The following is a 57,444-nucleotide window of genomic DNA, read 5'->3' as shown; positions in this document are numbered from 1 at the left end:
TATGGTACGTTCCTTCAGGTCATCCAGACCGCCGAACGGGTCTACCAGCTCTCCAAAACGAGCTTTATTCAAACATACTGCCAATGCATTTATGGTAAAATCGCGGCGATTTTGATCATCTTCCAACGTTCCGTTTTCTACAACCGGCTTACGGCTATCATGGCTATACGATTCTTTTCGAGCTCCAACGAATTCAACTTCCACATCGTGATACTTCACCTGTGCAGTTCCAAAGTTCTTAAAGACAGAAACATGGGCACCACGTCCCAACTTCTTTCCGAACGCTTCGGCTATCTCAATTCCACTGCCTACTACTACCACATCTATGTCTTTCGACGGACGATTCAGGAATATATCACGCACGTAACCTCCTACCACGTAACATTCCAGTCCCAGTTCGTCAGCAGTTTCGGATATCAGATTGAATATTTTGCCTGTAAAGTGTTCTTTCAATTCCATGTTTATTACAAAATTAGCGTGCAAAATTACAAAAAAATGAAAAGCCTCGCAGGGAATAACTGATTTAATTGTATTTTTGTTCCGTAATAAACTGATTAATTATATGAAAAAGATAACTTTAGCAGCCGCAGCCCTGATTGTATTATTGTCAGGATGTAACAGTGACAGCAAAAACGCAGGAAAACTGTTCCAGCGCGCGGAACTGGCTTTTGCTGCGGGCGACTATAACCTTGCACGGTTACAGATAGACAGCATACGCACCTATTATCCCAAAGCTGTAGACGTACGGAAGGCGGGCATCCAGCTCATGCAGCAAATAGACTTGCAGGAACAACAGAAAACGCTAACTTATCTGGACAGCATGATGGTCGTCAAACAGGCAGAACTCGATTCTATAAAAGGCAATTTCGTGCTGGAAAAAGATACGGCTTATCAGGAAATAGGAAACTACTTCTATCCTACTCAAATTGTAGAAAAGAATATCGGACGTTCTTTCCTGCGTGCACAGGTTAACGAACTGGGGGAAATGTCACTCACCTCTATTTATTGTGCAGGAGGAAATATCCACCACACGGCTGTAAAAGTCAGCGCAGGCGATGACACATTTGCCGAAACACCAGCATCCAACGACAGCTATGAAACAACCGACCTGGGACGGACCATCGAAAAAGCCGACTACAAGGTAGGCAATGATGGAGGAGTTGCAGCTTATATTGCCGCCAATCAGGACAAGAAAAGCCTCAAGCTGGAATTTATTGGCGACCGCAACTATAAGACAATTATGTATGCCAATGATATCAAGGCTATAACAGAGGTCAGCAATCTGGCACGTATCCTTGCCGGCATAGAAGAAATACGCAAAGAACAAAAAGAAGCAAACTTAAAAATTCAGTTTGTTACCCGAAAAATGGAAGAGGGAGAAGCCAAACAGAAATAGAGCTTCTGATAAAGTATCTCATAATCATAAAAAATAGTCATGTCAATACTCGAGTTCGGAGTTATAACATGACTATTTTTTGCTTCGGTTCTCTAAGCATGAAAAGGAATTTTTTTCCTGAGCAAAAGACTATCTAATCTACTAAGAAACAGAGTTTTAAATTTCATCTACTAATCATAAGCTGAAAAGTAAAGCAACCTTCGTGAAAGGCGTGAAGGGCAAAAAGACCAATAAACACCTTTATTAAATAAAAGCGTCAGCATATCTCGTCAAATTTCTCCCGACGTTTTTTGAAAATTTGTACAAAAGTTTTTTGTTTTTGTACAAAAAAACGAGCAGGCAATTACAGAAAAAGAAAAACTTCACAGCACGTTTCACCGCATACCGCATCATCTCTTCTTATTTACCAGTTCTCCGCACAATCAGAATACTTACTTCGTATAAGACAAACATAGGAAAGGTTACCATCAATAATGTAACGACATCGGAAGTAGGTGTAATAATAGCAGCAATGACAAGCGATATAATCAGTGCATGTTTCCGATATTTAGTCATAAACTCAGCCGTCAGAAAGCCAAGCTTAGCAAACAGCCATGCAAGAATAGGTATTTCAAACGTGATTCCCATCATCAAGCTTAGCATGGTAAGTGTATCGATATACGAATTAATCGTAATGGTGTTTTCTACTTCCGGACTCACCTGATAAAAGGCCAGAAAACGAAAGGTGAAAGGAAAAATCAGAAAATAACTAAACAATACGCCCAAGAGAAACAGAACATATCCCCAGGCTATAACCCGTACCGAATAACGTTTTTCATTTTCATACAGCGCAGGCGAAACAAAACGGAAAAGCTGATAAAGAATATAAGGAGATGCCAGTATGATGCCCGCATAAAATGAAACGTTCATGTGCATGAGAAACTGCCCCGACAATTTGGTATTAATCAGGCGGACATGAAAGTCGTTCGCCTCAAGCCCGGACAGATGCAAGACATTTCCTATCCACTCGAAAAAGCGATAAACATAAAAGTCATTATCCTTTGGCATCAGGATTATATGGAAAAGTTCATCCTTAAAGAAAAAGGACAATAACATAAGCACAACAACCACACACGCAATTCGTATAAGTGTGGCTCTCAATTCATCCAAATGGTCCCAGAATGTCAGTTCCGATTCATTTTTTTGCTCCACGATAGTTACTTTTCCTTATTTTCCGGTTTATCCGTTTTTTCAGCAGAATCTTTCAGATTTTCTTCTACCCCATTCATTCCGTCTTTAAAGCTTTTCACTCCTTTGCCTAATCCCTTCATCAGTTCAGGAATCTTTTTACCTCCAAAAAGCAACAGTACTATCAAGGCTATGAAAAGTAATTCTTGCGTACCGATTCCCATAAATAATAACATGGTATTCATGTGTTTTAATTTAGTTTTAATAAAGCAGATGTGTTTCTTTACCAAACAAAGGTAAAGATTGTTTTTAACTTGTGCAAGCCACGGCAACCCACCCGTTACTTTTTCACACAAAATAGTTATAAAAAACATCATTTTGCTTAGGCTTGCCCGCTGAAAGGAAGCAAGCCTAAGACAGAATATCCTCCTTTTACCGATTCAAATCCGTTCTGCCACTTTATTCCAGTCTACCAATTTCCAGAAAGCCTCAACGAAGGCAGCCCGACGATTCCGGTAATCGATGTAATAAGCATGTTCCCATACATCTATCACCATCACAGGGCGTAATCCTTTTGTCAACGGATTGCCGGCATTCGATTCTGCAACAATTGAAAGCTTATGTTCCTTATCAGCAACCAGCCATACCCAGCCAGAACCAAATAATCCCAAAGCCGCTTTCGTAAACAGTTCCTTAAATGTGTCGACCGATCCAAAAGCTCTGCTTAACGCATCAGCCAGTTTCAACGGCATCTCGGTCTGTCCGCCAGTCAGACTCTGAAAGAAAAAAGTATGATTCCATGTCTGTGCGGCATTGTTGTATATACCTCCGTCTGCCTTTGTCACGATCTCGTCCAAAGACATACTCTCATAAGGCGTCCCAGGTATCAGTTTGTTCAGATTATCTACATAAGTTTGCAGATGTTTACCATAATGAAATTCGAGTGTTTCCTTACTCATATACGGGGAAAGTGCGTCCATCCCGTAAGGTAACTGAGGCATTACATGTGTCATAATTTGTAGTATTTAGGTTAATCTATATAGATTCTGCTTTCGCATATACAAACTTAATTCTTATTTCTGAAAAAAAGAAGACTGAAGGCAAAGAAATATGTCCGACAAGCATAATCAGACAATTGATAACTCCTCATAGCAAAACACCACATCCAAATTTAAAAATAGTGAAATTTTTCCGTAATTAAGTCGAAAGCCCGCAGATTTGCCCACTTTTACGTAACGAAAGATTCGTTTTTACAAAAGAACTTTCCTATCTTTGTAGCGCAAGAAAAAAAAAGAAATACACTTTTATAACATAACTTAAATAATAAGAATTATGGAATTTGTAACTAACGAAAAACTTACCATTGTTGGTGCTGCCGGTATGATCGGTTCTAACATGGCTCAGACTGCTATCATGATGGGTCTGACTCCGAACATCTGTTTGTATGACCCGTATGCTCCGGGATTGGAAGGCGTAGCTGAAGAATTATACCACTGCGGTTTCGAAGGCGTAAACGTAACTTTCACTTCTGATATCAAAGAAGCGCTGACTGGTGCTAAATATATCGTAAACTCAGGTGGTGCTGCTCGTAAAGCTGGTATGACTCGTGAAGACTTGCTGAAAGGTAACGCTGCTATCGCTGAAGAATTCGGTAAGAACGTAAAACAGTACTGCCCGGATGTAAAACACATCGTAGTTATCTTCAACCCGGCTGACATCACTGGTTTGATCACATTGCTGTACTCTGGTTTGAAACCAAGTCAGGTTACTACTTTGGCAGCTTTGGACTCTACTCGTCTGCGCAGTGAATTGGCTAAACATTTCGGCGTATCTATGGACGCTGTTGAAAACTGCCGTACTTACGGTGGCCACGGCGAACAGATGGCTGTATTCGCTTCTACTGCAAAAGTTAACGGCAAACCGTTGATCGACATGATCGGTACTGACGCTTTGACTAAAGAACAGTGGGCTGAAATCCAGCAGAAAGTAACAAAAGGTGGTGCTAACATCATCAACCTGCGTGGACGTTCTTCATTCCAGAGCCCGGCATACGTTTCTATCGAAATGATTGGTGCTGCTATGGGTGGTAAAGCATTCCGCTGGCCGGCTGGTACTTACATTTCAAATGATAAGTACGATCACATCATGATGGCTTGGGAAACTTCAATTACTGCTGACGGTTGCCACTGCGCTGCTTTGAACGGTACTGCAGAAGAACAGGCTGCTTTGGATAAGAGCTATGCTCACTTGTGCGAATTGCGTGACGAAGTTATCGCAATGGGCGTTCTTCCAGCTATCTCTGAATGGAACAAACTGAACCCGAATATCAAATAATTTATATTTCGAGTATAACAAGGAAGGAGATTGATTCGTCAGTCTCCTTTTTTTATTGTGTCCAGATTTCACTGCTATTCCAAGGACTTTACTATTTACTTCTCGTACATAATCAAAAGGGAAAAGTCAAAAGTTCCTCATTCAAAGTTTTTTAACTAAACAATATGAACCTTCATCCCTCCAATTCCGTTGTATAGATTTGAATTCTTTTTATAACGGATACTATGAAATCAAGAACTTTCCTTCTCCTTTTCTGTCTGTCGTTCTGCAACATTTCCCTATATGCTCATCAGATAAATGATGAGTCTTCCTGCTACTTCAACGATTCAACAAGTAGCATCCCCCCGACTGAAAGGAAGATATATATAACTGCTCAAGAAAGTTTTAACAGAGAATTCTCGTATATGGGGATTCCTTTTATCGTATCCGGGTTGATTGTCAAAAAGCAAAACAGTGATTTTCGTACACTACGCAATCGGTTCAAACCCGAATTTCATCACAAATATGACGATTATACTCAATACGTTCCTCTTGCTGCAACCTGGGGATTAAAACTGGCTGGAGTACAAAGCCGCAGTTCCTGGAAAGAACTGGCTGTAAGCAATGTTTTCTCTGCTGCCTTGATGGCTGGATTTGTAAACACATTAAAATATACGACCAAGGAAACCCGCCCGGACAACACTTCAAACAATTCATTTCCTTCGGGACACACAGCTACGGCTTTCATGTGCGCAACCATTCTTCACAAGGAATATGGTATGAAAAGTCCATGGTATAGTATAGGCGGCTACACACTGGCAGGACTAACCGGAGTAACACGTCAGCTAAACAACCGTCACTGGATTGGCGACGTACTGGTAGGTGCCGGCATTGGAATGATTTCTACAGATCTGGGATATTTTCTTTCAGACTTGATTTTTAAACAAAAGAATATAGACACATGGAGTTTAAATGCAGATTACAACCGCTATGATGCGCCTTCTTTCTTAAGTTTCAATATGGGTATTGCATCCGGTCCCTCCACATTACGAACCGCCGAATTGTACGATTCTGAAGGTGGATCTCCCCTCGGCATGCGCCTAAAAGTAGGAACAGCAACCGTAGTCAGCGTAGAAGGTGCCTACTTTTTCAATGCTTTCATCGGAGCCGGAGGACGTCTGAAAGTTGCCACCCTGCCCGTCATAGCGGATATACCAGCCGAGAACATGAAGAACTTCGATATGGACAGCGACCTGCAAGAAGGTGCTCCGATCAACATGTTCTTACTCGATGGATTAGAATCGGACCATCTTGGAATGCTTGATGTAGACTTAGGACTCTATTTCTCATACCCATTCAGCCGACATTTTCAAATTGGAAGCAAATTACTCGTAGGACGAAGAATGAATGCCAACTTTAAATTGAATTCCATTTGCCGTATTAATCCTCAGATATTCGACCGTGGCATTGTAAGCGAAGCGGCTTATAACCAATTCTATAAAGAGGACGTAGAATATTACATGCAACAGGAAGATATCAGTCGTGATGAATTGTTGAATAGTAGTTTTGTAGATGATGACTTTCTGAGTATACGTAAAAGTTCAACATATAAAATCGGTACTGGAATATCGTTTACCTATCGCTATAAAGAAGATGCCGCTTTCCGTTTGTACTGTGACTACGATTTTGCTTCTCCCCGCTTGACCTACGACCTGAAAAATTCATGGGTAGACGGAGAAGGCAACCGGAATGTTCATTCATACACCAAGAGAACGCCAATGCACAACTTCACGTTTGGGGCTTCTATTGCTTTTGTTTTCTGACGCTTATCACCCCTGCTGAAGACATCATATAGCTCTTATCCGACAAAGAGGCATACAGAAAGTCATTGCACATTATAGTTATTTTTATTATTTTCGCCTCTTGATATGATAGACCAAGCCACCATAGACCGCATACTCGATGCCGCACAAATTGTAGACGTGGTATCCGAATTTGTTACTCTCCGACGTAGAGGAGTAAACTATATCGGACTGTGTCCTTTCCACAACGAAAAAACTCCTTCTTTCAGTGTTTCACCGAGCAAAGGACTCTGTAAATGTTTCAGTTGTGGGAAAGGAGGTAATGTTGTTCATTTCATCATGGAACATGAACAGCTTTCGTATTACGAAGCATTGAAATGGCTTGCCCGAAAATATAACATTGAAGTTAAGGAACGTGAACTAACCAACGAAGAAAAACAAGCACAAAGCCTGCGCGAAAGTTTGTTTGTTGTCAATCAGTTTGCATCCGATTATTTTCAAGATGTTCTCCATAACAACATCGACGGCCAGCGTATTGGTATGACCTATCTGCGCGGCCGTGGTTTCCGCGACGACATCATCAAGAAATTCCAACTGGGATATAGTACAGACAGCCCCGATGCATTGGCGAAAGCCGCCCTGCAAAAGGGTTACAAAGAGGAATTTCTGTTGAAGACGGGACTGTGTTACCGCAAAGACAACGGTACACTGCACGACCGTTTCTGGGGACGTGTAATATTTCCCGTACATACACTATCGGGAAAAGTCGTAGCCTTTGGCGGACGTGTATTAAGTTCTGCAACCAAGAACGTACAAATGAAGTACGTTAACTCGCCAGAATCGGAAATCTATCATAAGAGTCGTGAGCTTTATGGTATTTATTTCGCCAAACAGGCAATTGTCCGTCAGGATCGTTGTTTCTTGGTCGAAGGATATACCGACGTTATCTCTATGCACCAGAGCGGAATAGAAAACGTAGTAGCCTCATCGGGTACGGCACTGACCGCCGACCAGATACGACTGATTCATCGGTTTACAAACAATATAACTGTACTTTATGACGGTGACGGAGCCGGCATCAAAGCCAGCATCCGCGGTATCGACATGCTGCTGGAGGAAGGCATGAACATCAAGGTCTGCCTTTTGCCCGACGGTGACGACCCGGACAGCTTTGCCCGAAAGCATAATGCAACCGACTATCAGGCGTATATTAATGATCATGAAGTCGACTTTATCCGCTTCAAGACCAACCTGCTTATGGAAGAGGCGGGTAAAGATCCTATCAAGCGTGCCTCGCTAATTTCGAGCATCGTAAAAAGTATTTCAGTAATTCCTGATGCTATCGTACGTTCAGTATATATACGCGAGTGCAGCCAACTGCTACAGATGGAGGAAAAGATTCTGGTAGAAGCAACCGCCAAGCTGATAGAACAGGCAAGAGAAAACAAATTCAAGGAAGAACAACGCAAACAATATCGGGAAAAGCAACTGGCTTCTGGAGCATCGAACGTCAACAAGCCGATCGCTTCTACTTCTTCTACTCCCGAACCGTATGGAACTACAGGAGAAGTTTCTCCTTTTGCAACAGCCAGCGACATTCTCCTTCCCCCTCCTCCTGCTGAAAATATTGGGGAAAGTGGAATCTTAACCGACTTACCTCCTGTTGAAACAATGGGACAAGAGAGTGTGCCTTCGCCTGTTCCTGATGAAATTCCGGCTGATACCTACAATTCGTATATTCCAACCGAAGGGAATGAACAGAAAGTCTTTTACGCCAAGGAAGAAGACCTGATGCGCATGATTGTGCGATATGGAGAAAAGGTTATGTGCTATATGGAAGATGAAAACGGAGAACAGCAACCGCTTACCGTAACCGAATACATAGCAGAAGGATTAAAGGAAGACGAATTGCAGTTTCACGTTGCACTTCATCGTCGGATGCTGAAAGAAGCAGAAATGCACATCCACGATGAGAACTTTACGGCTGAACATTATTTCATCGCACATCCCGTACCTGAAATCAGCAAAGCAGCCGTCGACCTGGCCAGCGACCGTTATCAGCTTAGCAAGTATCATTCCAAAGGACAGAAAATCATCACTGATGAAGAACGACTGCATGAACTGGTACCCCGACTGCTACTTGATTTTAAATTATCCATTGTAGATGAAGAAATGAAACATACACTTCAGGCACTTGCCAATCCGGAGATAGCCAATGACCCACAACGCTGCATGGAAGTGATGAAACATTACAAAGAACTGCACGAAACACAGAGCATCATGGCTCAGCGTGCCGGCGACCGCGTGGTATTGAAAATATAATCTTCTCTGCCATCTTCTTAAAAAGAGTTGGTTGCATCAATCCCCAGCTGTCTCAATATGAGAACAATTTCATCGAACTTTTTCACCGGGACTCTTTCTATCGGATAGCAGTGATAAGCTAAATCGGCATCCAGCAACTCGATGAAGGAGATAAACTCGCGACTCACAAAAGGTGCTGACGTGAAATTAACCTTCCGAAGGTCTGAATAAGCAAATTTTACAGGTTCATCTTCATCCGGCCGCAGCAAGACCATTTCTTGCGGTTCCAGCTTCAGTGCATACTGACAAGAGATACCCTGATAAAGTGTAGATAATGAAAGTCCTACATGTGCTATTCCTATTAACAACACTAAAAGTCCCGCCAGCCATACATGAGGAGTTGCAAAAATCATCCAACATGCCCCAAAGAAAATAAACAGTCCAAACAATAACTCAAAAATTCCCCACCTGCGACGCGAACGCATATTCTTCGAAAACTCATCATAAGTACGAATTGCCGACAGGCTATCCACCTGCTTGAAGGGAGTTTCATAATTGGTAAAAGGAATCTTCCGTGCCAGCAGATATTGCACAATCCAAGCCGGATTCAGGCGAAGCCCCATATTCAACCACATGCCTTGCAGTTGCGTTCCACGTACAAAACCCGATTTCAAGGTAAAGATAAACACACCCAATCCATACAGGCAACGCCAATAAGGTTTGCATTTACTGGGACGAGGCTTATAGTATTGCATAAATGTAAAACCAGCCACCTCTTCCACATTCACATGTTTACGTTTTAACCAGCGTTCCACCTTGTACGTTTCCTCTTCTGTCAGTGCCATAACGCTTTCTTCTTAAATGTACTACGAAATAACCGACCAGTTCACATTCTTTTTCCGAAGCTCCTTCAACTGCTGCCATACAATAGCATTTTCCGGATGTTCCCCATTCGGATCGGCATCGAGCAGTCGTTCAGCTATCTCACGCACATACTGCAAGAGCTGTCCGTCGCGGGCGATATCGGCTATCTTCAAATCGAATGCCACACCACTCTGCTGTGTTCCTTCCAAATCACCCGGACCACGTAACTTCAAATCGGCTTCTGCAATCTCAAAACCATCGTTTGTCTGCACCATGATTTCAATACGCTTGCGCGTTTCTTCCGTCAACTTATAGCCAGTAACCAAAATACAATACGACTGATCAGCTCCACGTCCTACACGTCCGCGCAACTGATGCAACTGCGACAAGCCGAAACGTTCCGCATTCTCTATCACCATGACCGAGGCATTGGGTACGTTCACTCCTACCTCAATCACCGTAGTGGCTACCATAATCTGAGTTTCGTTTGCCAGAAAACGCTGCATCTCCTCATCTTTCTCTGCCGGCTTCATCTTGCCATGTACCTTACTTACCTTATATTCAGGAAACTCTTCACAAATATGCATATACCCGTCTTCCAGGTTCTTGATATCCATCTTCTCACTTTCCTGAATCAACGGATATACAATATAGGCCTGACGCCCTTCCTGTATCTGCTTCCGTATGAAAGCATACATCGAAGCACGGCGATTATCAAACTGATGAACAGTCTGAATGGGCTTTCTCCCGGGAGGAAGCTCATCGATGACGGACACATCGAGATCGCCATACAGTGTCATGGCAAGCGTACGAGGGATAGGAGTCGCCGTCATTACCAGTACATGAGGCGGACAAGTGTTCTTCGCCCACAACTTGGCACGCTGAGCTACTCCGAAACGATGCTGCTCGTCTATCACTACCAGTCCCAACGAAGAAAAGTTAACCGTATCTTCTATCACCGCATGAGTACCGATTAGAATCTGTACATCTCCCGTTACCAAATCTTTCAATATAGCTTCCCGGCGTTTTCCCTTTATATTTCCCGTTAACAATTCTACCCTTACATTCATACCTGCAAGGAAGCGGCATATCGTTTCATAATGCTGGGTTGCAAGAATTTCCGTCGGCGCCATCATACAAGCCTGATAACCATTATCCAAGGCTATCAGCATAGTCATTAAGGCTACAAGTGTCTTTCCGCTACCCACATCTCCTTGCAACAGCCGGTTCATCTGACGCCCGCTACCCATGTCACGCCGCATCTCCTTGATAACCCGCTTTTGAGCTCCTGTAAGCTGAAAGGGAAGGTTTTGAGAATAAAAGGTATTGAAAATCTCTCCTACCCGTCCGAATACCAGTCCGCGGAATTTATTTCTTCTTTCTTTAGTGTAACGAAGAATGTTAAGCTGCACATAAAACAACTCTTCAAACTTCAGACGATACTGTGCTTTCCGAAGTAAATCGGGATTCTGGGGAAAATGAATGTTATAGAGTGCATCCGTAAGCGACATCAGGCGATGCTGTGCCACCAGTTGCGGACTGAGCGTTTCTTCTATAATGTCTTTCTGAAGTGCCCCGAAAAGATTCTTCATCAGCTTCTCCAGCGCATGCGAATTGAGATTGCTGCGCTTCATCTTCTCGGTAGTATTGTAATACGGCTGAAGCCCCATCGACGAAAGAGTAAGTTCCTCCGCCGGATCAATATCGGGATGAGCAATGTTTATTCGCCCATTGAAGACTGTAGGTTTTCCAAATACGATATATTCTTCATTGGCCTTATATTTACCCATAACGAATTTCAGCCCTTGAAACCATACCAAGTCGACGATTCCCGTTCCGTCGGAAAAGTGTCCGACAAGGCGCCGCTGACGACCTTCTCCAATGGTTTCGAAACTAAGGACCTTACCCTTCAACTGAATATAAGGCATATTTCCGTCTATCTCATGGATATAATACAGACGACTACGGTCGACATACTTGTAAGGGAAATAATACAGCAAGTCCCGAAAGGAATAGATATTCAGTTCCTTGTTCAGTATCGCCGCACGCTGCGGTCCTACTCCCTGCAAATATTTTATGTCACGCGTAGATAAATCGAACATTTATTTAAACCAAAACTTCAGCAACCTTTAAATCGAACGGAGTCGTGAGCTTAATGTTTTCACGGTTTCCCGGCACCAGATATACCGGATGCCCCAAAGCCTCTACAACCGAAGCGTCATCTGTAAAGGCAGAAGTATACGGCTGTCCGTATGCCTGCTTCAACAAAGAAGCAGTAAACACCTGAGGAGTCTGAACCAGTTTATAACGGTCGCGCGGTACAGTTACGCTCTGCTCATCTGTTTCCAGCCGGCGTACAGTTTCTACGATGCCGATAACCGGAATGACTGCTTGCTTTTCGCGTGCTGCATCGTAACAGGCAGTAATCACTTCCTGCGACACAAATGGGCGAACTCCGTCGTGTACTCCTACAAGGCTGTCCGCATCGTCTACCAGAGCCAGTCCGTTCTTTACAGAATGAAAACGGGTTTCTCCCCCATCGGCAATACGATGCGGCAATGTAAACCCGTATTTTAAACAAAGATGCTTCCAGTAGTCCTGCTGGTCTGCCGGAAGCACCAATATGATATTTATATGCTCATCGTAGGCATGAAAGACTTCCAGTGTACGCATCAGGACAGGTTTCCCCTTAATTGGAAGAAACTGTTTGGGAATATCTCCTCCCATACGTAAACCTTTGCCACCTGCTACGACAATGATATATTTCTTCATCAGGCAAGCAACATTCCTTTTTTAACTTCCAGAGCTTTTTCAGCACCGGCAAACTTTTCAAGAATAGCAAAGCCGAAAGCTGGAGCAGCGCCCGGACCTTTACCCAAGATGAAGTTATCAACGATTTCTACCATGTTACCTGTATATTCTGCACCTTCCAGGAATTTGTCAAAACCCGGATAACAAGTAGCCTTCTTGCCTTTCAGCAGACCACGTTTTCCATATACCATCGGAGCAGCACAGATAGCAGCAAGTGGCTTACGAGCAGCAGCGAAGTCCATAATCAACTTATCCAGTCCTGCATGAGCATCAAGATTCGTTGCTCCCGGCAGTCCACCCGGCAAAACGACCATTTCTACATCTTCTTCTTTCAAGTCCTCGAACAGTATATCTGCAACGATAGGAACCTGATGAGAGCTGACAACAGTTTTTTCACCTGTTACCGATACAGTTTTCACATTCAGTCCCCCACGACGCATAATATCGAGCGGAAACATGGCTTCCATTTCTTCGAAGCCTTCTGCCAAAAAGATACAAATTGATTTCATACTACAACGAATTTAATTATTCACATTTCTAATTTTCTATTTCAGCTTGAAATAATAGGTTATTGTACCACTCTGATTATTTACCCCGTCTACTGCATTGAAACGGGCACGGCGTGCAGCTTCTTCCGCAGCACGGCGCAAAGCGGGATTAACCGTATTAGTCCGTTTATTTATACTTGTACTGACCACTTGTCCAGCGGGATTCACCACGATTGTAACCACCACTCGTCCTTCGTCCTGCACATTATACACCGGAACAGGCAATCCACCCGGTCCCAACGAACGTCCGTTCAAGTCGAATGTTCCATATCCTCCTACACCCGAAGTCTTTCCCGTATTTCCATTTCCGTCGGGACTTCCCTGTATACCTTGTCCCGACCCGGCCGTACCTTTACTGCCCATCTTGGAACCTTTACCGAAAGCTCCGGCAATCTTGCTGGCAGCAGCCTGAGCAGCTGCCCGTTCTTGTTCGGCACGTTTCTCAGCCTCCGTTTTTTCCTTAGGCTTAGTCACGACAGGTTCAGGTTTCTTTTCCTGCTTCTTTTTAGGTGTAACTTCTTTTTTAGGCTTCTCTTCTTTCGGTTTCTCTTTCTTCACCTGAATGGAGGGTTCATCATCCTGCGTAATCATAGGCTGTTTAACCTCCGGTTCCGGAGTAACTTCAGGCTCCGGAGCAGAAGTAGTTTCCGGCTGCGGCAATACGTCGACCTCCGTCATTGTAAACGGATCGGCATCGCCCTGAGCTGTTTCCGTATTACCAAGCATAACCGGTACTCCTCCCTCTTCTTGCATTTCCGGGCGAGTAAGCGAGCAAAAGAAAAGCAACAGTATTACAAGGATATGCAATACCACTGTTCCTATTATTCCGGTTACTTTACTTTTTTTCACTGTATTGTCTTTTAATTCTGTTTATCAGGGCGGCGGGTAGCCAGCACCATCTTGAAATGATTCTCATTGGCAATGTTCAAGATACGGACGATTTCGCGATACGGAATCGACTCGTCAGCATAAAGTGCCACATACATTTCCGGCTCTTTTGCGGCGCACTCTTGCAGGAAGGAAGGAACTTCATCCAGCGAAAGCGGCATCTCGTCGTCATTACCAAACGCCCCATAATAATTCAAATCCTTATCGATGATTACCCGTGCCATCGGTTTGGCCGAAGTCTGTTCGGACCCCTGCGGCAGCAAGACCTTAATGGCATTCGGAGATACCATTGTAGAGGTAATCATAAAAAATATCAGCAGCAGAAAGATGAGGTCGGTCATCGACGACATGCTGAAGGCCGGAGATATTTTCTGTCTTCTTTTCAGTGACATAGGCTTCTATTTTTCGTTTGGTTCGTTCATCAAGTCCATGAAAGCAATGGTACGAGCTTCCATCTGACTAACCACCTTGTCTACACGATATACCAGATGATTATAAGCAAACATGGTAGCAATACCTACCACCAGACCACCTACAGTGGTAATCATCGCTTCGTAAATACCACTCGAAAGCAGAGTTATATCGATGTTGTTTCCGGCATTTGCCATGTTCCAGAAAGCACGGACCATACCGGTAACCGTACCCAGGAAGCCAAGCATCGGAGCACCACTGGAAATAGTTGCCATGATAGAGAGTCCGTTTTCCAGCTTTGCCACTTCAATGTTTCCGGTATTTTCGATAGCAGCCTGTACATCTGCTACAGGACGTCCCATACGCATGATACCCTTTTCAATCATACGTGAAGAAGGGGTATTGGTTATACGACAGTAATTGATAGCCGATTTGATTTCTCCGGTCTTGATATAGTCGCGGATACGATCCATAAACAAAGGGTCCTCTTTACCTGCTTTACGGATAGCCACCGCACGCTCGAAAAAGATGTAAAAAGCAATAACTGACATAATAGCCAGTAAAATCATAATCCAACCACCTTTGCAAGCCATGTCCCAAAGGTTCATTTCAGGTTCTCCCGAAGCAACAGGAGTCAGCACGGGATTATTTCCCGTCATTGTGTCGGCAACAGTCTGTGCGGCTGCCAGCAATGTCATTGTAATCATAATTTAACGAAGGCAATTTTTATATTCTTCAATAGTTTTTTTAAGTCCCAGATAGAGTGCGTCGCAAATTAGTGCGTGGCCGATGGAAACTTCGTCCACCCACGGAATATTTTCGTGAAAATAAGCAAGGTTTTCAAGGCTAAGATCATGTCCCGCATTCAGTCCCATACCCAGTTTGCGGGTAACTTTTGCAGCTTCGATAAAAGGAGCTATTGCAGCCTCCCGGTTCTTCGGATACATCGATGCATAAGGTTCTGTGTAAAGTTCCACGCGATCGGCTCCGGCTTTTGCAGCATATTCAATCATTTCTGCGTCCGTCCCTACAAAAATAGAAGTACGTATGCCTGCTTCACCAAAGGTATCCATCAGCTCGGTCAGGAAAGAAAGATTTTCCTTGGTATTCCATCCTGCATTTGAAGTAATCTGATCGGGAGCATCGGGTACAAGCGTCACCTGATGAGGTTTTACCTTCAAGACCAGGTCGACAAACTCTTTCGAGGGATAACCTTCAATGTTAAATTCCGTACGAAGAATCGGGCGAAGGGCCAGCACATCCGCATAACGGATATGGCGTTCGTCGGGACGAGGATGAACAGTTATGCCTTCAGCCCCGAAAGCTTCGCAATCTAACGCCACTTTTTCTACGTCGGGGTTATTCCCCCCACGGGCATTACGCAAGGTTGCCACCTTGTTTATATTCACACTTAGCTTAGTCATATTGAATTTAATTTTATATCTTTGCGTCTACAACCTGCAAAGTTAACAGGTTTTACGAAAAACCTGTTAACTTTACGTGACAAAAGATTGATAAAAAAAGCTACAAGATATGCAACGCAACCTCAGATTCGCCCTTTTCGGAAATACTTATCAGGAACATAAGTCGGCACACGCCACACACTTGCTGGAGATATTGCGGAGCAAAGGAGCTGAAATCTGTATCAGCAACGAGTTCTACGACTTCTTGAAGCAGCATACCAAGGCCGACCTTGACGGACTGGAAATTTTTCAGGGCTACGATTTTGATGCAGACATGGTACTAAGCATCGGTGGAGACGGCACCTTTCTGCGGGCAGCAAGCCGTGTAGGGAAAAAGGAAATTCCTATTCTGGGTATCAATACAGGACGGCTGGGATTTCTGGCCGACATATCGCCCGACCAGATGGAAGAGGCATTCGATGAAATCTATGCCGGAAAATACCTTGCAGAGCCGCGACGAGTGTTACATCTTACCTCAGAAGGACATGTACTGAAAGGCTATCCATACGGACTGAACGAAATCGCGGTATTGAAACGCGACAGTTCGTCGATGATTACCATACGGGCCTACATCAACGATGAGCTGCTCTGTTCCTATCAGGCAGACGGACTGATTGTTGCCACTCCAACAGGATCGACAGGTTATTCGCTCAGCGTAGGCGGTCCGATTCTTGTCCCGCAAAGCGGAACCATCAGCCTGACGCCCGTAGCACCACACAGTCTTAATGTACGACCAATTGTTATTCGTGACGACTGGGAGATTACGCTCGATGTAGAAAGCCGCAGCCACAACTTTCTGGTAGCGGTAGACGGGCGTAGTGAAACTTGCCGCGAGGGTACTAAACTGACCATCCGCCGTGCCGATTATTTCGTACGGATTGTGAAGCGTTGCCATCACTCTTTCTTCAATACACTCCGCGAAAAGATGATGTGGGGGGCAGACAGCCGCTCGTAAATGTGGTAAACAATGAATGGATTTGTGCAGACGTTCTGAAAAAACATCAGGAGAAACGACCGATGTTTTGTACAAAACTTTCAAGAGTTTGTACAAAAGATTTTAGTCTTTGTACAAATTATACCTGAAGCCTCAGGATGTTCTCCATCGGACAAGCCGTAATTATCTTATAAATAAGAGACTGTTTTCGCATAGAGAAAATGAATAGACCGACTTATAATTTATAAGTTACAATTAAAAAGGAATCTCCTGCCTTAGCCTTTGTTTATTTTAATAACACGGGGAAAAGCAGGAGATTTTTTCTTTCAAGCTCAATCTATCCATTTTTTATTTGAGCAATTCTATTTTGAAACAGCCTTAAAAAACTGTTCCTCACCGCAAGACTGATATTTATACGATGAGAAACAGGCTGTTATAGCTGATCGGGCAGCAGACTCAGCTTCATGCTGTTCGAGCCTTTTACCAGGATGTAGTAACCTTTGGGCTTATGGGCCTGAATATCTGCCAGCACCTCGTCTACATTCTGAAAGGTCTGGAAAGTGTGAGTTGTAGCAGCAAACTCCGGTCCCACCAGCACTACCCGTTCGAAACCACACTCATTCAGATAATCGACCACCTTTTGATGTTCTTCACGGCTCACCGCGCCCAGTTCTTTCATATCGCCTAAGATAACCATCTTATGGGGAGCCTCTATCAGACGGAAGTTCTTGAGAGCCGCCATCATACTGGTCGGATTGGCATTATAGGCATCCACAATCAGCTTGTTGTCGGCGGTTTCCTTCAACTGCGACCGGTTGTTGTGAGGCAAATACGATGCCAGCGCATCGCTGATATCCTCATCGGGTACTCCGAAGTAACGTCCGATAGCTACCGCTGCCAGCATATTGTCCAGGTTATAGGAACCAATCAGGTGAGTAGCCACTTCGTGCGACACTCCTCCTGCTGTCCATCGGAACGACAGGAAAGGTGAACAGCTTATCAGTTCTCCACTGACATACAAACCGGCAGTCTGCCCGTAACGCACACAAGTCAACCCTTCGGCAATGCCATTCAGGTAAGGATTTTCATTCTGGATAAAGATAGTAGCCCCACCTTTAGCCCGCAGAAAATCGTACAACTCTCCTTTCGTGCGGATAACTCCCTCGAAAGATCCGAAACCTTGCAGGTGAGCCTTGCCTACATTTGTTATAATTCCATAATCCGGTTCGGCAATATGTACCAGTGTCTTTATTTCTCCCGGATGGTTCGCACCCATTTCGACAACCGCCATTTCGTGTTCTTTTGTCAGACGAAGCAACGTGAGCGGTACTCCGATGTGATTATTGAAATTACCTTCTGTATATAATGTATTGAACTTCCGGCTCAGCACCGTAGAAATGAGTTCTTTGGTTGTGGTCTTTCCATTCGTACCTGTAATGCCGATAACCGGCGTTTTCAGCTGCCGGCGGTGATAATTAGCCAGTTGTTGCAAAGCCTGCAAACAGTTGTCTACGAGAATTGTACCCTCACCCGCATATTCAGATTCGTCGATTACAGCATAGCGGCAACCCTGCTTCAAAGCCTGTGCGGCAAAAGCATTGCCATTAAAAGTTTCTCCTTTCAGGGCGATGAACATAGAACCCTCAGGACAGTTGCGGCTATCGGTGGTCACCTTACCGCATTCCATAAAACATTTATATAATTCTGCTATTTCCATATTTTCTGTAACAAAATATTCCGGCACAAAGATAACGTAATTTAATTTCCCGCGACTGCGAAAAAACAAATTATTGTGTGTACATTTGCAGCGCTTAAAGACGTATTCATCGGACATGGAAAACAGTATCACGAAACTTATCAATGTAAAGGGACAGTTAATGGACTTATCCTACCCGCAGGTAATGGGTATCCTGAATGTTACTCCCGATTCTTTTTATGCCGGAAGCCGGAAACAGACAGAAACGGAAATTGCAGAACGTACACTTCAAATCGTGTCGGAAGGGGGAAGCATTATCGATGTAGGAGCTTATTCATCACGCTCCAATGCAGAACATATCAGTGCGGAGGAGGAAATGTCTCGTCTGCGTCACGGACTGGAGATTGTATTCCGCGAATGTCCCGATGCCATTGTTTCGGTAGATACGTTCCGGGCAGATGTTGCACGTATGTGTGTAGAAGAGTACGGCGCAGCTATCATCAACGATATAGCAGCGGGCAATATGGATGAAAACATGTTTGCAACCGTAGCCCGGCTCGGTGTCCCCTACATCATGATGCACATGCAGGGAACTCCGCAAAACATGCAGCAGGCTCCACACTATGACAATGTATTGAAAGAAGTATTATATTACTTTTCTGAAAAGGTACAGAAGCTGCGTGACCTGGAAGCCAAGGATATCATCATCGATCCGGGATTCGGATTCGGAAAGACGCTGGAACACAACTACGAGCTACTGGACAAAATGGAAGAATTCCAGATATTCGAACTGCCTGTACTGGTAGGAGTTTCACGCAAGTCGATGATTTACCGCCTGCTGGGAGGAGAACCGGAAGATGCCTTGAACGGAACAAGCGTCGTCAACACAATAGCCCTGATGAAAGGAGCCGACATCCTGCGTGTACACGATGTGCGTGCCGCATCCGAAGCAGTCAAAATAGTTGCCGCCATGAAAAAGTTAACTCCTGTAAGTTTGTAAATATAAAATTATGCCTTTCGATATTTCCATACTTAGCGTCAAAGATATTATCGACATTCTGCTGGTAGCGTTTCTGTTATACAAAACCTACAAGCTGATGAAATCGTCGGGATCAATCAATGTATTTACGGGAATTCTCGTGTTTATCGTCATTTGGGTTATCGTATCGCAAGTGCTGCAAATGCGTCTGCTCGGTTCGATATTCGATAAGCTGGTAAGCGTGGGAGTCATTGCACTGATTGTAATCTTTCAGGATGAAATACGTCACTTCCTGCTCTCGCTTGGTTCACGCCACCGCACAAGCAGTCTGCTTCGCTTTTTTAAGGGAAGTCAGAAGAACGACAACAGCAAAGAGGCCATCATGCCTATTGTCATGGCTTGCCTCAACATGAGTAAAGGAAAAGTGGGCGCACTGATTGTCATCGAAAAGAATTTTCCACTGGATGACATCGCACGTACAGGAGATATCATCGATGCGAACATCAATCAGCGACTGATAGAAAATATTTTTTTCAAAAACAGTCCGCTACACGATGGAGCTATGATTATCAGCAACAAACGTATAAAGGCTGCCGGATGTATTCTTCCGGTATCACATAACCTGAACATTCCGAAAGAGTTGGGGCTAAGACACCGTGCCGCACTGGGAGTTTCTCAGGAAACAGATGCCATGGCAATTATCGTTTCCGAGGAAACCGGAGGTATTTCCATAGCCTATCAGGGTGAGTTCTACTTAAAACTGACGGCTGAGGAACTGGAAAGAATGCTTACGAGTGAAGATGAGCTTTAAGGATTAATCCAACATCAGGCTCATATAGGGATGAAGGTCTTTCAGTACAAGAGCAGTCAGCTCGCTTATTGTGACACAAACATACTCTTTTCCCATCTGATAACCTTGTATCATCTTCCCCGGAGAAACCGTGTAATATCCATTGTTTTCTCCGATAACCTCGTCTCCTTGCAGATGAATACAGAGTTCCTCCCCTTGATAAACAGCAGCATACAACTCAAGGCAAGCAGGAACATTTATTAAGCGTGCCATGCCTAATTCATGCATCTCGTCAGCAAAAGGAAGTATGCATGTCATGGTTTCAGCTTGATAAAAAGCAGCGAGTTGATGTAATGCAACTGTCAGGTCCGCCTCGTCAGACAGAAGTATTTCTTTGACAGAAAGTGTCTTTTCCTGCATCAGGCAAAAGATAAGTCCGGACAAGACATCACCTTTATAAATTGTCCATACATCACCTTTGCTCAAAGCCAGATCAGACAGTACAACATGGAAATCATCAAAGGTGTGCTGTATGCAGCACGACCGCCTGTTCATTTGTTCATTAAAGTATGGATAAATTGTTTCTTCAGGGTTTTTCAACAGATCTATCTTACTCATTTTCAGATATGATACAGAGTTATTAACAGGTTGTTCATAACTGTTGATAACTTTTTTCAGCACACCATAACGGAAACAAGTCGCGTAGCCTGAGCGAGCATAATATCCTTTCAACCAATCTTCGGCAGGAATTAGTGTTGAAAACACGATTCCCTCATCGAACATGGAACGATGTGTTTCCTCAAGCAGGCGACGCATAGCCCCTCTTGCCCGATAATCAGGATGAGTACAAGCGCCCGATATATATGAAGCAGCTACCGTCCGGCCACAAAATGTCATCGGATAAGATATCATCTGAAGCGCAGAAATCACCTTACCATCTTCTATTATCGCTTTATTAATCTGGTCGGTATAACGTAAACGGAAATAAAGGTCTACAAATGCTTCATCATCATTGAAGCAAGTTTCCCAAAGTTGCCTGACTTGTTCTTTTACGCTCATTGTAATTCCACGATATATTTTTCAAGAAGAGTTTCTGGATAATAAGACAATTTAGCCTTACGCAGTCCTTCCAGCCCCAGGTCTTCCTCACGGTTGATATAAATGTACTGTTCCGGAATACGATTAGCAAACTCATTGTTAATCATAGCATAGGCTCCTTCTATATCTGTATTTGCTTTCTCTACACAAGTATCGAAAGTTTCATTGTTTATAGGAGCTCCGAAAGTAAATGCTACAATCTCTCCGTTAACATGCAATACTCCTCCTCGCAAATCCAGTTCGTTAATATGCTTCAACGCATCAGTCATCGAACGCCGTTCTGCTATCAGAGCTTCATTCTCTGCACAGTCGTTTGCTTTACACCACATGCTTTCCAGACGCAGACACTCAGGGACGAGTTCGGCTGTCAACTCCTTATATTCATAATTAGGATAAGCTGCTTTAAACCGATTGATATGATTCCGTTTAGGCTGGTACTTTTTTCCACGAAGCGTTGCCAGATCAGAACGAAGATATACATAATCAAAATAATCACGATCGGCTGTAAACGTAAAACGCCCCGGAAAAGCAGCTTCCAGTTCTGCACGCATATAGCTACATACACCCAACAAACGGAAAGGAACACCTTTGCTGCGCGCATCCTCTATCAGCACGTCAACAATTCGATGTACATCGCCTTCACCCACCGGCATCATATATGCCAGTTCATTATCTGCATAAAAACGGAACAACAGAAAGCCGTCCATTTCAGCAATTTCCGTCTGGTACAAAAACCTCCAGCTATACAGATTAGAAAACGACAAATCGCAGTTACGGCGCTTGCTTGTTAAAGTATAACGCTGCACAGTTTCCTTATCTTCCAGTTCTATGGGTCTAAATGGTATCATATTATATTTCTTTTATTTTTCAGGCGTAACCATGCTTAAAAAGAAACGCACCGATATTAAAAAACATCGGCACGCTTCCACGAAACATGCTCGCATTGGATTTTATAATTTAATAGAGCCCCAGCAGATGAAGGATAGTCGGAGTAAGCAAAGCAGTCAAAATACCGTTCAGCGTCAGTCCCAAACTGGCATAAGCTCCATACTTTCCACTGACCTCCATAGCACGCGATGTTCCTACCGCATGCGAAGCTGTTCCCATCGAAAGCCCTTGCGCTATAGGACTTCCAACATGTCCTACCTGAAGTACCTTAAAACCACAAATAGCACCAAATAGTCCTACAACAATCACTACCGCTGCAGTAAGAGAAGGTATTCCGCCTACTGCATCCGAAACTTCCATCGCAATCGGAGTCGTCACCGACTTTGGAGCTAACGACATGATAACCTCTGGAGAAGCTCCCAGCAGTTTTGCTATAATAGTAACCGATACTAGTCCGACAAGACAGCCTGCTAATTGAGAAACAATTATCGGCATTAATTGTTTTTTTATCATGCGTAATTGTAGATACAAGGGAACCCCCAGTGCTACAACTGCCGGCTTCAACCAGAACTCAATCAAGGAACCTGCTTCATAATATTTTTCATACGAAACATTTGTCAGTTTCAGAAAACAAATCAGCAAGGCAATCGCTATCAATATCGGATTAAGAATAATCAAACCTGTTTTTTTCTGCAACTGTTTGGAAAGAAAAAAGAATCCAAACGTAATGGCGAGCAAAAAGAATTTACTTTCTAAATATTCCATACTTACGAACCAATTGATGAACCCAACCTGTAACAACTAACACTAATACCGTACTTACTAAAGTAGCAATGACAATAGGCCAGAACTCGGCAGCAATAATGTCAAAATATAACATCAGCGCCACCCCCGAAGGAACGAAGAAAAAGCCCAGATTAGCTACTAAGAAATCGGACAATCCCTGCACCCAGTGCAGTTTTATCCAACCTAACTGTAAAAATAACGTAAGTAAAAGCATGCCAATAATACTCGACGGCAGCTTAATTCCCGTCAGATAAACTATCAGTTCACCTAACGCCAAACATCCAAAAAGGATAGAACATTGACGAATCATACCTATTAATATTATCTTGAAAAACGAACGTAAAGTTACACAATAGGAGAAAACGCTGTATCGAAAGTGGCCTTTTTTATTTCTTCTGCTATTAAACATAAGTTTTTTGCATACTTTAGGAGAAAAAAAACTCGCTTTTGCAAACTAGATATTACAAAAATGCGTATTTTTGCAGTGCGATATATACTTCTTGTTATCGCGCACGATAAAAGAATCACATATAATAAATATATTCATTAAGTCATGGATTTAATTAGTCAAATCGTTGAACGCGCTAAAGCAAACAAACAGCGCATTGTGCTTCCGGAAGGAACTGAAGAACGTACTTTAAAAGCTGCCAATCAGATATTGACAGATGGTGTAGCTGAGCTGATTCTGTTGGGAAATCCCGATGAAATCATGGGTCTGGCAAAAGAATGGGGCTTAGGAAATATCCATAAAGCAACAATCATCGATCCGGAAAACCATCCGAAACAAGAAGAATACGCACATTTGTTATGCGAACTTCGCAAGAAAAAAGGAATGACTATCGAAGAAGCCCGTAAACTGGTTCTCAATCCATTATACTTGGGCTGTTTGATTATCAAAGCGGGCGATGCTGACGGTCAGTTGGCTGGTGCACGCAATACTACCGGCGACGTTCTGCGCCCTGCATTGCAAATTATCAAAACAGCTCCGGGCATTACTTGCGTATCTGGTGCCATGCTGCTTTTGACTCATGCTCCAGAATGTGGTGACAATGGTGTATTGGTAATGGGTGACGTAGCCGTAACTCCTGTTCCAGATGCAAACCAATTGGCTCAAATCGCAATCTGTACAGCACAGACAGCTAAAGCAGTTGCCGGACTTGATCCACGTGTAGCTATGCTGAGCTTCTCAACTAAAGGTTCTGCTAAACATGAAGTTGTAGACAAAGTAGTAGAAGCATTGAAGATTGCTAAAGAAATGGATCCAGCATTGAAGATCGACGGTGAACTGCAAGCAGATGCTGCCCTGGTTCCAAGAGTAGGTGCAAGCAAAGCTCCAGGTTCTGAAATCGCAGGAAAAGCTAACGTATTGGTTGTTCCATGTCTGGAAGTAGGTAACATTTCTTATAAACTGGTTGAACGTTTAGGACACGCTACTGCTGTAGGACCTATCCTGCAAGGTATCGCACGCCCAGTAAACGATTTGTCACGCGGATGCTCTATCGACGACGTTTACAAGATGATCGCTATCACAGCCAATCAGGCTATTGCAGCTAAAGCTCAATAACAGAACTTATTTATAACATTGTTATTCAGGCGTCATTCCATTCAATCTCGTTCTGAATGACAAATGTTTTTATTTCACATCAATAAAAATATTAAAATTCATATATGAAAGTATTAGTACTCAACTGCGGTAGTTCATCTATCAAATACAAACTGTTCGAAATGACTACCAAAGAAGTCCTCGCACAAGGAGGTATCGAAAAAATCGGTCTGCCGGGTTCTTTCCTGAAGCTGACTTTGCCTAATGGAGAAAAGAAAATCCTCGAAAAGGACGTACCTGAACACACAACCGGCGTACAGTTTATTTTCGACACTTTGACTAATGCCGAATACGGAGCTGTAAAAAATCTGCACGAAATCAAGGCTGTAGGTCATCGCGTTCTGCACGGAGGTACAAAATTCAGCGGTTCTGTATTGATTAACGACGCCGTTATTGCAGCAGTAGAGGAATGCTGTGACCTCGGTCCGTTGCACAACCCAGCCAACCTGAAAGGTATTTATGCCGTACAGAAACTGTTGCCTGAAGTTCCTCAGGTAGCTGTATTTGATACCGCTTTCCATCAGACTATGCCTGATTACGCATATCTGTATGCAATACCTTATAAATATTTCGAAAAATACGGTATCCGCCGTTATGGTTTCCACGGAACTTCTCATCGTTACGTTTCAAAACGTGTATGCGAATTTTTGGGTATTCCTCAGGAAGGCTCTAAGATTATTACTTGCCACATCGGAAACGGTGGCTCTATCGCAGCCGTAAAAGACGGTAAATGTATCGATACAACAATGGGATTGACACCGCTGGAAGGTCTGATGATGGGTACACGTAGTGGTGACATCGACGGTGGTGCAATCACTTACATCATGAAGAAAGAAGGTCTGACTCCGGATGAGATGTCTACTCTGCTGAACAAGAAGAGCGGTGTGCTGGGTATGTTCGAAAAATCAAGCGACATGCGTGAACTGGAAGACGCAGTAGCAAGAGGAGAAGAACGTGCTATCCTGACAGAAAACATGTACTTCTACCGTATCACCAAATACATCGGTGCATACGCAGCAGCAATGGACGGTGTAGATGTAATCTTGTTCACCGGTGGTGTTGGTGAAAATCAGGCTACAGCTCGTGCCGGTGTTTGTAAGACACTGGGTTACCTGGGTGTCAAGATCGATCCGGAAAAGAACAAAGTTCGCAGCAAAGAAGCCATCATTTCTACCGATGACTCAAAAGTGAAGGTTGTAGTTATCCCGACCGATGAGGAATTGATGATTGCAACAGATACAATGAACATCCTGAACGACATGAACAAATAAGGAACAGCTTACCCTTAAATAGCTTAAAAAAGAGGATATTCCCCATGAGTTTTCTTATCTTTGCAGCGAGCAAAACGTAAAGAGAAGATAACTTTACAAGGAATATCCTCTTTTTTTATGCTATTCAAACAACAAGAAACACTCCTTATTATGAAAAAGAAAATCGTAACTTTTGGCGAAATTATGCTTCGCCTGACTACCCCCGACAATCTACGTATGCAACAAAGCCGGGAATTTCTGGTAAATTACGGTGGCAGTGAAGCCAATGTGGCTATTTCCATTGCCAATTTCGGCGGAGATGTAGAATATATAACCCGCCTTCCCGACAACGCATTGGGAGAAACTTGTCTGGCAGAATTGCGTTCACACAATATCGGTACCCAACACATTCTGATAGGCGGACACCGTTTAGGTACCTACTACATGGAAAAAGCAGCTGCCATGCGTAACTCAAAAGTCATCTACGACCGCGAAGGTTCTGCTTTCTCCGAACTGAAACCGGGTATGATAGACTGGCGCACCATCTTTAGCGACGCAGCTATTTTCCACTGGTCGGGCATCGATGCCGCACTGACTCCCGGACTGGCAGAGGTATGCAAGGAAGCAATAACCATTGCCAAAGAAATGGGACTGACCATTTCGTACGACATCAATTACCGCAAGAACCTCTGGAATTACGGAAAAAGTGCACAGGAAGTACTTCGTCCGCTGATGGTAAGCAGTGATATCATGTTCGGTAGCGAAGGCGAATATGCCCTGCTGACAGGTATTCCGGCACCGGGTTTCAAGGCAACCAAGAGTGGAGATACTTACGATATTAAAGCATATGAAGAATTCTGCAAGGCAATCAGCCAGCAGATTCCAAACTGCAAGTACATCTATATCGCCTTACGTAACGTCATGAGTTCCGAACATCACACCTTTGCAGGAGTACTTTACTCGCACGGCACCATGAAATATACACGCGTATTCGATATCGACAACGTAATCGACTGTGTAGGTGTGGGTGATGCCTTCTGCGGTGCCATGCTATATGCCCAGCACGCTTACGAAGACGAACAGAAACGTGTAGATTTCTCAACAGCCGCTTCGGTATTGAAAAACACCATTGCCGGCGACTATAACATCGTAAAGGTATCCGAAGTAGAAGGCTTGCTGGCTAAACATGAAAGCGGAGAGGTAGCCCGATAAGGCAATGCACATACACTTACGAGATTACACATCTGTATAATAAAAAGAACCATATCACTACTCATAAGCAGAGTTTGATATGGTTCTTTCATGTTTTAACCAGTTACGTTCTGTATCTCTTATCTCACAGAAGTTTCTCCTTCGATATATTGTTCCAGAAACATAGATTCCCCGTCGAATACCGCATACGAAAATTCACTGATCCAGTCACCCAGAATCATCATTCGCGACGAACGGCTCAGCATCAGGTCGAGTACAATGTGACGGTGTCCATAGATAAAGTAATTGATATCAGGGTGCATTTTCAGATATTCCTTGGTAAACAATACCAGCGGTTCCTTGTCCTCACCCATATATTCCGGTTCTTTTCCGTCCTTCCGCTTCATACGACTGTGCTTTGCCCACTCCAGTCCGAAGTCGATACTCCAGCGGGGATGCAGCATGGAGAACAGGCGTTGCAACGTTTTACTATGAAACATAGCGCGCAGCAACTTAAACTTATGATCGTTATCACCCAGCCCGTCGCCATGCGCCAGGAAAAACTCCTTGCCATAAATCTCACACGTCAGCGGTTCACGATGGATAATAACCCCACATTCCTTTTCCAGATAATCGCCGCACCAGATATCATGGTTGCCGATAAAGAAATGCACCTCTACTCCCATATCCGTCAACTCAGAGATTTTTCCCAAGAAACGGGTATACCCTTTCGGAACGACCAGCTTGAATTCGTACCAGAAATCGAACATGTCGCCCAGCAGATATACGGCTGCCGCCTGATGCTTGATACTGTCGAGAAAATTAACCAGCCGGCGTTCCTGCGTACGACTATGCGCTATCGCACGTGAACCCAGATGAGCATCCGACAGAAAATAGACATTCTTCATCGCTTCCATAACTATTCTTTTTTATAGGAATCCCAGTTCCAGTTTTGCCTCCTCGGTCATCATGTCCTTATCCCATTCGGGTTCGAACACCAGATTGATTTGAGCAGCCTTCACACCTTCTACCGATTCTATTTTCTGACGAATATCTTCCATGATAAAATCGGCAGCCGGACAATTGGGAGCCGTCAGTGTCATATCAATCACCACCTCACCATCGTCCTTCAAATCTATCTTATATATCAAACCTAAATCGTATACATTGACCGGAATCTCCGGATCGTATACGGTTTTCAGCATTTCTACAATACCTTCTTCTATTTTCAGTTTTGTTTCGTTATCCATAAAGCATGCTTTTAGTTACATCTGCAAATGTAATAAAAAAATGGAATAACCGAAAAACAGTCACAACCTTCCCTCGTCGCAATAACTGTAATAATCCCCGTCGGTTATCACCAGATGATCGAGCAGGCGGATGTTCATCAGCTCGGCAGCACGCCGTACAGCCTCCGTCAGCCGGTCGTCGTCACGGCTGGGAGAGGTATTTCCCGAAGGATGGTTATGACAAAGCACCATCGATACCGCACGTTTCAACAAAGCTTCACGCAAAATACAGCGGACATCCACCTGTGTGGAAGCCAGTCCGCCATGACTGATACGAATACGGTCTATTACCTTCGACGACTGGTTAAGCAACAACACCCAGCATTCCTCCACCGAGAGGTCACACATCAGCGGATAAAACACTTCGTATATGTCTTTGGAACATCTCACTTGCCGACGTTCCAGAGGTTCTTCCTCCATCCGTCGCCTGCCAATCTCCGAAGCAGCCAGAATTGTGACAGCCTTTGCCGGACCTATTCCCTTGTAGCGGCAAAGCTCCTCGATAGTTGTCTTTCCCAGTTCACCCAAGCTGTTGCGGTGGTCGCCCAGCACTTTCCGCATCAGCTCCACCGCCGAATCTTCCGTATTACCCGAACCAATCAGGATTGCCAGCAGTTCGGCATTCGACAACGCCGCAGCGCCATGCTGCATCATTTTCTCACGCGGGCGGTCTTCTTCCGCCCATTGGTTGATAGTCAGTTTGTTTTCCATTTACTCATAAAAGTTCTTCTCGAAGGCGGAAAACGCTCCCTTGCCTCGCACACAGCGTTTCCACCATGCCGACAAGAAGCCGGTTCCATACCCCGTCAACTGTATAAACGCAGCAATGACGGATAATATACCGATATACAAACTTTTATTTTGTATGGAAGAATCAATGAATATAATCACAGCAAACAAGGCAAGCAGCAAAAGTGCCCACGGACACACCAGCGAAGCAAGCAGCACCAGCACCACACCTACCGTAAAAACGGCAGGAAGCATGTGTACCAGTTTAAGCGACTCCGGGTATTTCTTATACAGATTGATGCGTGCGATACCCGAATTGTGCACCTGTTTGAAGAACTTTTTCAGGTCGGTACGACGCTTGTGCCATACCCATGCTTCGGGAAACAAGCGGCAACGATACCCTCCTTTAAAGATACGGATGCTGAAATCAATGTCTTCGCCAAAACGCATCTTCGAGAAACCTCCCAGCGCACGATACACCTCGGCACGTACGCCCATATTGAAACTGCGCGGATAAAACTTATCCATTTTCTTCTTTCCCCCGCGGATACCTCCCGTAGTAAAGAAAGAAGTCATGGCATAGTTGATTGCCTTTTGGGTAGGCGAGAAAGAATCGTGCGCACGGTCCGGTCCACCGAAGGCATCGGCAGGCTCACGTTTCAGTTCTTCGTCGACGGCAGCCAGATAACCCGGCGGCAGCACACAATCCGAATCCAGAATCAGCAGATATTCTCCCCGACTGCGTTCAGCCCCGAAGTTGCGGGTCTGCCCCGGTCCGGAGTTAGGCTTATTATAATAATGTACATCCAGTTGCGTACGGTATTTCTCCACTACCTGCTCACAAGGTACGGACGATCCGTCTTCCACAACCAGCACTTCAAAATCATCCAGCGTCTGTTCCGTCAGACTTTGCAGCAGCTCATCCACCTCATCGGGACGATTGTATACGGGAATAATAAAAGAATATCTCATAGTCTGTTCGTTCGGTTTATTTTACAAAGATACGTCTTTCTTGAAAGTATGCTGAACTTTGGCGGAGTTTCTTCAACATTTTCCGCATACACAACGAACGGTTTCTGAAAGCCTGCCGGGTTCCGGATATTTTTTGTACAAAGTTTTTTGGATTTTGTACAAAAAATAAAAAAACGTCCCGACATTTTCCGCAAAAGACAACGGACAGCCGACAACATCGCCAGCACGATTTTTTCCGGCAACAAACGATTTGTTTTCCCCATCTTCGGCGAGAGAAAAAGAAAAAAAGAAGAAATTTTTATTCTTCCCTTGTTACAAAACATATAGCTTTACGTTTACCTTTTTGAAAACAATTCGTACGACCCGATTAACAAAGCATGAGTAAAGAAACACTGACATCGACTTTCACCGAGCTGAGAAACGGTTTTCTCAGACTGGCCATGCGCTTCCTGCCCAATAAGGAGGATGCCGACGATGCACTACAGGAGGCGTTCTTCCGCTTGTGGAAGCATGCCGACCAGATCGGTTCGCGCGAAGAAGCAGAAGCCCTCACGGTAGTCACGGTAAAGAATTTGTGCATCGATACCTTGCGCAAGAAGAATCACCTGCCTACGGTGGAGCTGGACGAGAACCGGGATGATTCCATCTCCGATTCGGCAACCGACAGTCTGGAGAAAGAAGAACGCTTCCGCATGGTGGAACGTATCATCGAACTCCGGCTGACACCTCTCCAGCAGCAGATTCTGCACATGAAAGAATACGACGGAAAGACGTACAGCGAAATAGCCGAAAGTCTGGGCATGCAGGAACCTGCCGTACGCATGCAACTGTCGAGAGCGAGAAAAGAAATCAGGGAATGTTACTTAAAACAAATGGAACGATGAAAGAATACGAACGGACTTTTCAACAGTGGAAGGAGCTGGCGGCACGGTATTTCGAGGCCGAAACGACCGATGCGGAAGAAGAGGCGCTGGCACGCTTTCTGGCTACTCCGGAGGCACAAGGCAAAGAGTTCGATGAACTTCGTGCCGTCATGGGATATGTCGCTACCGGACGCGCCGTACACCGCAAGCAGCGGACACGCAGCATACGGTTGCGGTACTATGCGGCAGCAGCGGCAGTTGCAGCCATCCTAACGATGGTAACCGCCTGGCAGTGGACGGAAAGGGCGAACGTATGCGTGGCCTACATCAACGGCGAACGCTGTACCGACAAGGAAATTGTACTGGCCGAGGCCCTGAAATCGGTGGAAAAGGTACGCCACGATTCACCCGAAGAAACCCTTCAAGGGCAGTTATCGGATATCTTCCAGACGCTGGAGGAAGGAGAATCTGCATCAGTTGACAATCAAAAATAAATAGATATATGATAAGACGATGGATTATAATATGGATGACTCTGCTGATTGCACTGCCTCTGTGGGCACAGAAAGGCATGCATGTAGAGTCCCTGTTCGGTGGTCGTTTCAAGCAAGACAAACGGGCGGTAGAAGTTCTTATCAAAGGTAAGGAACTGAAAAAGTACCACCTGACGCTTTTCCGCAGCCTGACGGTGACCGATGCTTCGGCGTTGTCGGAAGAAATCGAAGCACTCGTCAGCCAGGATGCCGCATCGGCCGTCGACAAGGAGGTGGGAACGGTAGGGAAACGGCTCTACTATGGTTTCTATTGTTTCCCGGCACGAGATGAAAGTTACCGGTATCTGTTCTACCGGAATGCCGCAATAGCTCCCGGCGGCAGCAAGAAACCGGAAGTGACTGTGGTATACATGGAGGGACAAGTCACGCTGGAAGAGCTGAAACAACTGTTCAAATAAAATGGTAATTCATAATACAACTGAAAATATGAGAAAAATATTTTTGCTGGCAGGACTCCTGCTGGCTGCGGCAAACGGATATGCCGGAAGTACAGACTCGCTGAAAGTAGAAAGTGTAGTAAGTGTGGAAAATCCGGAACGGGTAACCATTACGGAATCAGACAATCGTTTCAAGGTCGAAATAGAGGGTAAGAAAGGGAATCCTAACTTCCGTTATACCCGTGATGTGGAATTATCTCCTTCAGAAGTTTCCGTTACAAAGGAACGCAGCAGCAACTGGGATTTCAACATTCCGTTCAAAAAACGCACATCGGCAAAAAGAAACAAGCGGAATGAATTTCAGGTGAAAGACTTCAAGATAGGACTTTCCAGCGTACAAGGAGCCCCCAACGGCATGGATGTGAACATGGGCTCATCGTGGGAAATCACCACTCCTACCTTCGGATGGGCCTATTACCCGTGGAATACAGAAACCTCCCTCTCCATCGGAGTTGCGTGTAGCTGGCGCAACTACCGGATGACGGGCAAGCAGCGTTTTATAAAAGATGCAGGAACCGATATATATATCGGCAGTTATCCGGAAGGAGCCGACATTCAGTTCTCACGTATCAAAGTATTCAGTTGGGCGTTTCCCGTTATGTTTACTCATGAAACGAAAAACGATTTCAGCTTCAGCGTAGGAGCCATCGTCAATTTCAACACGCATGCCAGCCTGAAAACGCGGTATAAGCTGGAAGGACAGGAATACAAACTGACCGACAATAACATTCATCAGACTCCGGTTACAGTCGACCTCCAAGCCTCCATCAGCTACAAGTCTGTAGGATTCTACGTAAAATACAGCCCGTGCAAAGTACTCGACACAGCATACGGCCCCGAATTTACGGCATTGTCGGTAGGACTTATCCTGTTCTGACGATGAGCCGGCAATAAACCAAAAAGCCATTCCCGCTTCATTGCAGGAATGGCTTTTCACCTATTATATATATCAGTCTGATAAATTATGCTTTTACACGACCTACGTAAGAACCATCGCGAGTATCAACTTCGATGATTTCGTCCTGATTGATGAACAAAGGCACACGTACAGTAGCACCTGTTTCAACAGTAGCAGGCTTAGTAGCGTTTGTAGCAGTATCGCCTTTCAGTCCCGGCTCTGTGTAAGTAACCTTCAACTGAACCTTAACCGGCAATTCAGCGAACAAGATAGTTTCAGTAGAAGCATCAGATACAACGTCTACTACCATTTCTTCTTTCAGGAAGTCAACACCTTCGATCAGATCGTGAGCGATAGGCACCTGTTCGTATGTTTCCTGGTTCATGAAGATATAATCTTCACCTTCCTTGTACAAATACTGGTACGGACGGCGTTCTACACGTACATCTTCCAGTTTTTCACCGATGTTGAAACGACGTTCCAATACATAACCATCAACAACATCTTTCAGTTTTGTACGCATGAAAGTGTTTCCTTTACCCGGTTTTACATGCAAAAAGTCGATACAGAAATACAGCTTTCCATCCATACGGATAGCTGTTCCGATCTTAATGTCTTGAGCATTAATCATAACTAAATCCTTTTATTATTATGTTATTATTGATTGTTGCGTAATAATTCGAGTGCAAAATTAATCTAAATCACGAAAAAACGCAAAAAGATTTGTCTAAAAATGATTTAGCTATTGGTTTATTTAAAAAAAGTCACTAATTTTGCAGCCCGAACGCATAGAATAATAACATAAATAGTATATACGAAAATGAAAAGAACTTACCAACCCTCTAACAGAAAGAGAAGAAACAAACACGGTTTCCGCGAAAGAATGGCAACTGCAAACGGTCGCCGAGTATTGGCTGCACGTCGTGCTAAAGGTCGTAAAAAACTGACTATATCAGACGAATACAACGGCGTTAAAGCATAAGAACGTTAGACAGAAAGATTTAAGAGAGCCGCAAGATGCTGAGATAGCGTTTTGCGGCTTTTCTTTTCACAAAGCATAGCGGAAAAGAAAAAATTGTATCTTTGCAAAAATTATATAGCTGAATAATATGGTGACACTGAAAGATTTCTTTTCATTCAAGAATAACCGTTTTTTCTGGCTCAACATCATCGGTATGGTGGTAGCCATTGTTGTTATCGTGTACGGTACGTTGTGGGGACTTGACATCTATACTCATCACGGAGAATCGTATGTAGTGCCCAACATTAAGAATAAGGAGTTAAGCCAGGCGCAGATATTGCTGAACCAGCAATCCATGCAAGGCGTAGTAATAGATTCGAATTATGTAAAGGAACTGCCCGCGGGCATCGTTCTCGACCAGACTCCGGCTGGAGGAATGCGGGTAAAGAAGGGAAGAACCATCTACCTGACCATCAATACCAACGAGGTTCCTAAGGTGAAAATTCCTGATGTCATCGACAACAGCTCCATGCGTCAGGCTGCCGCCAAGCTGAAAGCCATGGGATTCCGTCTGACGGAACCCGAAATGGTAGCGGGAGAACAAGACTGGGTATACGGCATCAAGTATAGAGGACGTTCGCTGAAGGCAGGCGACAAAGTACCGAGCGAGGCGCTGCTGACGCTGTGTATCGGCAGCACGCAAATACGTGATTCGCTGAGCATGGACTCACTTAATATGCAGATAGAAATGGATGCAGCAGGAGAAGAGGCTCCTACTGTAGACGATTCGTGGTTCTAAAAGATTCAACAAGTTCAAGACAACGAATGGCAGAAGATTATATAAACGAACTGGACGACTCGCTGGATGATGTAGAGCCGGTAGAGCGTTCCTCCGAATTATACGAACATTTCCGTGTAGTAGTAGATAAAGGACAGACTCCGGTGCGCATCGACAAGTATCTGTTCGAACGCATCGTCAACGCTTCGCGCAACCGTATTCAGGCTGCTGCCGATGCGGGGTTTGTCATGGCAAACGGCAAGCCGGTAAAAAGCAGCTACAAGGTAAAGCCGCTCGACGTGCTGACCGTCATGATGGACCGTCCACGCTACGACAATGATATTATTCCCGAGGATATTCCGCTGAACATTGTTTACGAGGATGATGACCTGATGGTCATCAACAAACCTGCGGGACTGGTAGTACATCCGGGGTGCGGAAATTATCACGGCACGCTGGTGAATGCCATTGCCTGGCATCTGCGTGACGTACCTTCCTACGATCCAAACGACCCGCAGGTGGGACTGGTTCACCGTATCGACAAGGACACTTCGGGATTGCTGGTTGTGGCCAAGACTCCCGATGCAAAGACCAGCCTGGGATTGCAGTTCTACAACAAGACCACCAAGCGCGAATATAATGCACTGGTGTGGGGCATCATCGATGAAGATGAAGGTACCATCACCGGAAACATCGGACGTAATCCCAAAGACCGCATGCAGATGGCTGTCATGAGCGACCCTACTCAGGGTAAACATGCTGTGACTCATTATCAGGTACTGGAGCGTCTGGGTTATGTCACACTGGTAAAGTGTGTGCTGGAAACCGGACGTACCCATCAGATTCGTGTACACATGAAGCACATCGGACACGTATTGTTCAACGATGAGCGTTACGGTGGTCACGAAATACTGAAAGGTACTCACTTCAGCAAGTACAAACAATTTGTAAACAACTGCTTCGAGATTTGTCCCCGTCAGGCACTTCACGCCAAAACGCTGGGATTTGTTCATCCGCGTACAGGCAAAGAGATGTTCTTTACATCCGAATTGCCCGAAGACATGACCCGTCTGCTGGACAAATGGAGAACATATATAAGTAACAGAGAAGAATAACAAACAAATTATGAAACGCATCATTGCTATTGTTGCCGGAGGAGATTCTTCGGAACATGATGTCTCCATGCGTAGCGCAGAAGGCATATACTCTTTTATCGACAAAGATAAGTACACCTTATATATAGTAGAGCTCACCAAGAAAAAATGGGAGGCTTTGTTACCCGACGGCAGTCGTGCACCGATAGACAAGAACGATTTCAGCTTCAGTCACGACGGACAAAAGGTGAAACCCGACTTTGCATACATTACCATCCACGGCACTCCGGGAGAAAATGGTATTCTGCAAGGCTATTTCGAACTGCTGGGTATCCCCTACTCTACTTGCGACGTACTGGTTTCGGCCATGACATTCAGCAAATTCACACTGAACCAGTACCTGAAAGGTTTCGGTGTACGTGTAGCCGAATCGCTGCTGGTAAATAAACGCCACGGCATAAGCGATCAAGATGTCATCGAGAAAATTGGTCTTCCCTGCTTTATCAAGCCTAATGCCAGTGGCTCCAGCTTCGGAGTAACAAAGGTAAAGACAGCCGACCAGATACAGCCTGCCCTGAAAGAGGCCTTTGCCGAATCGGACGATGTCATGATTGAGGCTTTCATGGATGGTATTGAACTTGCCAACGGCTGCTACAAGACCAAAGACAAATCGGTTGTCCTTCCCATTACCGAAGTTGTCAGCAAAAATGAGTTCTTCGACTATAATGCAAAATATAAAGGCGAAGTGACTGAAATCACTCCGGCACGCCTTAGCCCGGAACTGACCGACCGTGTACAGAAACTGACTTCGGCTATCTACGACATACTGGGATGCAAGGGTATTGTACGCGTGGACTACATCATCACGGAAGGAGAAAAAATCAACATGCTGGAAATCAATACCACTCCGGGCATGACAGCTACCAGCTTCATCCCGCAGCAGGTTCGTGCCGCCGGCATTGACATCAAGGATGTCATGACAGATATTATCGAAGATTCATTTCAAAAATAACCGGAAATTCCGTATATTTGAACATTGACTTATAAAACAGAAAAACATGAACATACCTGCCGAGTTTGACGAAATCCGTCCCTATTCTCCCGAAGAGCTTCCACAGATCTTCAAGGAGTTGTTAGCCGATCCCTCATTTCAGGCAGTGCTGACAAATATCATTCCCGGGGTACCTGTTGAAATGCTTGCTGCAAAGCTGTATCAATGTAAGACGAATCTGGATGTACAGAAGACATTTTTCCACAAACTGCTCCACGATATCATCGACAAGTACAGCGATGGTTTCGACATGGACACATCTTCGCTGAGTGATAAGAGCCGGAATTATACTTTCGTTTCGAATCACCGCGACATTGTTTTAGACCCGGGATTTCTGTCTGTCGGACTTTTAGACAATCATTTTCCGACAACCGTAGAAATTGCCATCGGCGATAATCTGCTGATCTTCCCATGGATCAAGAAACTGGTACGTATAAACAAGGCATTTATCGTACAGCGTGCCCTTTCGATGCGTCAGATGCTGGAATCATCGGCTCGCATGTCGCGTTACATTCATTTTGCGATTACGCAAAAAAAGGAAAACGTATGGATTGCCCAACGGGAAGGAAGAGCCAAAGACTCGAACGACCGGACACAGGACAGCGTATTGAAAATGCTTGCCATGGCGGGCGAAGGTGATATTATCGACCGGTTGAAAGAACTGAATATCGTTCCTACTGCCTTATCGTATGAATATGATCCGTGTGATTATCTGAAAGCGCAGGAGATGCAGCAGAAGCGTGATATCGAAGGGTTCAAGAAAAGTCAGGAAGACGACCTGAACAATATGCAGACAGGTATATTCGGTTACAAGGGAAGAGTACATTTCCAGACAGCTCCCTGCATCAACGAAGAACTGGAAGCCTTGCGAGGACTCCCTAAAACGGAAGTGTTCTCCAAGATATCCGAACTGATTGATGTGCATATCCACCGCAATTACCGTATCTATCCGGGAAATTATGTGGCATGCGATCTGCTGGAAGGCGGACAAACTTTTGCCAGTCATTATACAAATGACGATAAGGTGCGCTTCGAAAATTACTTGCAGAAGAAACTGGATATGATTCAGTTGCCCAACAAGGACGAAGCCTTCCTGCGCCGTTGTATGCTGACAATGTATGCCAATCCGGCACTCAACCACCAGAAAGCTCTGAACGTATGAAACAAGCGATAGCAATGGTTCTTCTTCTTTGCATGCTTCTTTGGGAAGGATGCAAGGAAGAAGACTATGTATACCCCAGTGTGGTAACCGAATTTATCGGTGTACAGACTGACCATGAGGGAACCATTTCACAACTGGTTGCAGATAACGGAACCGTATATCCCGTACTTCAGCGTGACGGTCTGGGAGGACTGGTAGCCGATACACTCTATCGTACTGTATCTATTTATGAGCCTATCGTACAGGAAGAAGGAAAAGAAACCGCCGCCCAACTGTATTCATGTCAGCTTGTTTTATCGATGGATCCGGTTGCTGAAGCCGCTTTCAAAGGAAACATCAAAACCGATCCGGTAGATATACAAAGTATCTGGCTGTCGGGCAACTATGTGAATATGATACTGCTGGTACAGTATAAGGACCAGACTCATGCATATCATTTCATTGATGAAGGCTTTATTCCCAACGAAGACGGTACGCAGACACTGAACCTGCGCCTGTACCACGACCGGAGGAACGATTATGAAGCGTTTACCAAACAAGTATACTTGTCGGTTCCGCTCAAGAATTATTTGCAATTGTTGAGAAAAGGCGATAAAATCCGCTTTAGCCTCAATACTTACAAGGAGCAAGAAACCTATCGGGAATTTGATTACCAATAAACAGTAAACACTATGATTAAGAGCATTTACTTTATGTTTTTTGTATGCGCCTGCCTGTTCGGGTTATTCGCATGCAGCGCCAAATCACAAGATAAATTCAAGAACCTGTCATCCGATGACTTCGAAAAACTGATTCAGGACGAAAATATTCAGCGGGTGGACGTACGTACTGTAGCCGAATATAGTCAGGGACATATTCCGGGTAGCCTGAACATCAATGTTCTGGACGAAAAATTTGCAGCAGAAGCAGATGAACTACTCGACAAGGAACGCCCGGTGGCTGTGTACTGCAAGAGCGGAAGAAGAAGTCGTAATGCAGCACGTATCTTGACTAAAAAAGGGTTTAAGGTTTACAACCTGGATAAAGGATTCGAAAACTGGAAGGAATCTGGTAAAGACATCGAACTCTAAAAAAATACACATGCGGACATTTACGGGAAATATCTGAACTTTCCACGCAAATGTCCGCATGTCTTTTTATCATAATACCGGCTTACTTCAACGACTGAAGCATACGTTTCAATACAACAGTAGCCGAAATTTCGCGATTGGCTGCTTCCGGAATAACCAGCGAAGTAGGTGCTTCTATCACATCATCTGTCACAATCATGTTACGGCGCACCGGCAGACAGTGCATAAAGTAAGCATTGTTTGTTACAGCCATGTGAGCAGTATCTACCGTCCAACTCATATCCTTACTCAGAATCTTACCGTAATCGGCAGGATTTGTCACTCCCGGACAAGCCCAGTTCTTGGCATAAATAAAATCTGCCCCTTCGAAAGCTTTCATCTGATCGTATTCGACATGTGCTCCACGTACAAATTTCGGATCAAGTTCATAACCTTTAGGATGAGTAATCACAAAATCTACATCTGCCTCATTCATAAAATCGGCAAATGAGTTAGGAACAGCCTGCGGCAGTGCACGAGGGTGAGGAGCCCATGTCAACACAACTTTCGGACGTTCTTTCTTTTTGTACTCTTCAATGGTAATCAAGTCGGCAAATGCCTGCAACGGATGTCCGGTTGCTGCTTCCATCGAAAACACCGGTTTGCCGGAGTACTGAATGAACTGATTCAAGATTTTTTCTGTATAATCGTCTTCACGACTTTCGAAACGGGCAAACGAACGTACACCGATGATGTCACAATAAGAAGCCATTACAGGAATAGCTTCAAGCAGATGTTCACTCTTGTCACCATCCATCACGACTCCACGTTCTGTTTCCAGCTTCCAAGCTCCCTGATTTACATCGAGGACAATCACATCCATGCCTAAGTTACGTGCCGCTTTCTGCGTACTAAGGCGGGTACGCAAGCTGTTGTTAAAGAAAATCAGCAAACAAGTGCGATGCTTGCCCAGCGATTCATATTTATAACGGTCCTTCTTTATTTCGAAAGCTTCTGCAAGGGCGGTCTTCAAATCACCCAGATCGAATACATTGGTATAGGTTTTCATACGATCTATTGTATATAAATTAATATTAGTACGGCAAATATACTATAAAAATACAATATAATAGTATATCATTTCGAATTCTTGCAAAAATATTCTATTTACGGATTTGTCCGTTGCCTTCAATCAGCCACTTATAAGTAGTTATTTCTCGCAATCCCATCGGTCCGCGTGCATGTAATTTCTGGGTACTGATACCTATTTCTGCTCCCAGTCCAAACTGTGCACCGTCTGTAAATGAGGTAGGTGCATTGATATATACACAAGCCGCATCGACCATAGCAGAGAAATAACCGGCAGCCTTTTTATCTTCGGCAACAATACATTCGCTATGTTTCGAACCGTATGTATAAATATGCGACACGGCTTCATCTATATCGGCTACCGTCCGCACTGCCATTTTATAATCGAGAAACTCTGTCCCGTAACTGTCGGCTGTAGCATGACAAAGCAATTCTGACGGATAATGACCATCCAAGGCTTTATAAGCAGCCTCATCGGCATAAATCGTAACTTTACTATCCTGAAGAGGAGCACATAAAGCTGGTAAATCTGCCAGTCGGGATGCATGAACCAACAGGCAGTCGAGTGCATTGCATACGCTGACACGACGGGTCTTTGCATTGTTGACAATAGCTGCTCCCTTTACAACATCGCCCGAGGCATCGAAATAAGTATGACAAACACCAGCTCCTGTTTCTATAACCGGAATGGTGGCTTCCCGACGTACATAGTTAATCAGATTGCTGCTGCCACGCGGAATAATCAGATCGACCAGTCCTTCGGCGTGAAGTAATTCGGCTGTTGCCTCACGACTTGCAGGCAGTAACTCTACTACATGTGTATCTATTCCCAGTTGTGCCAAGACTTCGTGTATCACTTTTACTATTGCCCGGTTCGAACAGTCGGCATCACTTCCACCTTTCAACACACATGCATTTCCACTTTTCAGGCAAAGCGAAAAGACATCGAAACTGACATTGGGACGTGCTTCATAAATAATGCCGATAACCCCGAAAGGAACACTTACTTTCTTCAGATGCAACCCGTTCGGACGAACGGTTTCCTCCAAGATTCTGCCGAGCGGGGAAGGCAGAGCTGCCACATTCCGCATATCGGATGCAATTCCTTCCAAACGTTCTTCCGTCAGTTTCAGCCTGTCGTACTTCGGGTTTGCAGGATCCATCCGCTGAAGGTCCTCCCGATTGGCTTCCAGTATTTCTCTACTATGCTTCACGGCTGCATCTGCAACTGCAAGCAACACCTTGTTTATCTGTTCTTCGTCCAACAATGCCAGCCGGCGGGAAGCCTGACGGACATCGTGTAAAACTTCATTTATATTCATACGACTATTTGTTACTCAATACAATGATTATCTGCAAAAATATCATTATTTCCATGATTTCAATTCTTTTCTTTATTTTTATATAAGATATTACGAAAACTTTCTTATCTTTGGATAAACATACAGAGAGTATCAACCCTTTTTATTAACCACTAAAACAACGAGCTATGGAAACTAAAACGTACGGATCACTGGTAGAAGTTTTCAGAGGCAGCCTCTGGGAAGCAGAATTAATAAAAGGTTTGTTAGAATCAGCCGGAGTATCAGCTATGCTGAAGAATGAAACATTATCAGCTGTCACCTCTCCTTATTTACCAACGGGAGATGTACTGGTAATGGTTAATAAAGAGGAAGAAGTTTATGCTAAAAAAGTAGTATTGGAAAGAAAAGTATGAAAAGAAAGATCTTTGCAGCGATGGCTGTTCTGGCTTTTTCAGCATTCAGCATGAATGCACAAACATTAAAATCAACTACATGGAAAGCCTACGGGGTTAGTTTTAAAGCTCCCGCAGGCTTTAATGTCGAAGATGATTCAGAAGAAGGATACATTATCAGTACGCCAACCTATTACATTACGGTACAGCTTTTGGAAGGAGAAGGTATTCAGCCTTCGGAACTTTCACAAGAGTTGAAAAACATTGCGACTGACGATGAAGTGACTAATCAAACGCCTGTTACCACTTTCGAACTTCCTCAGTTTTATGGTGCGCAACTGAAAGGGAACTGTGAAACCGAACAATGCGTATATTCTTATCTGCTGACAAAAGATGGAAGCAGCGGTTTTTACGTGTCCATCACCTATACAGACAAGAAAGACAATACTCCCGAAGCTATTCTGAAAAGCTTTACGCTGGAGGAATAATATGCCACTATCCAAAGGCATTATAAAAAGATACGATATAATGAAACGACCTATACCAACCTATATTTCAACTCGCTGGTGGAACACTTTGTTTTTATTGGCCATTTTATTGCCGATGAGAGTTCTGCCAGCAACAGCTCAAGATTACAATGAAACCACAGCCTTAACTTATAGTTGTCAGGATATTCCCAAAAGCATAACTTTCTGCGGGGAAAATATTGACCTGACCCGATTTGACCGGCGTGAACGCATCGATCGTGAATTACTGGCTTTCACGTATATGCATAGTACTTCCATACAAATGATCAAGCGGGCTAACCGGTATTTTCCGATAGTGGAATCCATTCTGCGTGAGAACGGAATTCCCGACGATTTCAAATACCTGATGTCGATAGAAAGTAATAATAACCCGCTGGCACGTTCGGGAGCCGGAGCTGCCGGACTCTGGCAACTAATGCCGGGTACAGCGCGTGACTTCGGTCTGGAAGTAGGACACAGTATAGACGAACGGTATCATGTAGAGAAAGCGACACAAGCTGCCTGCAAATATCTTAAACAGGCTTATGCCCGCTTCGGAAACTGGACCAGTGTAGCTGCATCATATAATGCTGGTCAAGGGCGTATTTCCCGCGAACTGGAACGTCAGTATGAAGAGAATGCTCTCGACCTCCAGCTTGTAGAAGAAACGGCGCGTTATGTTTATCGTATCTTAGCAGCTAAGATCATGTTTGCCAATCCACAGAAATTCGGTTTCCGTCTGCGTGCATGCGACTTATATCCGGTTATTCCTTATCATGAAATAAAGGTAGAAGAGAGTATTGAGGATCTTCCCCGTTTTGCTAAGGGAAGAGGTATTACATATGCTCTCTTACGAAACATGAATCCATGGATTCGCAGTAATTCGCTTCCGGTACACGGGAAGCAAGTGTATTATATCCGAATCCCTGACAAGGAAGAAATGCATTACAACCCACGGGTAATTATTGCACATGATCCGCATTGGGTAGTGAAAGAAAAATAAGATTCGTGATATACATACGATTAAAGGCCGTCAAAATTTCAATTCAGGAAGAACAAACCTTTAATCAAAAACATTCTTAGACACAAAAGGAAAGAGCCCGGTGCAATACCGAACTCTTTCTCTAAACGGATAATATTTAACCCGTTCATCTTTTTGGGGGCACTTCATTACTCAAATGAGCTTGATACGACTCTTTTTAATCTTGTAGTTACAATCGTTTATTGGGGGAAATCGTCATTTTAATGCTGCCATACTCTTCGTTTATAAGTAACCGGCTTTCCTCACCAGTCTATTTCTTTTAAACCTTTACTCCGCAAGTATTCATTTGCTTTACTAAAGTGCTTGCAACCAAAGAAACCATAATCGGCAGACCTCGGAGAAGGATGGACCGTTGTCAGAATACAATGCTTGGTTGCATCGATAAGGGAAGCTTTTGCCTTTGCATAACTTCCCCACAGCATAAAGACCAGGTTCTCGCGCTCGTCGCTCAATTTCTTGATGACAGCATCGGTAAATGTTTCCCATCCTCTGTTACGGTGAGAACCCGTCTGATAAGCTCTGACCGTAAGTACGGAATTCATCGAAAAGACTCCCTGCTCCACCCACCTGTCTAAATTACCGGATGAAGGAATAGGCTTACCTAAATCTTGATGAATCTCCTTGAAGATATTCATCAACGATGCCGGAATGGCCGTACCTTCGGGTACAGAAAAACAAACGCCATAATACTGTCCCGGAGTGGGATAAGGGTCCTGCCCCAAGATAACCACCTTGACCTTCTCAAACGGACATGCGTTGAAAATATGAAAGATTTGTGAACCTTGAGGCAAAACATGTTCATGCGCATACTCATAACGTACAAAATCTGTCAGCTGCTTGAAGTAAGGCTTATCGAACTCTTCCTGCAAACGCCAGCGCCAACTTTCTTCTATCTTGACATTCATATTTGTACTGCTTACTTGAATTACAACCTATCGCTGTGGAATATCGACTGATGTTTCACATTTCCCTTTTAAATGTTCTGAAAAGAAATCAACCAGACGCCAGTAGAAATACTCATTCATATCTCCAAACCCGTGACGCTGTCCCGGTAATATCAACATTTCAAAGCGCTTGTTGGCACGGATCAAGGCATCAACTACACGGATGGTATTGGCCGGATGCACATTATTGTCTATATCTCCATGTACCAGCATCAAATGCCCTTTCAATTGTTTCACGATTTCAGGATTCGTTGCAATCTTATAAGCAAAAGTTGTATCGCCTTTCTCCGAAACTTCTTCTTTCACACCATGATGCGTTTCACTCCACCAGCGGTTATAGATCCGGTTATCGTGATTTCCAGCACACGATACGGCAGCCTTATAGAAATCGGGATACTGGCAGATAGCTGCTGTCGACATAAATCCTCCACCCGAATGTCCATGAATACCAACCTTGTCTATATCGATAAACTTATAGCGCGCTGCCAATTGCTCCACGGCAGCTTTATGATCGGCAAGTGGATAATCGCGCATATTTCCATATCCGTAGTTGTGATACCATTTCGAACGACTGGGATGACCGCCTCGCTGTCCTACGGAAATAACAATGAAACCAGCCTGCGCCAAACGGTCGGTACGTACACTCATACGAGTAAACGGATAATAAACAGCTTCTACCTGAGGACCGGGATATACATAATCGATGATAGGATAAACCTTCGTTGAATCGAAATTATAAGGTTTATACATCACTCCATACAGGTCTGTCACTCCATCGGCAGCCTTTACGGTAAAGAGTTCCGGGAACTGATAACCGGCAGCTTTCAACTGTGAGAAATCACTTTCCTGAATGGTCATAACCTTATTCCCATTGCGGTCAATCAAGTCTGCACACGGGATGGTATTTACCCGTGAATAATTATCGACAATGAAACGGGCCTCATCATCAACTTCTACCTGATGAAAGAAATTACCTTTTGTCAACAACTTCAATCCACTGCCATCGGCGTTCACCTTATACAAATGTTCATAATAAGGATTCTCTCCTTCCTCACGGCCATTGGCGATAAAATAAATTGTGCGAGTAGACTCATCTACCTTTACGACACGTTCAACATGCCATGAACCTTTGGTTATACGGTTCTTCAGATTACCGCGGTCGTCATATAAATAAAGGTGTGCCCAGCCGTCACGTTCACTCCACTGGATAAATTCTTTACCTCCACCAAACACGTAGATCGGACGAGTTTCCTGATATGTATTCATGCGTTCTTTTACAACAGGAACGATAGAATCTTGTCCAATAGTATAGGTACAGACATCAATACGATGTAAGTCACGACTGCTTCGAGTCAGGAAGAAACGAGTATTATCACCTTGCCATACAGGAGAAATGAACTCCGCATCACGTTGTTTCTGCTCGTAAGGACATGACTCCAATCCTAAACTCTGGTTCTTCCAGGCAGCCACTTTAATTTCCTTACGTGTATTGTTTACCATATCGAACAAATACAAATGTTCCTCGGGAGCCTCCATTTCTCCCGGCATCTGGTAATGGTAAGTTTCAAGTGTAGGACGAGGCTGAGCAACCGAATTGATAACCCAAAGATCTTTTACCTTACGATCATCAGACACAATAGTCACAAAATATTTCGAGTCGGGTGACCAATATCCCCATACCCTGCGACGCTTTCCATTGCACAGCGTATCTGTATTCAGAGTACTATACGGAATGCCGTAGCCAAAATGTTCGGTACCCTCCTTCGTCAATTGCATTTCGACTATCGTACTATCTTTTTCATTCTTCTGAGCTTTCCGATAATCTTCCATACTCATCCGATACAAATTACAGTCTTTCGCATAAACGACTGTTTTCCTGTCGGGAGAAACAGAAGCCCACTCTAGTTTTTTCGGTTCTTTAGCATCTTCAGTCAGCTGAGTAAGTTTACGTGTCGGATAGTCATATGAAAAATAAAAGACAACCTTTTCTGCTTTTTTCTTCTCTCCTTTCTTCGGTTTAGCCTCTTGAGAAGACTCCACCTCAAACGTAAATGTCCGTCCGTCTTCCTTCGCCTTCAGATTACGAATAGGTAAATGACGGGCTTCGAACGGATCGTGTACAATCTCAGTCAACTGAGAAGCCAGTTCGTCACGATCGAACAACAGTTTTTTTGTTTTAGCCGCCGGATCAACTACATACCAAAATGTTCCTTCACTGGTTTTATATTCGAACCAGAAATTATTACCTTTCTGAAACCAATGCGGATCAACCGTTGTAGAAAAAAGCATCGTATTCAACTTACTCTGAGTAAATTTCTCAGCCTGAAGATACTCAGGTAATCTATCCTGCGCAGGCTGTGCCATTGCAAACAAGCACATTCCCCCTAAAAACAAAACAGTAAGAATTGATTTTTTCATAGCTCTTTAATATAGAAAGGCACTGACTATACCCGCTCTTCAACGAAGGACAGAATAATCAGTGCCTTTACTTATTGATAAATTAGAATAAAAATCTTAGAACATCATTGAAGTTCGCCCAAATCAACAAAGCAAAAAGAAGGAACATTCCCACCATCTGAGCATACTCCAGGAACTTGTCACTCGGCTTACGACGGGCTATAATCTCGTATAACAAGAATAATACATGACCACCATCGAGAGCCGGAATCGGCAATATGTTCATAAAGGCCAAGATAATGGAAAGGAATGCCGTCATTTCCCAGAAACGCTGCCAGTCCCAGACCTTCGGGAAAATACTTCCAATCGTTCCAAAACCACCAACACTCTTGGCACCTTCCTTGGTAAATACGTATTTCATGTCATTTACATACCCTTTCAACGTATTTATTCCCAAAGTTACTCCAGCAGGGAACGATTCAAAGAATCCATAGCTTAAATTGGTTTCCTTGTAATTTACCAAGCCTCCAATAGCATCAACCATAAACTGTTCATTCGTCTGAACCGTAACTGTATCTCTTACTCCCTGACGAGAATATATCAATGAGAACTGGGCCGATGTTTTCTTCTCCAATTCAGCCTTGGCGCGAAGCTTACTCATTTCATCCAGAAATTCATTCCAGGAATTCAACGGCGTACCGTTGAAAGCAATCAGTGAGTCACCTTTCTGAATACCTACCTTAGCAAATCCTCCACCTGGCAATACAGAATCAATTACATTCGGTCGGAAAGTAGCAACAAACATCGGATCCTCTTTCGCTACATCAAGTAAGCTCAATTCCGGCATCAGAATTTTCTTTTCCTCTCCATTTCGAAGTACTGTTACCTCACGTGCTTCTACTATGTTACGAAGCATGTCCATATCGAAACGCACCAACTCTTTTCCGTCTGCACTCTTCAGAATATCTCCATCCCGAAATCCTATTTGCTGAGCTGTTTCATTGAATTTCATACCATAGGTCATATCCTTCAGAGCTACGTAAGAATCTCCCCATGTATAAAGAATCATCGAATAGATAAACAGCGCCAACAAAAAGTTCATTAATACTCCTCCTACCATAACCAACAATCGTTGCCATGCCGGCTTGGAACGAAACTCCCACGGTTGTGCTGGCTGTTTCATTTGTTCGGTATCCATTGACTCATCAATCATACCCGATATTTTGCAATATCCACCCAATGGTAACCAGCCCACTCCATATTCCGTATCACTGTTTTTCGGTTTAAACTTAAACAGTGAGAACCAGGGATCGAAAAAAATATAAAACTTCTCTACTCGTATCTTGAAAAGGCGTGCAAAGAAAAAGTGTCCTCCTTCATGAATAATCACCAGCAGTGACAAGCTGAGAATAAGTTGAAGAGCACGAATTAAAAATGTTTCCATCTAAAGTTTGTTTTCTATTTTATTTATATTAATACACTCTGTTACTTCATTCCATTTATAACCATTTCAGCCGCAATACGACGTGTCTCCGCGTCGGTCGAAACATAATCTTCATAAGTAGGGGTTGCAATGAAAGGTACACGTTGCATTGCCTTTTCTATTACATCACTCATTCCAAGAAAAGAAATCTGATCTTTCAGGAAAGACGCTACAACGACTTCATTAGCTGCATTGACTATACACGGCATGTTACCACCCTGATGTAAAGCTTCATAAGCCAAAGCCAGATTCCGGAAGCGTTTTGTATCAGGAGCCTCGAAAGTCAGACTGTTACATTTCAAGAAATCCAGACGGTCGAAAGAAGAACGGACACGTTGAGGATATGAAAAGGCGTACTGGATAGGCAAACGCATATCGGGTACTCCCAACTGTGCTTTCACGGCACCGTCTTCAAATTCCACCATCGAATGAATGACCGATTGGGGGTGAACTACCACTTCTATTTGATCTGGACGCACACCAAACAACCATTTAGCTTCGATTACTTCGAAACCTTTATTCATCATTGAAGCCGAATCAATTGTTATCTTAGCTCCCATACTCCAATTGGGATGCTTCAACGCTTGTTCCTTCGTAACATATTGCAACTGATCCATTGTAAACGTACGGAAAGGGCCACCCGATGCTGTAAGAATCACCTTTTCCAAAGGATTATTCATTTCCAAACACTGGAAGATAGCCGAATGCTCTGAATCGACAGGCAAGATAGGCGTATGATATTCATTGGCCAAAGCATTTATCAGCTCACCGGCAACAACCATCGTTTCTTTATTGGCAAGCGCTATAATCTTACCTGCACGAATAGCACTCATAGTCGGACGTAATCCGGCATACCCCATCATTGCAGTCAGTACAATGTCGATGGGCTGCGACTCAACAACCTGACAAATGGCTTCCGAACCAGCATAAACCTTTATAGGCAGATCAGATAAAGCCTCCTTAAGTTGCAAATATTTATCTTCATTGGCTATCACGACAGCTTCAGGATGAAACTTCCGTGCCTGCTCAATCAGTAAATCCACTTTATTATTAGCAGTCAATGCATAAGCTTCATATAAATCGGGATGCTCTTCTATGACTTGTAATGCCTGTGTCCCGATAGAGCCCGTAGAACCTAATATTGCGATTTGTTTTTTCATATATCAAAATACAACGTATTTTTCAGGATTAGTCGGATTTCCTTTATGCCATAATTCAAAATGTAAATGAGGCTGATCACCATCTTCAGCCGACTTTCCGACCAGCGCAATTACTTCCCCGCCTTTTACTTTCTCACCTTCATGCTTCATCAGAGAACCGCAGTGTTTATACACAGAAACGAAGTTTTGCGGATGCTGTATCTGAATGACATAACCCCATTCTGCTGTATAAGCAGCCATAATAACAGTACCGTCTAAAGCAGCAAGAATACTTTCATTGGGGCTCGCAGTAAGATCGATACCAAAGTGGCGCTTTTCCGGATTGAAACCAGCTGACATAACTCCACGTAAAGGACGATAAAATATCAGTCCGGCAGCATCACGCACATCTGTAACGGCAGTCAGATTATATCTTTCCTTCTCTTCATATTGCTTGCGAAACTCATCTTCTTCTTTCGAACGTTCCATCAGTTTCTCTGCACGAAGATTAGTCAGCGAATCAATGGACTGAACCGTATCGGCCTTTACCTGCCCGCTCAATATATCCTGTATATTCATGACATACCGGCTCTGACGTTCAAGTGCAGCCTGTAATGAATCTGCCCGCAATGCATTAGTCACAATCTGAGAACGAACCTCACTGTTCATATATCCCGGAAGGTAATTTCGTAACGGGGTAAATGCGATAATAGCAGCGGCTATCAAGAAAATAACCGTACAAGCCGACAACAAGACAGACAGACCATTCAGCTTAGACACATGAATGCCTACTACCTCCTCCAAGGTATTTTCATTGATAATCGTCAGTTTATATTTAAACTTGATATTATGCCAAAAAGCTTTACGGCCTCTTCTTGTCTTTCTCATTGTTCTTTTCTTATTCTAATAACCCTTCCGGTATGTCAACTTTCAGGATTCTTTGTTCTTTATCCAAATCGACGATAAATTCTTCGTGAGCAGGAAGTAACAATTCCTCACCATCCTTCTCTATCACAAACAAAACATTCATCGTAGAATCGTCAACAGCAACAATTTCTCCCAAATTACCATGATGTACATCCTCAACACGGAATCCTGTAAAGAAATTCCACGAAGTAATCTCTTCCTGATCGTCCATATATTTCTTCGGGAAATATACCTCCACATTCGTCAGCATACGTGCGCGTTCAGCAGTATCAATTCCCTCGAACTTTATTAAGGCTACATCGTCGGAACGGAAACGATACTCTTCAATAAAGAACGGTACCAATATTCCATCCAACAACAAAACCAGATAATCACAATCCACACGGTCGAAAATATCATCGGTAAAGGTAAAAGAAACCTCTCCCTTTATCCCGTGAGGCTTATTAATTATTCCTATCTTATATACTTCTTCTTTTCTAATCATACACTTACTCTATACGGGTAATACGAGCACCCAAAGCAGTCAGACGCTGCTCGATATTCTGATATCCCCGGTCTATCTGTTCAATGTTATGAATACGGCTGATGCCTTCTGCGCTCAAAGCTGCTATCAGCAAAGCTATTCCGGCACGTATATCAGGAGAAGTCATATTACCTCCACGCAAACGGAAATTATGATCATGACCGATAACAACAGCACGATGAGGATCACAAAGAATAATCTGTGCTCCCATATCAATCAGTTTATCGACAAAGAACAAACGACTTTCAAACATTTTCTGATGTATCAAAACACTACCCTTTGCCTGAGTAGCGACCACAAGCATTACACTCAGCAAGTCAGGAGTCAGTCCCGGCCACGGAGCATCAGCTATTGTCATGATCGAACCATCAATAAACGATTCAATCTCATAATGATCCTGCTGAGGAATAAAAATATCATCACCTCGTTGTTCCAGACGAATTCCTAAACGGCGGAAACTATCCGGAATAATACCCAGGTTCTCGTACGATACGTTCTTAATCGTAACCTCGCTGGATGTCATGGCCGCCATACCGATAAAGCTTCCTACTTCAATCATATCTGGCAATACATGGTGTGTACAACCTTTAAGGCTTTTCACTCCTTCGATAGTCAGCAGATTGGATGCAATACCCGATATCTTGGCTCCCATGCGATTCAACATCTTACACAATTGTTGCAAGTAAGGTTCGCATGCTGCATTATAAATAGTCGTTTTTCCTTCAGCCAACACAGCTGCCATTACGATATTTGCAGTACCTGTTACCGAAGCTTCATCAAGCAGCATATATGTACCTTTCAACTGACTGGAAGTAATCGTAAAGACTCCCTTTGCCGCATCATAATTGAATGATGCTCCCAATTTCTGAATACCCAGGAAATGCGTATCCAGTCGGCGACGACCAATCTTATCCCCCCCCGGTTTAGCAATCATCGCCCGTCCGAAACGTGCCACCAAAGGTCCGACAAGCATGACCGAGCCACGCAAACGTGAGCAACGAGTAAGGAACTCTTCGCTTTCAAGGTAGGAAAGATTCACATCATCTGCCTGAAAAGAATAAGTATCTACACTTTTTTTAGACACTTTTACACCCATATCGCGAAGTAACTGAATCAGGTTGTTCACATCCAATATATTCGGGATATTACTGATTGTCACTTCTTCGTCAGTCAATAATGTAGCACAAACCACTTGCAAGACTTCATTCTTTGCACCTTGCGGAACAATCTCACCATGCAGTTTATACCCGCCTTCGATTACAAATGATGCCATAGTACCGGTTATTTAAGATTAATATTTTCTTTTTTGCTGATTATTGTTATTTGCCTGTCGACGGCGCGGAGCAAATGTGCGCTGTTCTACCAGACGGAAATCTTCGGCCGACAGCTTAATCTTTCCTCCCGACAGTTCACACAAATCATCCAGAATCTTCTGATCTTCCACCCCATCCTTATTCCAGTTCTGATAATCTTTTTTCATATGATTGGCTATCAGTTTCAGCAGCTGATTTCTTTCTTCTCCTTCCGGATAATCGACAGCAATCTTGATCATATCCTGAACAAAACGGCCATAGTGACGATAACGGATATTGTTCTGAGAATAAGGAATACGATCAGGCTTTACTTCCAGGCTTTCTTTTTTTACGATATCCACCGGATAATCGATATCAAGCTTAAAGTCGGCCATAATAGCCAAATGATCCCACAGCTTATGATTGAAGTCGGCCACATCTCGCAAATGAGGAAACATGCCTCCCATGATATTTACAATAGTATTGGCACAACGCTGGCGTTCTTCACGATCTTCAATCGTCAGTGCGTAATCCACCATGTTCTGCACGCTTCTTCCATATTCGGGAAGAGGTAATTTTCGTTGTTGGGTATTATATTCCATATCTATTTTATCGCAGTTTTTCCTGTTTTACAAAAGTTTCTTGGGAGTAGAAGCAACGAACTCTTTCAGATAGAAAGGTTCAAAGTAAGCTACATCCTTGAAATCCTTTTCGGCCATGGCACGTTCGGCAAGCGGGAACATCCATTTTGCCAGCGGATGAATATTTTCAAGAAAATGAGCATTAGGATGCGTGATTTTCTCACGGCACTTAGCCGCTCCGTTTCCAAAGAAATAAACCGGATGCTCTGCCAGGAATTCTGCATACGAATTTTCATCAATAATATCAGCTCCGATTTCACGTTTAACCTTCAATGCACGATCGTATATAGCAGCATATACTTCCATACGGCGAGCATCAATCATCGGACACAACAAAGCATCTTCCGGCAAATCTTCGTAAAGCAATACCGGAACAGTCATTACTGCCGGAGTAGGGATGCCAATCAACGGAATATTGCGCCCATAACAAATACCTTTTGCCATCGACACACCGATTCTCAATCCTGTATACGAACCCGGTCCGCAACTAACAGCTACAGCATCCAAAGGAATGGCATGATTATCGATAAACGACAAAGCCTCATCCACAAAAACGCCCAATACCACAGCATGTGAGGGACCCTTAAAGTCCTCTTTCGAGAAGATAGAAGTTCCATCCTGACTTACAGAAACAGAACATACTTCCGTTGAAGTTTCAATATGTAAAATGCACGACATAAATTAATTCCTTATTATATAGACTGCAAATATACACTTTTATTTGCACTCACTTCCCATTAAGCCAGTGTTTTTTAGAACCGTTAATAAAAGATGAAAAGCTTTACTAAAAAACGTCGGCACATTCTCAGGAAAACGTCGGCACGTTTTTCAAAAACATCGGCACGTTTTCCTATCACTCTGCCCGAAGAATTTACCTCATCAACGAAAAAGCCTCTCTCTACTTTTCCGATTCACAGCTTTTTCCTAACTTTGCACGATAAAAAACAGAATATTATGATACAATCAATGACCGGATACGGCAAAGCAACAGCCACATTCGGAGATAAGAAGATCAACGTAGAAATAAAATCGTTGAATAGTAAGGCAATGGACTTGTCGACACGTATTGCTCCATTGTATCGCGAAAAAGAAATGGAAATCCGTAACCTTATTACCAAGACACTGGAACGTGGTAAGGTAGATTTCTGTATCTGGATTGAAAAAGACGCCGCCGAAACGGCTACTCCCATTAATGCTGCACTGGTAGAAAACTATTACAATCAAATAAAGGCCATTTCCGACAACTGTCACATTCCCGTACCGGAAGACTGGTTTGCGACTCTGCTTCGCATGCCAGACGTACTGACCCGGGTAGATATTCAAGAGTTGTCAGACGAAGAATGGACAGTTGCCAGCAAGGCAATTGAGGAAGCCTTGCAACATTTAGTAGATTTCCGCAAGCAGGAAGGAGCTGCATTGGAAAAGAAATTTACCGAAAAAGTAGACAATATAGAACGCCTGCTGAAATCAATCGAGCCTTACGAAAAAGAGCGTGTAACAAAGATACGTGAACGAATTACTGATGCGTTAGAAAAAACAATCAGTGTAGACTATGACAAGAACCGCCTGGAGCAGGAACTGATTTACTATATTGAGAAACTGGATATAAACGAAGAAAAGCAACGCCTTGCCAACCACTTGAAATACTTCCGCGAAACAATGGCAGGAGGTCACGGACAAGGTAAGAAGCTGGGATTCATCGCTCAGGAAATGGGACGTGAAATCAACACTACAGGCAGCAAATCAAATCATGCTGAAATGCAAAACATCGTGGTTCAGATGAAAGACGAACTGGAACAAATCAAGGAACAAGTTTTAAATGTAATGTAATATTAACGCATTGAAGAGCGAAAAAGAAGGGATGCCATCTGATTCCGATTGCCCTTACCTTCTTGTTTCGCTCTTCGTGTTTTTCATTCTAAGTTATGGGAAAACTGATAATCTTTTCTGCACCGTCAGGATCAGGCAAATCTACTATCATCAATTACCTGCTTACGCAAAACCTGAATCTGGCCTTTTCTATTTCGGCAACCAGCCGCCCGCCTCGAGGAACAGAACAGAACGGAGTTGAGTATTTTTTTCTTACTCCAGAAGAGTTTAAGCAACGTATTGCCAACAATGAATTTCTGGAATATGAAGAAGTCTATACCGACCGTTTTTACGGCACACTAAAAGCACAGGTAGAGAAGCAGTTGGAAGCCGGTCAGAACGTAATATTCGATGTAGACGTAGTAGGCGGATGCAATATAAAAAAATTCTATGGTGAACGTGCATTATCGGTATTTATCCAGCCACCTTCTGTCGAAGAACTGCGCAAACGATTGAACGGACGCGGTACCGATACTCCCGAAGTAATAGAAAGTCGAATCGCCAAAGCAGAATTCGAACTAAGCTATGCAAACAAATTCGACGTTGTAATAGTAAACGATGATCTGGAAACAGCTAAAGCTGAAGCCCTGAAAGTCATCAGCGATTTTCTGAAAAAATAATCCATACTTCAATTTATGGCTAAAGATCCTAAAAAACTTCTGCGTACCATGATGATTGTCAGTATTATCATCGGACTGGTCGCTCTGGCTGTGGCCGTAGTTGCCGCTGCCATGAAAGAATACATTATTGCCGCAGCAATGCTCATCGTTGCCGGCTGGCAAGTTATAAACTATCTAAAATGGAAGAAATGCCTGTAAAGACAGGAATATTCGGAGGCACATTCAATCCGATTCATGTCGGTCATCTTGCATTGGCAAACTATTTGTGTGAATATGGGGGGCTGGATGAAATCTGGTTTCTGGTTTCTCCCCAAAATCCGTTCAAACAAAACGTAGAGTTACTCGACGATAAAATACGGCTGGAAATGGTACAAGCTGCTGTTTCCGGCTATCCACGTTTCCAAGCCTCAGACTTTGAATTCAACTTGCCACGTCCTTCTTATACAGTCGATACCCTGAACAAATTGGCTGACACCTACCCGGACAGAGAGTTTACACTTATCATCGGAGCGGACAACTGGGCTGCATTCGACCGTTGGAAATCACCCGAAGAAATCATCCGCAAACATTTTATCATTGTATATCCACGACCAGGCTACAACATACAGACAGACTTACTTCCGCCTCATGTAAAAGTCGTAGATACGCCCCGTCTGGAAATCAGCTCAACATTTATCCGGCAAGCTGTCAGCGAAGGAAAAGACATACGCTACTTCTTGCATCCAGAAGTATTCCGTATTATTGTTGAAAAAGAATTATACCAAAAGAAATGAAAAAATCTAAATTGTATATTCTCTCTTTGAGTGCATGCCTGTTGTTGGGAGCTACAAACAGTGCCGAAGCTAAAATCTTTGAGAGGAAAAAGAAAAAAGCAAAAACAGAACAAGCAGCCGTACCTGTCAACAGAGCGACAAACGGATTGAAACCTTATGCCAGCGTCATCACTTCAAAGGCAAAAAGTTCACACGGATTTCTCACTGTGCATAAGGTAAACGACATTTACTTCCTCGAAATTCCCGATTCTATATTAAACCGTGACATTCTGATTGTGAACCGAATCAGCAAAGCTCCAACCTCTCGACAGAAATCACGCGTCGGTTACCCGGGAGATATTTTAGGTAGCAAGGTTATCCGTTTTGAGAACAAGGATAATAAACGACTTCTGGTACGTGAATACTCTTACCGTGAACGAGCCGAAGATAAGGAAGGCATGTATCAATCTGTACTTAATTCAAACATACAGCCTATTGTAGCCAATTTCAATCTTGAAGCTATCAGAAAGGACTCACTCAGTCGTAGCTATGTAATCAATATCAGTACTTTTCTAATCAAAGAAAATCCATTATTTTCTTTTGATGCCGACAGTAAAGAATACATCGGATTACTGAACATGGCCGGAGAAGGAACATACGTCGATACGCTAAAAGCTTTTCCACAAAACATTGAAATCTCTACCACAGTTACTTACCAAAGCAAAAAAAGCGTAAGCAATGTAGGTTTCTTAGAGACTGGAAGTCCGCGTGTTCCTCTGACTTATGAGCTGAACAGTTCTATGGTTTTACTTCCTGAAACCCCGATGAAAGGTAGACTATTCGACCCGCGAGTAGGATATTTTACAGTAGGATACACTGATTACGACAGCAACCCGCAAGGCATTGAATACAAAAAACTCATTACACGCTGGCGTTTGGAGCCCAAAGACGAAGCTGCTTATCTACGTGGTGAACTCGTTGAGCCCAAGAAACCTATCGTAATTTATATCGATCCGGCTACTCCCAAGAAATGGGTACCATATCTGATACAAGGAGTAAACGACTGGCAGACAGCTTTCGAAAAGGCTGGATTCAAAAATGCGATTTACGCAAAGGAGGCACCTACCAACGACCCCTCGTGGAGTCTGGAGGATGCACGCCATTCGGCCATCGTTTACAAGCCCTCAGACATACCGAATGCAAGTGGCCCTCACATCAACGACCCGCGTTCCGGAGAGATATTGGAAACACATATCAACTGGTATCACAATGTCATGAGTCTGTTACGCGACTGGTATATGATTCAAGCTGGAACCATCGACGAAGCAGCACGCAAGATGCAGCTCGACGATGAATTGATGGGACAGCTCATCCGTTTCGTTTCTTCTCATGAAGTAGGCCATACACTGGGACTCCGACATAACTTTGGCTCTTCACATACTGTACCGGTCGAAAAATTACGCGACAAGGCATGGGTGGAAGCCAACGGACATACACCGTCTATCATG

The 57,444-nt window shown here is 43.8% G+C and carries 62 protein-coding genes (2 of these 62 running past the window's edge); 29 read left to right on the top strand and 33 right to left on the bottom strand.

The features are described 5' to 3' along the window. Positions 1 to 459 carry the 5' end (the start) of a CCA tRNA nucleotidyltransferase gene (locus WKT12_RS08380; RefSeq protein WP_021970732.1) on the bottom strand. The gene continues 960 nt to the left of window position 1, outside the view, so 459 of the gene's 1,419 nt are visible here — the first part of the coding sequence; its start codon is at positions 457 to 459; its stop codon lies off the left edge, out of view. A gap of 103 nt (positions 460 to 562) precedes the next feature. Here WKT12_RS08380 and WKT12_RS08375 point away from each other — a divergent pair, with 103 nt between their 5' ends. Then, a complete protein-coding gene (locus WKT12_RS08375; protein WP_340319400.1) occupies positions 563 to 1,396 on the top strand; it encodes a hypothetical protein in 834 nt (277 codons plus the stop codon). 399 nt (positions 1,397 to 1,795) lie between these two features. Here WKT12_RS08375 and tatC read toward each other — a convergent pair whose 3' ends face one another. The 3 genes from tatC to WKT12_RS08360 all read right to left on the bottom strand — a co-directional run bounded on the left by tatC (position 1,796) and on the right by WKT12_RS08360 (position 3,576). Further along, entirely contained in the window at positions 1,796 to 2,587 is a 792-nt protein-coding gene (gene tatC, locus WKT12_RS08370) for a twin-arginine translocase subunit TatC (protein ID WP_340319399.1), read from the bottom strand. Positions 2,588 to 2,592: 5 nt separating this feature from the next. Further along, positions 2,593 to 2,808, bottom strand: coding sequence for a Sec-independent protein translocase subunit TatA/TatB (locus WKT12_RS08365; RefSeq protein ID WP_021970729.1), 216 nt, complete (start codon positions 2,806 to 2,808; stop codon positions 2,593 to 2,595). A gap of 195 nt (positions 2,809 to 3,003) precedes the next feature. Next, positions 3,004 to 3,576: a superoxide dismutase gene (locus WKT12_RS08360; protein ID WP_021970728.1), complete on the bottom strand. Its 573-nt coding sequence runs from the start codon at positions 3,574 to 3,576 to the stop codon at positions 3,004 to 3,006. A gap of 319 nt (positions 3,577 to 3,895) precedes the next feature. On the opposite strand from WKT12_RS08360, the gene WKT12_RS08355 reads away from it, so the two are divergent. From WKT12_RS08355 to dnaG, 3 genes are all read left to right on the top strand, one after another. Next, complete coding sequence (locus WKT12_RS08355) at positions 3,896 to 4,897, top strand: malate dehydrogenase (protein WP_340319398.1); 1,002 nt, start codon at positions 3,896 to 3,898, stop codon at positions 4,895 to 4,897. Positions 4,898 to 5,121: 224 nt separating this feature from the next. After that, positions 5,122 to 6,699, top strand: coding sequence for a phosphatase PAP2 family protein (locus WKT12_RS08350; protein WP_340319397.1), 1,578 nt, complete (start codon positions 5,122 to 5,124; stop codon positions 6,697 to 6,699). 105 nt (positions 6,700 to 6,804) lie between these two features. After that, a complete protein-coding gene (dnaG, locus tag WKT12_RS08345) occupies positions 6,805 to 9,000 on the top strand; it encodes a DNA primase (RefSeq protein ID WP_340319396.1) in 2,196 nt (731 codons plus the stop codon). Between the two features lie 17 nt (positions 9,001 to 9,017). On the opposite strand, the gene WKT12_RS08340 is transcribed toward dnaG, so the two are convergent. Genes WKT12_RS08340 through WKT12_RS08305 form a run of 8 tightly spaced genes read right to left on the bottom strand, consistent with a single transcriptional unit; the run spans position 9,018 to position 15,925 of the window. Next, entirely contained in the window at positions 9,018 to 9,824 is an 807-nt protein-coding gene (locus tag WKT12_RS08340; protein WP_340319395.1) for a hypothetical protein, read from the bottom strand. A 21-nt stretch (positions 9,825 to 9,845) separates the two neighbouring features. After that, on the bottom strand, positions 9,846 to 11,945 hold the full coding sequence (gene recG / locus WKT12_RS08335) for an ATP-dependent DNA helicase RecG (protein WP_340319394.1): 2,100 nt from the start codon (positions 11,943 to 11,945) through the stop codon (positions 9,846 to 9,848). A 4-nt stretch (positions 11,946 to 11,949) separates the two neighbouring features. Further along, positions 11,950 to 12,615, bottom strand: coding sequence for a 2-C-methyl-D-erythritol 4-phosphate cytidylyltransferase (locus tag WKT12_RS08330; RefSeq protein WP_340319393.1), 666 nt, complete (start codon positions 12,613 to 12,615; stop codon positions 11,950 to 11,952). Beyond that, positions 12,615 to 13,163, bottom strand: a complete 549-nt coding sequence (locus tag WKT12_RS08325) for a DJ-1 family glyoxalase III (RefSeq protein WP_340319392.1) — start codon at positions 13,161 to 13,163, stop codon at positions 12,615 to 12,617. Before WKT12_RS08325 ends, WKT12_RS08330 begins: the two co-directional genes overlap by 1 nt. Positions 13,164 to 13,199: 36 nt before the next feature. Next, on the bottom strand, positions 13,200 to 14,051 hold the full coding sequence (locus WKT12_RS08320; RefSeq protein ID WP_021970440.1) for a TonB family protein: 852 nt from the start codon (positions 14,049 to 14,051) through the stop codon (positions 13,200 to 13,202). An 11-nt stretch (positions 14,052 to 14,062) separates the two neighbouring features. After that, a complete protein-coding gene (locus WKT12_RS08315; RefSeq protein ID WP_021970441.1) occupies positions 14,063 to 14,482 on the bottom strand; it encodes an ExbD/TolR family protein in 420 nt (139 codons plus the stop codon). A 6-nt stretch (positions 14,483 to 14,488) separates the two neighbouring features. Continuing rightward, the gene (locus tag WKT12_RS08310) at positions 14,489 to 15,208 is read right to left on the bottom strand and encodes a MotA/TolQ/ExbB proton channel family protein (RefSeq protein WP_340319391.1); all 720 of its coding nucleotides are present in this window, start codon (positions 15,206 to 15,208) and stop codon (positions 14,489 to 14,491) included. Positions 15,209 to 15,211: 3 nt separating this feature from the next. Then, the gene (locus tag WKT12_RS08305) at positions 15,212 to 15,925 is read right to left on the bottom strand and encodes a pyridoxine 5'-phosphate synthase (protein WP_021970443.1); all 714 of its coding nucleotides are present in this window, start codon (positions 15,923 to 15,925) and stop codon (positions 15,212 to 15,214) included. Between the two features lie 109 nt (positions 15,926 to 16,034). Between WKT12_RS08305 and WKT12_RS08300 the strand changes: the two genes are divergently transcribed. Further along, positions 16,035 to 16,919, top strand: a complete 885-nt coding sequence (locus tag WKT12_RS08300; RefSeq protein WP_340319390.1) for an NAD kinase — start codon at positions 16,035 to 16,037, stop codon at positions 16,917 to 16,919. A 412-nt stretch (positions 16,920 to 17,331) separates the two neighbouring features. Here the strand turns inward: WKT12_RS08300 and WKT12_RS08295 are convergent, their stop codons facing one another. Beyond that, positions 17,332 to 18,615: a UDP-N-acetylmuramoyl-tripeptide--D-alanyl-D-alanine ligase gene (locus tag WKT12_RS08295; protein WP_340319389.1), complete on the bottom strand. Its 1,284-nt coding sequence runs from the start codon at positions 18,613 to 18,615 to the stop codon at positions 17,332 to 17,334. Between the two features lie 115 nt (positions 18,616 to 18,730). Between WKT12_RS08295 and folP the strand changes: the two genes are divergently transcribed. Then, positions 18,731 to 19,594, top strand: coding sequence for a dihydropteroate synthase (folP, locus tag WKT12_RS08290; RefSeq protein WP_177593123.1), 864 nt, complete (start codon positions 18,731 to 18,733; stop codon positions 19,592 to 19,594). Positions 19,595 to 19,604: 10 nt separating this feature from the next. After that, positions 19,605 to 20,384, top strand: coding sequence for a diadenylate cyclase CdaA (gene cdaA / locus WKT12_RS08285; RefSeq protein WP_007571204.1), 780 nt, complete (start codon positions 19,605 to 19,607; stop codon positions 20,382 to 20,384). Between the two features lie 3 nt (positions 20,385 to 20,387). Here cdaA and WKT12_RS08280 read toward each other — a convergent pair whose 3' ends face one another. From WKT12_RS08280 to WKT12_RS08265, 4 genes are all read right to left on the bottom strand, one after another. Further along, on the bottom strand, positions 20,388 to 21,422 hold the full coding sequence (locus tag WKT12_RS08280; protein WP_007571206.1) for a GNAT family N-acetyltransferase: 1,035 nt from the start codon (positions 21,420 to 21,422) through the stop codon (positions 20,388 to 20,390). After that, entirely contained in the window at positions 21,419 to 22,309 is an 891-nt protein-coding gene (locus WKT12_RS08275) for a DUF2156 domain-containing protein (protein WP_007571208.1), read from the bottom strand. The genes WKT12_RS08280 and WKT12_RS08275 overlap by 4 nt, the downstream gene beginning before the upstream one ends. Positions 22,310 to 22,418: 109 nt before the next feature. Further along, positions 22,419 to 23,114: an LrgB family protein gene (locus WKT12_RS08270; RefSeq protein ID WP_007571209.1), complete on the bottom strand. Its 696-nt coding sequence runs from the start codon at positions 23,112 to 23,114 to the stop codon at positions 22,419 to 22,421. Then, positions 23,095 to 23,445: a CidA/LrgA family protein gene (locus tag WKT12_RS08265; protein WP_007571210.1), complete on the bottom strand. Its 351-nt coding sequence runs from the start codon at positions 23,443 to 23,445 to the stop codon at positions 23,095 to 23,097. Before WKT12_RS08265 ends, WKT12_RS08270 begins: the two co-directional genes overlap by 20 nt. Positions 23,446 to 23,688: 243 nt before the next feature. On the opposite strand from WKT12_RS08265, the gene pta reads away from it, so the two are divergent. The 3 genes from pta to WKT12_RS08250 all read left to right on the top strand — a co-directional run bounded on the left by pta (position 23,689) and on the right by WKT12_RS08250 (position 27,200). Beyond that, positions 23,689 to 24,699: a phosphate acetyltransferase gene (gene pta, locus WKT12_RS08260; RefSeq protein WP_270212285.1), complete on the top strand. Its 1,011-nt coding sequence runs from the start codon at positions 23,689 to 23,691 to the stop codon at positions 24,697 to 24,699. Positions 24,700 to 24,803: 104 nt separating this feature from the next. Beyond that, positions 24,804 to 26,009 carry an acetate kinase gene (locus tag WKT12_RS08255; RefSeq protein ID WP_021970453.1) on the top strand — a complete coding sequence of 402 codons (1,206 nt, stop codon included), beginning with the start codon at positions 24,804 to 24,806 and terminating at the stop codon, positions 26,007 to 26,009. A gap of 150 nt (positions 26,010 to 26,159) precedes the next feature. Next, entirely contained in the window at positions 26,160 to 27,200 is a 1,041-nt protein-coding gene (locus WKT12_RS08250) for a sugar kinase (protein WP_340319388.1), read from the top strand. A 119-nt stretch (positions 27,201 to 27,319) separates the two neighbouring features. Here the strand turns inward: WKT12_RS08250 and WKT12_RS08245 are convergent, their stop codons facing one another. The 4 genes from WKT12_RS08245 to WKT12_RS08230 are packed head-to-tail and all read right to left on the bottom strand — an operon-like array spanning position 27,320 to position 30,169. After that, entirely contained in the window at positions 27,320 to 28,087 is a 768-nt protein-coding gene (locus WKT12_RS08245; protein WP_340319413.1) for a UDP-2,3-diacylglucosamine diphosphatase, read from the bottom strand. A gap of 21 nt (positions 28,088 to 28,108) precedes the next feature. Beyond that, positions 28,109 to 28,429 (bottom strand): metal-sulfur cluster assembly factor, encoded by a 321-nt coding sequence (locus WKT12_RS08240; RefSeq protein ID WP_021970457.1) that lies wholly within the window; start codon positions 28,427 to 28,429, stop codon positions 28,109 to 28,111. 60 nt (positions 28,430 to 28,489) lie between these two features. Beyond that, positions 28,490 to 29,179 carry a RadC family protein gene (gene radC, locus WKT12_RS08235; protein WP_340319387.1) on the bottom strand — a complete coding sequence of 230 codons (690 nt, stop codon included), beginning with the start codon at positions 29,177 to 29,179 and terminating at the stop codon, positions 28,490 to 28,492. Further along, entirely contained in the window at positions 29,180 to 30,169 is a 990-nt protein-coding gene (locus WKT12_RS08230; RefSeq protein ID WP_340319386.1) for a glycosyltransferase, read from the bottom strand. A gap of 377 nt (positions 30,170 to 30,546) precedes the next feature. On the opposite strand from WKT12_RS08230, the gene WKT12_RS08225 reads away from it, so the two are divergent. The 4 genes from WKT12_RS08225 to WKT12_RS08210 are packed head-to-tail and all read left to right on the top strand — an operon-like array spanning position 30,547 to position 32,900. Then, positions 30,547 to 31,053, top strand: coding sequence for an RNA polymerase sigma factor (locus WKT12_RS08225; RefSeq protein ID WP_340319385.1), 507 nt, complete (start codon positions 30,547 to 30,549; stop codon positions 31,051 to 31,053). Next, positions 31,026 to 31,526 carry a hypothetical protein gene (locus tag WKT12_RS08220; RefSeq protein ID WP_340319384.1) on the top strand — a complete coding sequence of 167 codons (501 nt, stop codon included), beginning with the start codon at positions 31,026 to 31,028 and terminating at the stop codon, positions 31,524 to 31,526. The genes WKT12_RS08225 and WKT12_RS08220 overlap by 28 nt, the downstream gene beginning before the upstream one ends. 8 nt (positions 31,527 to 31,534) lie before the next feature. Then, positions 31,535 to 31,984, top strand: coding sequence for a DUF6108 family protein (locus WKT12_RS08215; RefSeq protein ID WP_340319383.1), 450 nt, complete (start codon positions 31,535 to 31,537; stop codon positions 31,982 to 31,984). 28 nt (positions 31,985 to 32,012) lie between these two features. After that, entirely contained in the window at positions 32,013 to 32,900 is an 888-nt protein-coding gene (locus WKT12_RS08210) for a hypothetical protein (protein WP_340319382.1), read from the top strand. An 85-nt stretch (positions 32,901 to 32,985) separates the two neighbouring features. Here WKT12_RS08210 and efp read toward each other — a convergent pair whose 3' ends face one another. Then, positions 32,986 to 33,552, bottom strand: a complete 567-nt coding sequence (gene efp, locus WKT12_RS08205) for an elongation factor P (RefSeq protein WP_021970464.1) — start codon at positions 33,550 to 33,552, stop codon at positions 32,986 to 32,988. A gap of 189 nt (positions 33,553 to 33,741) precedes the next feature. Between efp and rpmH the strand changes: the two genes are divergently transcribed. The 7 genes from rpmH (at position 33,742) to WKT12_RS08170 (ending at position 39,037) form a co-directional block, all read left to right on the top strand. Beyond that, a complete protein-coding gene (rpmH, locus tag WKT12_RS08200) occupies positions 33,742 to 33,903 on the top strand; it encodes a 50S ribosomal protein L34 (protein WP_022232036.1) in 162 nt (53 codons plus the stop codon). A 127-nt stretch (positions 33,904 to 34,030) separates the two neighbouring features. Further along, positions 34,031 to 34,681 (top strand): PASTA domain-containing protein, encoded by a 651-nt coding sequence (locus WKT12_RS08195; RefSeq protein ID WP_340319381.1) that lies wholly within the window; start codon positions 34,031 to 34,033, stop codon positions 34,679 to 34,681. A 26-nt stretch (positions 34,682 to 34,707) separates the two neighbouring features. Further along, on the top strand, positions 34,708 to 35,775 hold the full coding sequence (locus WKT12_RS08190; protein WP_021970022.1) for an RluA family pseudouridine synthase: 1,068 nt from the start codon (positions 34,708 to 34,710) through the stop codon (positions 35,773 to 35,775). Positions 35,776 to 35,785: 10 nt separating this feature from the next. Then, the gene (locus tag WKT12_RS08185) at positions 35,786 to 36,766 is read left to right on the top strand and encodes a D-alanine--D-alanine ligase (RefSeq protein WP_340319380.1); all 981 of its coding nucleotides are present in this window, start codon (positions 35,786 to 35,788) and stop codon (positions 36,764 to 36,766) included. Between the two features lie 46 nt (positions 36,767 to 36,812). After that, positions 36,813 to 37,967, top strand: coding sequence for a 1-acyl-sn-glycerol-3-phosphate acyltransferase (locus WKT12_RS08180; RefSeq protein WP_021970020.1), 1,155 nt, complete (start codon positions 36,813 to 36,815; stop codon positions 37,965 to 37,967). Continuing rightward, on the top strand, positions 37,964 to 38,626 hold the full coding sequence (locus tag WKT12_RS08175) for a NigD1/NigD2 family lipoprotein (protein ID WP_340319379.1): 663 nt from the start codon (positions 37,964 to 37,966) through the stop codon (positions 38,624 to 38,626). The genes WKT12_RS08180 and WKT12_RS08175 overlap by 4 nt, the downstream gene beginning before the upstream one ends. A gap of 12 nt (positions 38,627 to 38,638) precedes the next feature. After that, positions 38,639 to 39,037: a rhodanese-like domain-containing protein gene (locus WKT12_RS08170; protein WP_021970018.1), complete on the top strand. Its 399-nt coding sequence runs from the start codon at positions 38,639 to 38,641 to the stop codon at positions 39,035 to 39,037. 82 nt (positions 39,038 to 39,119) lie between these two features. Here the strand turns inward: WKT12_RS08170 and WKT12_RS08165 are convergent, their stop codons facing one another. Together WKT12_RS08165 and WKT12_RS08160 are read right to left on the bottom strand one after the other, a co-directional pair. Then, complete coding sequence (locus tag WKT12_RS08165; protein WP_021970017.1) at positions 39,120 to 40,085, bottom strand: acetylornithine carbamoyltransferase; 966 nt, start codon at positions 40,083 to 40,085, stop codon at positions 39,120 to 39,122. A gap of 94 nt (positions 40,086 to 40,179) precedes the next feature. Then, complete coding sequence (locus WKT12_RS08160; protein ID WP_340319378.1) at positions 40,180 to 41,427, bottom strand: glutamate-5-semialdehyde dehydrogenase; 1,248 nt, start codon at positions 41,425 to 41,427, stop codon at positions 40,180 to 40,182. A 167-nt stretch (positions 41,428 to 41,594) separates the two neighbouring features. Here WKT12_RS08160 and WKT12_RS08155 point away from each other — a divergent pair, with 167 nt between their 5' ends. The 3 genes from WKT12_RS08155 to WKT12_RS08145 all read left to right on the top strand — a co-directional run bounded on the left by WKT12_RS08155 (position 41,595) and on the right by WKT12_RS08145 (position 43,310). Then, the gene (locus WKT12_RS08155; RefSeq protein WP_021970015.1) at positions 41,595 to 41,822 is read left to right on the top strand and encodes a DUF2007-related protein; all 228 of its coding nucleotides are present in this window, start codon (positions 41,595 to 41,597) and stop codon (positions 41,820 to 41,822) included. Beyond that, positions 41,819 to 42,289: a hypothetical protein gene (locus WKT12_RS08150; protein ID WP_021970014.1), complete on the top strand. Its 471-nt coding sequence runs from the start codon at positions 41,819 to 41,821 to the stop codon at positions 42,287 to 42,289. The genes WKT12_RS08155 and WKT12_RS08150 overlap by 4 nt, the downstream gene beginning before the upstream one ends. Positions 42,290 to 42,404: 115 nt before the next feature. After that, entirely contained in the window at positions 42,405 to 43,310 is a 906-nt protein-coding gene (locus WKT12_RS08145) for a lytic transglycosylase domain-containing protein (protein WP_340319412.1), read from the top strand. 281 nt (positions 43,311 to 43,591) lie between these two features. Here the strand turns inward: WKT12_RS08145 and ung are convergent, their stop codons facing one another. From ung to tsaB, 9 genes are all read right to left on the bottom strand, one after another. Then, positions 43,592 to 44,254 (bottom strand): uracil-DNA glycosylase, encoded by a 663-nt coding sequence (gene ung / locus WKT12_RS08140; RefSeq protein WP_340319377.1) that lies wholly within the window; start codon positions 44,252 to 44,254, stop codon positions 43,592 to 43,594. A gap of 27 nt (positions 44,255 to 44,281) precedes the next feature. Beyond that, entirely contained in the window at positions 44,282 to 46,672 is a 2,391-nt protein-coding gene (locus tag WKT12_RS08135; protein WP_445323128.1) for a DPP IV N-terminal domain-containing protein, read from the bottom strand. Between the two features lie 121 nt (positions 46,673 to 46,793). Continuing rightward, complete coding sequence (gene rseP / locus WKT12_RS08130) at positions 46,794 to 48,134, bottom strand: RIP metalloprotease RseP (RefSeq protein ID WP_340319375.1); 1,341 nt, start codon at positions 48,132 to 48,134, stop codon at positions 46,794 to 46,796. Positions 48,135 to 48,175: 41 nt separating this feature from the next. After that, entirely contained in the window at positions 48,176 to 49,333 is a 1,158-nt protein-coding gene (gene dxr / locus WKT12_RS08125) for a 1-deoxy-D-xylulose-5-phosphate reductoisomerase (RefSeq protein WP_021970009.1), read from the bottom strand. A 3-nt stretch (positions 49,334 to 49,336) separates the two neighbouring features. Next, the gene (locus WKT12_RS08120) at positions 49,337 to 50,200 is read right to left on the bottom strand and encodes a M23 family metallopeptidase (RefSeq protein WP_021970008.1); all 864 of its coding nucleotides are present in this window, start codon (positions 50,198 to 50,200) and stop codon (positions 49,337 to 49,339) included. 10 nt (positions 50,201 to 50,210) lie between these two features. Further along, positions 50,211 to 50,723: a ribosome maturation factor RimM gene (rimM, locus tag WKT12_RS08115; protein ID WP_021970007.1), complete on the bottom strand. Its 513-nt coding sequence runs from the start codon at positions 50,721 to 50,723 to the stop codon at positions 50,211 to 50,213. A gap of 4 nt (positions 50,724 to 50,727) precedes the next feature. Beyond that, the gene (gene murA, locus WKT12_RS08110) at positions 50,728 to 52,035 is read right to left on the bottom strand and encodes a UDP-N-acetylglucosamine 1-carboxyvinyltransferase (RefSeq protein ID WP_340319374.1); all 1,308 of its coding nucleotides are present in this window, start codon (positions 52,033 to 52,035) and stop codon (positions 50,728 to 50,730) included. 18 nt (positions 52,036 to 52,053) lie between these two features. After that, positions 52,054 to 52,656 (bottom strand): DUF4290 domain-containing protein, encoded by a 603-nt coding sequence (locus WKT12_RS08105; protein ID WP_021970005.1) that lies wholly within the window; start codon positions 52,654 to 52,656, stop codon positions 52,054 to 52,056. 27 nt (positions 52,657 to 52,683) lie between these two features. Further along, positions 52,684 to 53,373, bottom strand: coding sequence for a tRNA (adenosine(37)-N6)-threonylcarbamoyltransferase complex dimerization subunit type 1 TsaB (tsaB, locus tag WKT12_RS08100; protein ID WP_021970004.1), 690 nt, complete (start codon positions 53,371 to 53,373; stop codon positions 52,684 to 52,686). Positions 53,374 to 53,649: 276 nt separating this feature from the next. Between tsaB and WKT12_RS08095 the strand changes: the two genes are divergently transcribed. The 5 genes from WKT12_RS08095 to WKT12_RS08075 form a co-directional block, all read left to right on the top strand. Beyond that, positions 53,650 to 54,525, top strand: coding sequence for a YicC/YloC family endoribonuclease (locus WKT12_RS08095; RefSeq protein ID WP_021970003.1), 876 nt, complete (start codon positions 53,650 to 53,652; stop codon positions 54,523 to 54,525). Positions 54,526 to 54,620: 95 nt separating this feature from the next. After that, entirely contained in the window at positions 54,621 to 55,184 is a 564-nt protein-coding gene (gene gmk / locus WKT12_RS08090; protein WP_340319373.1) for a guanylate kinase, read from the top strand. Positions 55,185 to 55,199: 15 nt separating this feature from the next. Continuing rightward, positions 55,200 to 55,382 (top strand): hypothetical protein, encoded by a 183-nt coding sequence (locus tag WKT12_RS08085; RefSeq protein WP_021970001.1) that lies wholly within the window; start codon positions 55,200 to 55,202, stop codon positions 55,380 to 55,382. Next, positions 55,364 to 55,957, top strand: a complete 594-nt coding sequence (gene nadD / locus WKT12_RS08080) for a nicotinate (nicotinamide) nucleotide adenylyltransferase (RefSeq protein ID WP_340319372.1) — start codon at positions 55,364 to 55,366, stop codon at positions 55,955 to 55,957. Before WKT12_RS08085 ends, nadD begins: the two co-directional genes overlap by 19 nt. Then, positions 55,954 to 57,444: the 5' portion of a zinc-dependent metalloprotease gene (locus tag WKT12_RS08075; protein ID WP_340319371.1), read on the top strand. It continues 1,017 nt past the right edge of the window; only the first 1,491 of its 2,508 coding nucleotides appear in the window; it begins with the start codon at positions 55,954 to 55,956; its stop codon lies beyond the right edge, outside the window. Before nadD ends, WKT12_RS08075 begins: the two co-directional genes overlap by 4 nt.

Source organism: Phocaeicola sp. HCN-6420 (assembly GCF_037890145.1).
Lineage (GTDB): Bacteria > Bacteroidota > Bacteroidia > Bacteroidales > Bacteroidaceae > Phocaeicola.
The sequence above is the reverse complement of the archived record's forward strand: the minus strand, read 5'-3'. Positions and strand labels throughout refer to the sequence as shown.

Bases quoted from the DNA above. Each gene is read 5' to 3' on its own strand.
- WKT12_RS08375 (WP_340319400.1), top strand. From the start codon at position 563: ATGAAAAAGATAACTTTAGCAGCCGCAGCCCTGATTGTATTATTGTCA.
- WKT12_RS08365 (WP_021970729.1), bottom strand. From the start codon at position 2,808: ATGAATACCATGTTATTATTTATGGGAATCGGTACGCAAGAATTACTT.
- WKT12_RS08360 (WP_021970728.1), bottom strand. From the start codon at position 3,576: ATGACACATGTAATGCCTCAGTTACCTTACGGGATGGACGCACTTTCC.
- WKT12_RS08355 (WP_340319398.1), top strand. From the start codon at position 3,896: ATGGAATTTGTAACTAACGAAAAACTTACCATTGTTGGTGCTGCCGGT.
- WKT12_RS08350 (WP_340319397.1), top strand. From the start codon at position 5,122: ATGAAATCAAGAACTTTCCTTCTCCTTTTCTGTCTGTCGTTCTGCAAC.
- dnaG (WP_340319396.1), top strand. From the start codon at position 6,805: ATGATAGACCAAGCCACCATAGACCGCATACTCGATGCCGCACAAATT.
- WKT12_RS08340 (WP_340319395.1), bottom strand. From the start codon at position 9,824: ATGGCACTGACAGAAGAGGAAACGTACAAGGTGGAACGCTGGTTAAAA.
- recG (WP_340319394.1), bottom strand. From the start codon at position 11,945: ATGTTCGATTTATCTACGCGTGACATAAAATATTTGCAGGGAGTAGGA.
- WKT12_RS08330 (WP_340319393.1), bottom strand. From the start codon at position 12,615: ATGAAGAAATATATCATTGTCGTAGCAGGTGGCAAAGGTTTACGTATG.
- WKT12_RS08325 (WP_340319392.1), bottom strand. From the start codon at position 13,163: ATGAAATCAATTTGTATCTTTTTGGCAGAAGGCTTCGAAGAAATGGAA.
- WKT12_RS08315 (WP_021970441.1), bottom strand. From the start codon at position 14,482: ATGTCACTGAAAAGAAGACAGAAAATATCTCCGGCCTTCAGCATGTCG.
- WKT12_RS08310 (WP_340319391.1), bottom strand. From the start codon at position 15,208: ATGATTACAATGACATTGCTGGCAGCCGCACAGACTGTTGCCGACACA.
- WKT12_RS08305 (WP_021970443.1), bottom strand. From the start codon at position 15,925: ATGACTAAGCTAAGTGTGAATATAAACAAGGTGGCAACCTTGCGTAAT.
- WKT12_RS08300 (WP_340319390.1), top strand. From the start codon at position 16,035: ATGCAACGCAACCTCAGATTCGCCCTTTTCGGAAATACTTATCAGGAA.
- WKT12_RS08295 (WP_340319389.1), bottom strand. From the start codon at position 18,615: ATGGAAATAGCAGAATTATATAAATGTTTTATGGAATGCGGTAAGGTG.
- folP (WP_177593123.1), top strand. From the start codon at position 18,731: ATGGAAAACAGTATCACGAAACTTATCAATGTAAAGGGACAGTTAATG.
- cdaA (WP_007571204.1), top strand. From the start codon at position 19,605: ATGCCTTTCGATATTTCCATACTTAGCGTCAAAGATATTATCGACATT.
- WKT12_RS08280 (WP_007571206.1), bottom strand. From the start codon at position 21,422: ATGAGCGTAAAAGAACAAGTCAGGCAACTTTGGGAAACTTGCTTCAAT.
- WKT12_RS08275 (WP_007571208.1), bottom strand. From the start codon at position 22,309: ATGATACCATTTAGACCCATAGAACTGGAAGATAAGGAAACTGTGCAG.
- WKT12_RS08270 (WP_007571209.1), bottom strand. From the start codon at position 23,114: ATGGAATATTTAGAAAGTAAATTCTTTTTGCTCGCCATTACGTTTGGA.
- WKT12_RS08265 (WP_007571210.1), bottom strand. From the start codon at position 23,445: ATGATTCGTCAATGTTCTATCCTTTTTGGATGTTTGGCGTTAGGTGAA.
- pta (WP_270212285.1), top strand. From the start codon at position 23,689: ATGGATTTAATTAGTCAAATCGTTGAACGCGCTAAAGCAAACAAACAG.
- WKT12_RS08255 (WP_021970453.1), top strand. From the start codon at position 24,804: ATGAAAGTATTAGTACTCAACTGCGGTAGTTCATCTATCAAATACAAA.
- WKT12_RS08250 (WP_340319388.1), top strand. From the start codon at position 26,160: ATGAAAAAGAAAATCGTAACTTTTGGCGAAATTATGCTTCGCCTGACT.
- WKT12_RS08245 (WP_340319413.1), bottom strand. From the start codon at position 28,087: ATGAAGAATGTCTATTTTCTGTCGGATGCTCATCTGGGTTCACGTGCG.
- WKT12_RS08240 (WP_021970457.1), bottom strand. From the start codon at position 28,429: ATGGATAACGAAACAAAACTGAAAATAGAAGAAGGTATTGTAGAAATG.
- radC (WP_340319387.1), bottom strand. From the start codon at position 29,179: ATGGAAAACAAACTGACTATCAACCAATGGGCGGAAGAAGACCGCCCG.
- WKT12_RS08230 (WP_340319386.1), bottom strand. From the start codon at position 30,169: ATGAGATATTCTTTTATTATTCCCGTATACAATCGTCCCGATGAGGTG.
- WKT12_RS08225 (WP_340319385.1), top strand. From the start codon at position 30,547: ATGAGTAAAGAAACACTGACATCGACTTTCACCGAGCTGAGAAACGGT.
- WKT12_RS08220 (WP_340319384.1), top strand. From the start codon at position 31,026: ATGTTACTTAAAACAAATGGAACGATGAAAGAATACGAACGGACTTTT.
- WKT12_RS08215 (WP_340319383.1), top strand. From the start codon at position 31,535: ATGATAAGACGATGGATTATAATATGGATGACTCTGCTGATTGCACTG.
- WKT12_RS08210 (WP_340319382.1), top strand. From the start codon at position 32,013: ATGAGAAAAATATTTTTGCTGGCAGGACTCCTGCTGGCTGCGGCAAAC.
- efp (WP_021970464.1), bottom strand. From the start codon at position 33,552: ATGATTAATGCTCAAGACATTAAGATCGGAACAGCTATCCGTATGGAT.
- rpmH (WP_022232036.1), top strand. From the start codon at position 33,742: ATGAAAAGAACTTACCAACCCTCTAACAGAAAGAGAAGAAACAAACAC.
- WKT12_RS08195 (WP_340319381.1), top strand. From the start codon at position 34,031: ATGGTGACACTGAAAGATTTCTTTTCATTCAAGAATAACCGTTTTTTC.
- WKT12_RS08190 (WP_021970022.1), top strand. From the start codon at position 34,708: ATGGCAGAAGATTATATAAACGAACTGGACGACTCGCTGGATGATGTA.
- WKT12_RS08185 (WP_340319380.1), top strand. From the start codon at position 35,786: ATGAAACGCATCATTGCTATTGTTGCCGGAGGAGATTCTTCGGAACAT.
- WKT12_RS08180 (WP_021970020.1), top strand. From the start codon at position 36,813: ATGAACATACCTGCCGAGTTTGACGAAATCCGTCCCTATTCTCCCGAA.
- WKT12_RS08175 (WP_340319379.1), top strand. From the start codon at position 37,964: ATGAAACAAGCGATAGCAATGGTTCTTCTTCTTTGCATGCTTCTTTGG.
- WKT12_RS08170 (WP_021970018.1), top strand. From the start codon at position 38,639: ATGATTAAGAGCATTTACTTTATGTTTTTTGTATGCGCCTGCCTGTTC.
- WKT12_RS08165 (WP_021970017.1), bottom strand. From the start codon at position 40,085: ATGAAAACCTATACCAATGTATTCGATCTGGGTGATTTGAAGACCGCC.
- WKT12_RS08160 (WP_340319378.1), bottom strand. From the start codon at position 41,427: ATGAATATAAATGAAGTTTTACACGATGTCCGTCAGGCTTCCCGCCGG.
- WKT12_RS08155 (WP_021970015.1), top strand. From the start codon at position 41,595: ATGGAAACTAAAACGTACGGATCACTGGTAGAAGTTTTCAGAGGCAGC.
- WKT12_RS08150 (WP_021970014.1), top strand. From the start codon at position 41,819: ATGAAAAGAAAGATCTTTGCAGCGATGGCTGTTCTGGCTTTTTCAGCA.
- WKT12_RS08145 (WP_340319412.1), top strand. From the start codon at position 42,405: ATGAGAGTTCTGCCAGCAACAGCTCAAGATTACAATGAAACCACAGCC.
- ung (WP_340319377.1), bottom strand. From the start codon at position 44,254: ATGAATGTCAAGATAGAAGAAAGTTGGCGCTGGCGTTTGCAGGAAGAG.
- WKT12_RS08135 (WP_445323128.1), bottom strand. From the start codon at position 46,672: ATGTGCTTGTTTGCAATGGCACAGCCTGCGCAGGATAGATTACCTGAG.
- rseP (WP_340319375.1), bottom strand. From the start codon at position 48,134: ATGGAAACATTTTTAATTCGTGCTCTTCAACTTATTCTCAGCTTGTCA.
- dxr (WP_021970009.1), bottom strand. From the start codon at position 49,333: ATGAAAAAACAAATCGCAATATTAGGTTCTACGGGCTCTATCGGGACA.
- WKT12_RS08120 (WP_021970008.1), bottom strand. From the start codon at position 50,200: ATGAGAAAGACAAGAAGAGGCCGTAAAGCTTTTTGGCATAATATCAAG.
- rimM (WP_021970007.1), bottom strand. From the start codon at position 50,723: ATGATTAGAAAAGAAGAAGTATATAAGATAGGAATAATTAATAAGCCT.
- murA (WP_340319374.1), bottom strand. From the start codon at position 52,035: ATGGCATCATTTGTAATCGAAGGCGGGTATAAACTGCATGGTGAGATT.
- WKT12_RS08105 (WP_021970005.1), bottom strand. From the start codon at position 52,656: ATGGAATATAATACCCAACAACGAAAATTACCTCTTCCCGAATATGGA.
- tsaB (WP_021970004.1), bottom strand. From the start codon at position 53,373: ATGTCGTGCATTTTACATATTGAAACTTCAACGGAAGTATGTTCTGTT.
- WKT12_RS08095 (WP_021970003.1), top strand. From the start codon at position 53,650: ATGATACAATCAATGACCGGATACGGCAAAGCAACAGCCACATTCGGA.
- gmk (WP_340319373.1), top strand. From the start codon at position 54,621: ATGGGAAAACTGATAATCTTTTCTGCACCGTCAGGATCAGGCAAATCT.
- WKT12_RS08085 (WP_021970001.1), top strand. From the start codon at position 55,200: ATGGCTAAAGATCCTAAAAAACTTCTGCGTACCATGATGATTGTCAGT.
- nadD (WP_340319372.1), top strand. From the start codon at position 55,364: ATGGAAGAAATGCCTGTAAAGACAGGAATATTCGGAGGCACATTCAAT.